Genomic DNA, 43,683 nt, shown 5'->3' with positions numbered 1-43,683 from the left:
ACCGACACACCGGACCACACGACGGCTGCAACGGGCGGATCACCGGCACGGACCCGACCCACCCACCGGACAGACGGCGAAACGGCCCGACAGCCGGCCCCGGCCCGGCAGCAACCGCTACTTCGTGCAGCCCTTCTGCCCGGACTTCAGCGTCGCGCACGCCGTCGCGTCGCCCGCGTCCTTCACCGCCACCATCGGCGTGTAGGCGTCCGTGTCCGCCTGGACCGACCCGGTCTGCTTCGCCGCGCTGCCCGAGGACACGTCCACCTGGTCACCGGCCGCGGCCTGGGTGATGCGGGCCCAGGCAGCACCGCAGGTCTTGCTGTAACGCACCTCGACGAGCGCCGTACCGACCGTCGCGCTGGACGTCGTCCGGGCCAGTTCGCCGCCGCAGCCCATGTTCTCCGGGTCCTTGCCGGTGCACTCGGCGCCGCTGCACTTGACCCCGGCCGGCAGCTCGGGATTGGCAGCCGCGGAGGTCGCGGGCGACTTCGGCGTACCGCCCGCCTCCTTCTTGTCGTCCCCACTGGTGAGGAACACGGCCACAGCGACCACCACGAGCGCCCCCACGACCCCCGCGAGGAACATCGTCAGCCGCCGCTTCCGCCGCGCCCCGTTCCCCGCCGCACGGCGCGCTCCCCCGGGCCGCGCGTCCTGAGGCCCGCCCGGCCCACCGGGCCGGGCCGGTCCGGCCGACGCCGAGGGCCCGTACCGCCCCACCGGATCCGACGGCGAGGGAACGACCCCCCAACTGCCGCCCCGCGCACCACTCCCGTACGAGGACGACTCGCCCGCGTCCGGCCCGGACGGCTGCACCGGCACGGAGGACACAGAAGAGCCCGACAAGCCGGACGACCCCGACGGCCCGGACGACGGCACCGAGGGCGACACCCCCGCAGGCCCGGCAACCCCGGGCGTCACGGTCGCACTGCCGCCCTTGCGCGTGGCCTGCCGCCCGTTGCCCCCCTTGCCCGGAGCCGACCCCGGTCCCGGCCCGAACTCACCGAGCGCGGCACGCGCCTGGGAGATCCGGATCGCCTCCATGGTCATGTCGTGACGCATCTCCGAGCGGCTCCAGGCACGCTCGGCCAGCTCCCACATGGTCGTCAGATGGACGGGATTCGTCCCGGTCACCTCGGCGAGCGCGACGATCGCACCCTTGGGCGCGAGAAGCCGTCCGTTGAGGTATCGCTCCCAGGACGTCTTGCTGTAGCCGGTGCGGTCGGCCACAGCGGCGACGCTCAGACCGCTCCGGTCCACGAGCCGGCGCAGCTGACTGGCGAACTCCTTGACCTGCGGATCGAGTTCATCCGGCAAGGCCCTCCAACGAGGCATTGCTTCCCCCCTCTTTCCCCCCGTACATGCACGACTGTTCCCCCTGCGCACGGCGCTTCCGCCGAGTCCCCGTTCTGGCTACCCACAGGGATGCGCCCGGTCAGGATCTCAGTTCCCGGGATGGGGGCGCACGGGAGCATCGACCCGGGGCATGCACCGTTGCACGCCCGCCGGACCGCGGTCCAGTGTCCCACCGGCACCTTGTACGACCGGCCGAACCCCCGCCCCCACCAGAACGTCCCAACCGCCCGGATTGCCCACGTTATACCGGCTGTTGACATGGATCAGTGCACATCCTCCAACTTGTCAAGACATCGACACAACGGGAACACAAGAGCGACCTCAGGGACCGCGGAAGCACTCGGCTCCCCCGGCAGCGACGGCACCACCGCGGACGGCGGGACGGAGCAGGAGCGGCTTGGGCGGAGCAGGAGCCGCGAGCCGGGAGCGAGAACCGCACGGCACCCCGCCGGGCCGCGGTTCCCGGGGCTCAACGCGGACTCCGTACCGGAATGGTCACTTCCGTGCCACAGCGAACTGCCAGGTGTTGAAGAGCCTGTCGGCGGTGCACAAGGGTTGACCCAGGGCGGAACACCCGCCCGGCCGCGGCCCGTCCTTACTCGGGGGAGAGGACGGGCCGCTCTCGTACCCACCCCGCCCACCGACGCCACGGTGCAGAGGGCGAGCATCGGGCCGAAGGTGCACACGACGGGCCAGTAGCCCGAGGTGACATAGCCGAAGGTCACCGCCTCGACCGTGCCGAAGACGACCAGGGGCGCCCGGCCGCGGAAGGCGACGGGCAGATGCGGCGAGGACGACCAGCCCGTCGGCCGGTCCGTCGAGCGCCGGCCAGCCCTGCTTCGCCGGCTCCTGTCCGAGCAGCACGGCCACGCAGACCGTGGCGAGCGCGATCAGCGTGTCGACGGCGAACGGGCGGGGCGGCCAGCAGCGCATCGGCGCAGCCTAGCGCCGCTTCCCCGACCACTGCGTCAACCTTTCGCGGTACCGCGGAAGTTGCAGGAACCGCGGGCCTACCGCGTTTGAGCGTGCGGGAGTTCGAACCGTCGGGGGACGCGGAGGGTATGGGAAGGCCCGTGCGTTAGGTGACCACGACACAACGCGGCACGGTGGCCCGCGCCCTCCGGGGGAGGCGCGGGCCACCGTGCCGCGGACCCCGGACTCAGCGCACCGTGAAGTGCAGCGTGTCGTCCAGGAACGGGATCACCAGCCACGGGCCGGGCTGCGCCATCATCGCGAGCAGCACGATCGCGGCACCCAGCACGCCGTACGTGACCATGTCGGTGAAGCGGGAGCGGACCGCGAGCATGCCCACGTCGGGCAGCATCCAGCGCATCACGGCGCCGGCCAGCAGCGCGGCGCCGATCAGGATCGTGCCGAAGCGGAACACGTCGAGCGCGGTCAGCAGCAGTCCGAGACCGACGGCCGACAGCACGGCGAGGATCGGCCACTGCCGGGCGGGCGCGGGGGCGTCCCCGGGCGCGGCCCGGCCGCCGCCCTCGGGCCGCGCGGTGTCCCGGGTGAACAGGGGGAAGCGCCGCGTGGTCCGCCGCGGCCTGCCCTCGGCGTCGGGCGCGCTGATGGCATCCCGCACGGTCTCCTCGGCGTCCTCGACGGCCGAGTCGGCGCCGGCGCTCCGCGCGCTGCGCGCCTCGCTGTCCTTGGAGCCTCGCTCAGCCGACACTGCGCTCCGCCGCCTCCACCACGTTGACGAGCAGCTGGGCGCGGGTCATCGGGCCGACGCCGCCCGGGTTCGGGGAGATCCACGCCGCGACCTCGGCGACGTCCGGGTGCACATCGCCGACGATCTTTCCTTCGGCGCTGCGCGAGACACCGACGTCGAGGACGGCCGCGCCGGGCTTCACGTCCTCGGCCCTGATGAGGTGCGCGGAGCCCGCCGCGGCGACGATGATGTCGGCGCGCTTGAGGTGCGCGGAGAGGTCACGGGTGCCGGTGTGACACTGGGTGACCGTGGCGTTCTCGCTGCGCCGGGTCAGCAGCAACGGCATGGGGCGCCCGATGGTCACGCCGCGGCCGACGACCACGACCTCCGCGCCCTTGATCTCCACGCCGTACCGGCGCAGCAGGGTCAGGACGCCGTTGGGGGTGCAGGGCAGCGGGGCCGGCTCGTTCAGCACGAGACGGCCGAGGTTCATCGGGTGCAGGCCGTCCGCGTCCTTGTCCGGGTCCATCAGCTCCAGGATGCGGTTCTCGTCGATGCCCTTGGGGAGCGGCAGCTGGACGATGTAGCCGGTGCAGGCGGGGTCCTCGTTCAGTTCCCGCACCACCGCCTCGATCTCCTCCTGCGTGGCGGTCGCGGGCAGTTCACGCTGGATGGAGGCGATGCCGACCTGGGCGCAGTCGCGGTGCTTGCCCGCGACGTACTTCTGGCTGCCGGGGTCGTCCCCGACCAGGATCGTGCCGAGGCCGGGCGTGACGCCCTTCTCCTTCAGGGCCGCCACGCGGGCGGTCAGATCGGACTTGATCGCGGCTGCGGTGGCCTTGCCATCGAGAATCTGGGCGGTCATGACTCCATCCTCGCGGATGACCCGGTCATGGTTCCAATCCGGGCACCCGGCGGCCCGCCGACGACGGCCGGCACAATGTCCCGCCATGATCACTGATGTTGCACTTGCACAACACATAGGGAATGTGGCTGGACAAGTAAGAGGGGCTTAAAGAACCATGAGCAGCACAGTGCCGCGGGCAGTACCGGGGGGACGGACCGCTCTGTAGAAAATTCCTCCGACCGTGCCCCGCGTCGTCCCCGCACCAGGCAACGGAGGAACACCCGCCATGAGTTTCGGCGACCCGAACAACCCCTACGGGCAGCCGCCCCAGCAGCCTCCGGCCGCTCCCGGCTACGGCTACCCCCAGGCTCCCGGCGTACCCCCGCAGGGTTACGGATACCCGCAGCAGCCGGGTTACCCCGGCTACCCGGGCTCGAACCAGATGCTCCCGCAGACGATGCCGGGCCTGCTGGTCACGGCCCGCGTCTTCCTGTTCATCATCTCCGCGGTGCAGATCATCGCGGCGCTCGCCTGGTTCTACGTGGCCGCCATCGCCAACGACGTCTCGAACACGGCGGACAGCTACAGCTCGTCGAACGACGACGTGTTCAGCAGCTTCAGCGACGGCGCCGACATCGCCACCGGCGTCCTCGTGCTCATCGCGCTGGTCGCCGCGGGTCTCGCGGCCCTGTCCATCACGCTCGGCGTGAAGTTCGGCCGGGGCGGCCAGGGTGTCCGCATCACCACCGTCATCTACGGCGCGCTCGGCGGGATCGTCGGTCTGATCATGCTCTTCGTCGGTCTCGACTCGGGCATGGCCTCCGCCGTCATCTTCCCGCTGATCTGGGTGGTCTTCGCCGCCATCATCACGGCCGCTCCCGTCGTCTCGAGCGGCACCGCCTGGTTCGCCCGCCCGCGCTACTGAACACCCCGGCGCAGGCGTCGAGTTCGCAGCACTGAACAGTTCACGCCATTCGCTCCAAGGGCCGTGTCTCACCCGAACAAGGGGGCGACACGGCCCTGGTGCTTCCGCCTGCCCTGAATCCCGTAGCCGCGCGTGCCCGGGTGACGGACCTTGTACAGCATCGTCGTGGTACCCGCGCCGACCACGGAGTCGAGGTGTGGGCTCCGCGCCACGACCGCCTGCGCTCCCCTGGGGGCCTCGACGAGGCGACGCCCCGGCCTGCCGACCGGGCTCTCGCACGTAGTGACCCCGGGACTTCCGTGGTACCCCGACGACGGGCACGGCCCCCGGCTCCCGAGGGGGAGGCCGGAGGCCGTGGTGTCGCCGCCGCCGGGGCGCGGCCGTCGCTGCTGCCGCACCCCCCGGACGTCCGTCAGTGGAAGAAGTGGCGCGTGCCCGTGAAGTACATCGTGATGCCCGCCTTCTTCGCGGCCTCCACGACCAGTTCGTCACGGACCGAACCGCCGGGCTGGACCACGGCCTTGACGCCCGCCTCGGCCAGGATCTCCAGACCGTCGGGGAACGGGAAGAACGCGTCGGAGGCGGCGTACGAGCCGCGGGCGCGCTCGGCGCCGGCCCGCTCCACCGCGAGCTTCGCGGAGTCGACGCGGTTGACCTGGCCCATGCCGACACCGACGGAGGCGCCGTCCTTGGCGAGCAGGATCGCGTTGGACTTCACCGCGCGGCAGGCACGCCAGGCGAAGGCCAGCTCGTCGAGCTCACCCTGGCCGAGGGCCTCACCGGTCGCGAGGGTCCAGCTCGCCGGGTTGTCGCCGTCGGCCTGGAGGCGGTCGGTGACCTGGAGCAGCGCGCCGCCGTCGATCTGCTTGACCTCGACCGGGTTCGCGGGAGCCCGGTGGGCGCGCAGCACGCGGATGTTCTTCTTCTTGGTGAGGGCTTCGAGTGCGCCGTCCTCGTACTCGGGCGCGACGATGACCTCGGTGAAGATCTCGGCGACCTGCTCGGCCATCTCCTTCGTCACCGGCCGGTTGACGGCGATCACACCGCCGAACGCGGACAGCGGGTCGCAGGCGTGCGCCTTGCGGTGCGCCTCCGCGACGCTCGACGCGACCGCGATGCCGCACGGGTTGGCGTGCTTGATGATCGCGACGCACGGGTCGGTGTGGTCGTACGCGGCACGGCGCGCGGCGTCCGTGTCGGTGTAGTTGTTGTACGACATCTCCTTGCCGTGCAGCTGCTCGGCCTCGGCGAGGCCGCCCGTGCCGTCGACGTACAGCGCGGCACCCTGGTGCGGGTTCTCGCCGTAGCGGAGGGTGTTCTTGCGCGCGTAGGTCGCGCCCAGGAAGTCGGGGAGGCCGCTCTCGTCGACGGCCGCGTAGTCGTCCGCGAACCAGGAGGCGACGGCGACGTCGTACGCGGCGGTGTGCTGGAAGGCCTCCGCGGCGAGCCGCTTGCGGGTGCGCAGGTCGAAGCCGCCGACCTTGACGGCGGCGAGGACGTCGCCGTACCGGCCCGGGCTGGTCACCACGGCGACCGACGGGTGGTTCTTGGCGGCGGCGCGGACCATCGACGGGCCGCCGATGTCGATCTGCTCGACGCACTCGTCGGGCGTCGCGCCGGAGGCGACGGTCTCGCGGAACGGGTAGAGGTTGACGACGACGAGGTCGAACGGCTCGACGCCCAGCTCCACCAGCTGCCGCTGGTGGTCGGGCAGCCGCAGGTCGGCGAGGATGCCCGCGTGGACCTTCGGGTGCAGAGTCTTGACGCGGCCGTCCAGGCACTCGGGGAAGCCGGTCAGCTCCTCGACCTTGGTGACGGGGACGCCGGCCGCGGCGATCTTCGCGGCGGTGGAGCCGGTGGACACCAGCTCGACACCGGCTTCGTGCAGTCCGCGAGCGAGCTCCTCGAGCCCGGTCTTGTCGTAGACGCTGACGAGCGCGCGCCGGATGACCCGCTTGGTGCCCTCGGTGTTCTCGGCCGTGACTGTGCTGTCGGCGGTCACTGGATAACTACCTTTCGTCCCTCAATGCGATAGCCGTTGCGGGCGAGCCGCCCCACGACATCGACGAGCAGCCTTCGCTCGACTTCCTTGATGCGCTCGTGAAGAGCGCTCTCGTCGTCCTCGTCCCGGACCTCCACCACGCCCTGCGCGATGATCGGTCCGGTGTCGACGCCGTCGTCGACGAAGTGGACGGTGCATCCGGTGACCCGCGCGCCGTACGCGAGCGCGTCGCGCACGCCGTGGGCTCCCGGGAAACTGGGCAGCAGGGCGGGATGCGTGTTGACGAACCGCCCCCCGAACCTGGCGAGGAATTCCTTCCCCACGATCTTCATGAACCCGGCGGAGACGACGAGATCGGGCTCGTACGCCGCGGTCGCCCCGGCGAGCGCCGCGTCCCACTCCTCGCGGGTGTCGTAGTCCTTGACCTTGCACACGAAGGTCGGCAGCCCGGCCCGTTCGGCGCGTGCGAGCCCCTCGATGCCCTCCCGGTCGGCGCCCACGGCCACGATCTCGGCGCCGTAGCCCTCGGTGCCCGCGTCCGCGATGGCGTCGAGCATTGCCTGCAGGTTCGTACCTGATCCGGAGACCAGCACGACGAGGCGCTTGGCCTTGGCCACGGCGGGGCCCTTTCTCGGGGAAGCGTTTGTACGGTCGTACGAATGCATCGCGCCCCGGGATACGGGGAAGTCTACGAAGCGGCCGACCGTCAGCAACGATACCGGCACATCGGACGGCCCCCACGGGACGGGGGCGTGGCCGGAAGGTAGCGTCTGGAGAGGATCCACCCGGGAACGTCCGGCAAGGATCCGTCCCGGAACACAGTCCCGCGCGGGGAACGCCCCGTGCGCGCGGGACGTTGACCAGGGACGGGCACGAACGCCCGGGACACGGGTCCCGGGAACACCCGCGGCGCGGGCCCCGGAAACCGGGGCGCGGGCCCTGCAAGACATCCGGGGCGCGAGCCCGGGGTAGGACGCTCGGGGCGCGCGTCGCGAGCACGACGTCGTGCGGACACGCCGCCCGCCAGACTCACCAAGGGGAAGACGCACACCTGATGCCGGACCGCAGTCTCCGACTCCCTCCGCTGCTGCTGCGCGAGCGGCGCCCTTCGCCCACCCCGCCCCGGTCGGACGGGGAGGCGCCGGCGGGTGGACAGGGCTCCTCGGGCGGCCACGGCCGAGCCGGCGGGAACGGCTCCTCGGGCGACGGCGGCCCCGACGGTCCTCCCCCGCCCTCGGACGACAACCCGTTCGCTCCGCCGCCGGAGGGCACGCCCGACCGGCCGTGGCAGCCGCGGCGCCCCACGAACGGCGGCGACACCGAGGAGAACGGCGACTCCGGGCAGCCCGGCGGCGGGTACACCCCGTGGGGCAGCCAGTGGAGCGACCGCCAGCCCGGGCCCTCGTCCGGCGGCGGCTTCGGCGACCGACCCGGTGCCCCGCAGGGGCAGGGCGGCCCTGAGGGCCCCGGCAGCGGTCCCACCGGTATGCGCTGGGACCCGACCGACCCGGCCCAGCGCCGCGCACGCTATGCGCTGCTGTGCGGCATGTGGGCGTTCTTCTTCGCCCTCTTCAGCTGGCCTTACGTGGCGCTGCTGCTCGGCGCGCTCGCCCTGTACTGGGGCGGCAGCTCCCTGCGCGCCAAGCCCCGCACCCCGGACCCGGACACTCCCGCGCCCGCGCCCGAGGCGAGCGGGCGGCCGCAGAGGACGGCCGCGGTGAGCGGGATCGTGACCGCGTCGCTCGCCATCGTGATGGTCGCCGCGACGTTCACCGCGCACCTCGTGTACAGCGACTACTACTCATGCACGAACGACGCGCTCACGAACGCGGCGAAGCAGTCCTGCAACGACCTCCTGCCGAAGGAGCTCCGGGGCGTCCTCGGCACGAACGGCTGACCTTCCGGCCCATCGCACCGCGGGCACATCCGCGTGCCACTAAGCCGGTCCGGTCCGGCCGGTCCGGCGGCAACCCGTCGGTCACGCACCGCCCGGGCGCGGTCCCGGGGCTCCTGGGCCCCGGGGCTCCATCCCTTCCGCGCTCTCACCACGATCCCGGGGTTCCGGCGTCCCGCACGTCCGCGTCCCGCATGTTCGTGGGCTCCACGCCCTCACACCGGATCCCGGGGCTCCGGCGGCCCCGCGACGTCCCGCAGCTCCGCGCCCCATGGGTTCGTGGGCTCCACGGCGTCACGCGGGCCCGGGTCCCGAAGCCCACGGACCTCGTGCGGAGCGGGGTCCCCGGGGTCCGAGGGCCCCGCGGCGTCGCGTGAGAGCAGGTACCGGGGGTCCGTCAGGTCCGTAGTGTCCCGCGGAGCCCGGTCCCGGGCCTCCGAGGAGTCACCCCCGTCCGGCCCCGACGACTCCGGGCGCTCCGCGGCGTCGCGGACGGCCGGATCCGGAAGTCTCGCGGCCTCGCGCAGGGCCGCCCAGCGGGCCTCGCGGGACGCCTCCTCGTGCCAGGGGAACCCCTCGGCGTCCGCGGCGGGCTCGTGCCGGAAGGGCCCCGTGGCGTCCGCGGGATCCTCGTCCCACAGGGACCCCGGGGTGTCCAAGGGCAGGAAGTCGTACGGTTCGAAGTCGTCGGCGGGTCCGCGGCCGGCCGCCGCGGCCCCGCCGGCGGGTACTCCGGCGGGCGGCTCGCCCAGGTCGTACCGCGGTCGCGGACGCGACAGCCCGTACGGCCGCGATCCCCACGGCAGCCGGAAGGGAGAGAAGGCCGGACGGCGCCGCAGGGCCTTCCCGGCCGCCGGGGAGCCGCCGGCCGCGGCCGCCCGCGGCCCGCGCCGCCCCCGCAGCCCCACCGCCACGGGCACGCCGACGGCCGCCGCCCACAGCGCAGCCGCGGGCCCGACCTGCCACCACACGGGCCCGAAGTCGGTCAGTGCGGCCACCCCGAGCGGCCCTCCGGCCAGCGCGGCGAGCAGGCCGAACGCGCTGCCGCACAGTCCGGCGGCCAGCAGCGCGGCACCCGCCGTCCGCTTCCGGGACCAGGCCTCCTGCGCCGTTCCGTCCGGCGGTGCCGCGACACCCGCCACGAACCAGGCGACCGTCGCCCCGGCGGCGACGGGCAGCACCCCGGTCGCCCAGCCGAACGGCCCCTTCTCGCCCGGGACGGCCGCCAGCAGCGGAAAGGCGGGCAGCAGGTCGGTCGAGGCGCGGGGCCCCGCCGCGGCCACGGACAGCGGCGCGGCGACATGCCCGGTTCCCAGGACGACCCCGGGGCCGAGGCCGTAGGCCGCCCCCCAGACCGCCGCGTTCGGGACCAGCGCGAGACAGAGCAGCAGGACGGCGAGACGGCCCGACCACACGTCCGTGAGCTGGAGGAACGAGTCCCGGGCCACTCCCCCGTGCCACACCAGCGACACCGCGACGAGCAGGGCCCCGCCCCCGACGAGCACCGCCGTCCCGGCCCCGGCGGCCCGCAGCGCACCCCCGAGGAGCCGGTCCTCGCCGCCGAGGAGCCGTTCCCCGACGGCGACGAGAGGCCGTACGGCTGCGGCCGGACGGGCGGGCAGGCCTCGTGGGACCCGCGACGCCCCGGGCGGCAGCGGGCCCCGGGGGCGCCCGTACGCCGTCCAGACCCCCGCCCCCGCGGCCCCCGCGGCGAACAGCGGCAGGCACACCGCGGTCCACACCCAGGAGGGCCGCAGGGCGCCGCCCGAGGCGTAAAGGGCGGCGGCCATGCCGACGGACAGGTAACCGGCGACGACCCCGGCCCATGCCGTGGCGGGAGCCGCCCGCACCTCCTCGGCCGCGTCCCTGGCCGCCCGGTGCACCAGCCACAGGGGGAGCGCCAGAAGGAGCAGCGGTGTCACTCCGACCGGCATGGGCAGGCCGGAGAGGGTGTCGGTGCGGATCAGCTCGACGCCGTGGGCGAGGAGCCACAGGGACGCCGCGACGTGCAAGGCTCCGCCGGGCCCGCTGTCCGGGTACGGGGAGCTGATCCACAGGGCCATGACGAGGACGGCGAAGGAGCCGAGCCCGAGGCCCGCCGCGACGGCGCCGCCGAGGAGGCCGGAGCCCAGTCCGGGTGATCGGTCGCGCAGCCGGACGAGCAGAATCGGCAGTGGCGGCCTGCGGTCGGTCATGTGGGTCACGCCCGCCATGCTCCCAACGACACGCGCTTTCCCGTCGTAACAGGCGAACCTCGGATGTGTCGCTCAATATGCATCTATGTACTTTTTCGTACGAAAGGGCGCCTCGTGACGCGGAGTCCTCAGACCCCCCTGCCCGGCCCCAAGGAGCGCCGCCGCCTGCGCGAGGCCAAGTCGCTGACCCAGGCCGAGGTCGCCACGAAAGTGGGCGTCACCCGCGAGACGGTGCGCTCGTGGGAGTCCGGCCGTACGACACCACGCGGCCGCAAACGGGAGGCGTACGCGAGACTGCTCACCGAACCGGCCTCCTCCGAGGTTTGGGCGACCACCCGTCAGGAGCGGTCCGTGCCCGCCCTGGTGGGCGCCGCCACCGGTCCGGGCGGCGACGCCGCGGGTTCCACGGGGCCGGCGCCCCTGCCCGGGAACGCGCCATGCACGCTCCCCGCAGACGGGCTGACGCCCGCTCAGGCCTTCGACGCGCTCTACGCGTTCTGCGCCCCCGCCCTCGTACGGCAGACGTATCTGCTCACCGGGCGGCGCGAACTGGCGCGCGAGTCCGTGGAGCGCGCCTTCCAACAGGCCTGGCACAACTGGCCCGCGGTGGCCGTGGACCGGGACCCCGCCGGGTGGGTGCGGGCGACGGCGCACGAGTACGCCCTCTCCCCCTGGCACCGCCTGCGCCCCCGCCACCGGCAGCCGGAGCCGCCGCCCGCCGACGCGGCCGACCGCGCGCTCCTGGACGCCCTGCTGACGCTGCCGCCCGTGCACCGGCGCACCCTGCTGCTCTACGACGGCGTCGGGCTCGACCTGCCGGAGACGGCGGCCGAGACGGAGGCGAGTACGCCCGCCGCGGCCAACCGGCTGCTGCACGCGCGCGAGACGCTCGCGACGCGCCTGCCCGACCTGGCGGTGCCGGATGTGCTGCACCGGCGGCTCGCCGAGCTGGCGAGCACGGAACGGCTGCGCGCCGCCAAGCCGCGCACGGTCCGCTGGGGCGGCGAGCGCCGCGCCGAGCGCTGGACCCGGGCCGCCATCGCGTTCACGGTGCTGCTCATCGGCGCGACGACACTGACGCTGCGGACGGCCCCGGACCATTACGAGGCCCCGCTCGCGCCCGGCGAGACGGTCCACGGCCTGCCGCCCCGCTCCGCTCCGGGCCCGCTGTCGGACGAGGAGCAGCGGCTGCGCGCCAAGCTGAAGTCGGAGACGGTCAACGGCCCGGGACGGCTCGTACCGGACGACCGCTGACACCCCGTACGAGACGTCCCGGCGCGTCCGGGTGTCCGGACATACGGGTGGGCCCGCACCCCCTCAAGGGGTGCGGGCCCACCCGCGTGGTGCTGCTGGGCTCAGCCCGCGAGGATCTCGCGCGCGAGCTTCGCCGTCTCGGTCGGCGTCTTGCCGACCTTGACGCCGGCGGCCTCGAGGGCCTCCTTCTTCGCGGCGGCCGTGCCGGAGGAGCCGGAGACGATGGCGCCGGCGTGGCCCATGGTCTTGCCCTCGGGCGCGGTGAAGCCGGCGACGTAGCCGACGACCGGCTTGGTCACGTTGGCCTTGATGAAGTCGGCCGCACGCTCCTCGGCGTCTCCGCCGATCTCACCGATCATGACGATCAGGTCGGTGTCGGGGTCGGCCTCGAACGCGGCGAGCGCGTCGATGTGCGTGGTGCCGATGATCGGGTCGCCACCGATGCCGACGGCCGACGAGAAGCCGATGTCACGGAGCTCGTACATCATCTGGTACGTCAGCGTGCCGGACTTCGAGACCAGACCGATGCGGCCCGGCTTGGTGATGTCGCCCGGGATGATGCCGGCGTTGGACTGGCCCGGGGTGATGAGACCGGGGCAGTTCGGGCCGATGATGCGGGTCTTGTTGCCCTTCGACTTCGCGTACGCCCAGAAGGCGGCGGAGTCGTGGACGGCGATGCCCTCGGTGATGACGACCGCGAGCGGGATCTCCGCGTCGATGGCCTCGACGACGGCGGCCTTGGCGAAGGCCGGCGGCACGAAGAGGACGGACACGTTGGCGCCGGTCTTCTCCATGGCCTCGGCGACCGAGCCGAAGACGGGGATCTCGTGGCCGTCGATGTCGACGGACGTGCCCGCCTTGCGCGGGTTGACGCCACCGACGATGTTCGTGCCGTCGGCCAGCATGAGCTTGGTGTGCTTCATGCCCGTGGCACCGGTCATGCCCTGGACGATGACCTTGCTGTCCTTGTTGAGGAAGATAGCCATGGCTGTGGTGTTCCCTCGTCCCTTACTTGGCCGCGGCCAGCTCGGCGGCCTTGTCGGCCGCGCCGTCCATGGTGTCCACGCGCTGCACGAGCGGGTGGTTGGCGTCCGACAGGATCTTGCGACCCAGCTCGGCGTTGTTGCCGTCGAGACGCACGACCAGCGGCTTGGTGACTTCCTCGCCCTTGTCCTTGAGCAGCTGGAGCGCCTGGACGATGCCGTTGGCGACCTCGTCACAGGCGGTGATGCCACCGAAGACGTTGACGAAGACGGACTTGACGTCCGGGTCGCCGAGGATGATCTCCAGGCCGTTCGCCATGACCGCGGCGGAGGCGCCACCGCCGATGTCGAGGAAGTTGGCGGGCTTGACGCCACCGTGGTTCTCACCGGCGTACGCGACGACGTCCAGGGTGCTCATGACGAGACCCGCGCCGTTGCCGATGATGCCGACCTCGCCGTCGAGCTTGACGTAGTTGAGGTTCTTCTCCTTGGCGGCGGCCTCGAGCGGGTTGGCCGACGCGTGGTCGACCAGCGCCTCGTGCTCCGGCTGACGGAACTCGGCGTTCTCGTCCAGGGAGACCTTGCCGTCCAGGGCGATGACGTCGCCGGAGGCGACCTTCGCCAGCGGGTTGACCTCGACGAGGAGCGCGTCCTCGGCGACGAAGGTCTTCCACAGCGTCACCAGCACGTCGGCGACCTTGTCGGCGACGTCGGCCGGGAACTTCGCGGCCGCGACGATCTCGCGGGCCTTCTGCGGGGTGACACCCTCGTTGGCGTCGATCGGCGTCTTGGCGACGGCGTCGGGGCGGGTGGCCGCCACCTCCTCGATCTCCATGCCGCCCTCGACGGACGCGATGGAGAGGAAGGTGCGGTTGGTGCGGTCCAGGAGGAAGGAGACGTAGTACTCCTCCAGGATCTCCGGAGCGGTCTCGGCGATCATCACCTTGTGGACCGTGTGGCCCTTGATGTCCATGCCGAGGATGTCCGTCGCACGCGCGACGGCCTCGTCCGGGGTGGCGGCGAGCTTCACGCCACCGGCCTTGCCACGTCCGCCGACCTTCACCTGGGCCTTGACGACGGACTTGCCGCCGAGACGCTCAGTGGCTGCGCGGGCCGCCTCAGGCGTGTCGATGACTTCACCGGCCAGCACCGGTACATCGTGCTTGGCGAAGAGGTCCCTCGCCTGGTACTCGAACAGGTCCACGCGCTTCCGTCCCTATCAGTGATCTCGCGGTTCGTTGGATGCGTGGGCGTGCCGCGAAGGGCAACGTGACGTCCGCTGTCACAAGGGTGGCGCACACGGTGTCCGAGCGCGCGGCATGTCCGTCTCGCAGGTTATCGCCGCTGGCGGTGGGTCCCTAAATCGCGGGTCACACCTGAGCGGTGATACCTGTCACATGATGCCTCACTCACTGGCACCGCGTGCCGCATGAGCAGGGCCTCACCGGGTTGGGGTTGACCCGGTGAGGCCCCTTGAACAGCCCCGAAGGGCTCGGACAGGGCGGTCCCCACCCCAATGGGGACCGCTCTGCCCATCCGCGGGGTTCCGGTCGGACGATCCGACGGGTTTCGGCCGTCCGGGTCCGTCGGCCCCGAGGAGTCGGTCGGGTGCCGTACGACCGCCCTCGCCGCGGGCGGGTCGTACGACGGGGGTGCCTCAGACCCCGTACGTGCCGTACGGGGCGCCGGGCAGGTAGCTCGGGGCGACGGACTCGGTCACGCCCCGGACGCCGTCGACGGCGTGGCCGGCCAGCGGGCCGCCGGTCGCCGCGGCGGTACCGGTCAGGTCCTGAGCGAAGGGACCAGCCTGTGCGACGACACCGGCCGCGAACGGGCCGGCCTGGCCGACCACGCCGTCCGCGAACGGCCGCACGTCGCCCGTGACGCCGTACGCCAGCCCGGTGGCGCTGCCCGCGACCCCGTCCGCCACGGGCTGCACGAAGTCCACGACGGGCTGCGCCGCGTCGGCCACTCCCCCGGCGAAGGCCGCCACGTCGCCGGTGACGACGCCCTGTGCGAACGGGGCCACCTGTCCCGTGACGCCGTGCGCGAACCCGCCCGCGGCCCCCACGACACCGCCCGCGAACGGCTGGACGTCGCCGACCACACCGTGCGCGAGCGTGCCCGCGTCCGCGACGGCCTGGCCGGCGGCCGGGACGACGCCGTGCACCGCGGCCTGGGCCACGGGCGGCAGCACCGAGCCGGCCGCGTCGCCGGCGACCTGGCCGACGGCTCCGTGGACGACCGGCTGCGCGTCACCCACCACCCCGTACGCGAGGCCGCCCGCGTCACCCGCGACACCGTGCGCGAGCCCCGTCGCGTCGGCCGTGGCGCCGTACGCCACCGCCGTCGTGCCGTCCACCGCGCCGCGGACCGACGTGGTCGCGCCTGCCACGGCCCAGTGCGCCAGCGGCGTGACGTTGCCGACGGCGTGCTCCGCCACCGGAGTGACGCCCTGGACGGCGGTCGCAGCGACGGGCGGCAGCGCCGATGCGGCCGTCTCGTCGAGCACCGGGATCGCGATGCCGGTGGCGGTGCCGACGGCGCCGCCGACCTGTGCGGGAGCGCCGGCCGCCGTCCGCGCCGCCGTGCCCGCGACGCCGGGGGCCGTGTTCCCGGCCGTCCGCTCCGCCGTGGCGACGGCCTGCCGGACTCCGGTCCGGGCGGCCGAGGGCACGCCGTCGGCGGTGCGCTGGACGGCGGCGAGCTTGCTCTGCGCCCCGGCGAGCGCCTCCTCCACCTCCGGCGCGAACGCCGAGAGCGGGCCGAAGAGGTAGTCGATCTCGCCCTGCGGGGTGCCTGCGTCGGCGGCGGTCTGCCGCGCCGTGTCCGCGGTGTGCCGCGCGGTGGCGGTCCCGGTGTGGGAGAGGTGGGTGACGGCGGGGACCTCGGCCTCGACGTAGCGGCGGGCGTGGTCGGCGGGCGTCGCCGCGCCCTGAGCCGTCCTCGCCGTGTGCTGTGCCTTCGTGGTCGCCGCCGCGATGGCGGTGCTTCCGGCCTGCGCGACGTGACTGCCGGCCGTCGCCCGCGCCTGGGCGACGGTGCCCGGGACCGAGGAGGTCACGTCGTCGACGGCGGTGACGGCGGACACCGTGTCGACCGTGTCGTGCACGTCGTTCGTCACGTTCCCTACGGCGGCGTCGACGGTGCCGGTCACCACGTCGACGGCGTCGGTCACGTCGACGCTCGCGTCGGGAGCGGACACGGACGACGTCGGCAGTTCGTCCGCGCTCGCGGCGGCGGAGCCGAGCGCCCACGCGCCGGTGACGCCGGCGGCTATGACGATGGAACGGCGGATGTTCTTGTTCATGCTGCGTCAGATCCTTCGGGATTCCGAGAGTTCGGGAGATTCCGGGGAGTCGCTGAACACCGGTGAAATCCGGTGGATTCAGGTGAGTTCCTTGGGCTTCCGTCCGGGATTCGGAGGGGTACCCGGACGGCGGGCAGACCTGTTCCGCCCCCGCGCGGCAGGTCGCTCGGCGGGGAGGGGAGGAGAAGGCTGCCTAGCCGGGGAAAACGGGAATGTCCCGGTACCTGTCCCGGGTCTCGGCCGCGGTCACGACGGCGGAGGCGCCGGGCACGAGCCGCAGCGGTGCCCGGCGGACGGGGGTGATGGCGTGCGGATCGCCGTGCCGCGGCGCACCGTTGTCGACCGCGGAACGGTCGATCAGCGCGCCGGTCGTGTCGTCCGCGGGCGCCTGACGCGCGGGTGACTGCACCGTCGGCACGCCGTCGTGGGCGCGGCGCACCGCACCCGCCCAGGCGTCCGCGCCGCGCGCGCAGGGGCCGAACACCGGGGCAGTGGACGGCGCGTGCGGGCGTCGCGTCGTGTGCTGCCCGGCCGTGGCGGGCCGGTTGTCGTGCGCCGCCTCGCCGTGAGCGGGCGGCACAGAGCCGGCCGGCGGGGGCTGCGCACCCGTGGGCGGGAGCGCGGGCAGGTCCGGCAGACCCGGAAGCCCCGGTACGGCCGGGAGCCCGTCCGGCGGGGTCTCGGGCAATCCACCGGTGAACGTCTCCACCAGGTCACCGACCGGCCGCACGACCGCACCGGTCGCGGGCCGCACGAGATCGTCGACCGGCTGGACGACATGCCGGACGGTCTCGGTGACGGTGTCGGTCACGTGTGTGACCACCCCCGCGAGGGGGGCGAGGGCGCCGTCGACAGCGGGGGCGGGGCGGCCCGCCGGGGTGTCGTGCGACGCGGGTGTCCCAGGTGCCGCCTGCGCGGCCCGTGTTCCGTCCGTCGTACGTGTCCCGGGCGCGGGCGCCGTCTCGGCCGTGGACTTGGCCTCGGCCGTGGACTCGGACTGGCCTTCGTCCTTGGCCTCGGCCGTGGACTCGGACTGGGCCGTGGACTCGGACTGGGCCGTGGACTTGGCCTGGCCTTCGTCCGGGACGATGGCCGTCGGCTCGGAGGCTCCCTCGGCGTCGCGGGCCGCTTCCGGTCCGGTCGCCGGGGTACGAAGCGCCAGCACGTCGTGCACCGCGTCGGCCGTCGACCGGACGACCCCCGCCGCCGGCCCGGGCACTGTCCCGTCGGCGGCCTGCGCCCGTTCTCCGCAGAGGAGGGCGACGGCGAACAATCCACCCATCAGCAGAGCCAGTTGCAGCGCACGCCGCCCAGCCGTCTCACGCGTCACGCGCGAAGCGGCACCGGACAGCACGGCTGACAGGGGCAAGAGGGGGAAGGTCCTCCCGTGCGAAGGGAAAGAAGGTGGCACTGAGCCGCGTCGATCCTTGCACGGGACTCCCGAGGTTGCGCAAGTCCCCTGTTACCGATGGGTACTCATGTCTGGATTTTCCATTCCGCTCATCTGGTGTCCGGTATCGGCAGGGGCCGCTTCTCGATCGCAGCCGCCATGACCTCGGGGAACAGGTCGGGCGTGCAGGCGAACGCCGGTGCGTCGAGCGCCGCGAGCGCCGCCGCGTGCTCGCGGTCGTACGCGGGCGCGCCTTCGTCGGACAGCGCGAGCAGCGTCACGAACTGCACTCCGGACGCCTTCATCGCCGCGACCCGTTTCAGCATCTCGTTGCGTATGCCGCCTTCGTAGAGGTCGCTGATGAGGACGACCACCGTGTCGGCGGGCCTGGTGATCTGGGACTGGCAGTACGCGAGGGCCCTGTTGATGTCCGTGCCGCCGCCGAGCTGGGTCCCGAAGAGGACGTCCACCGGGTCGTCGAGCTGGTCGGTGAGGTCGACGACGGCGGTGTCGAAGACGACGAGGCGGGTGGCGATGGACCTCATCGACGCGAGGACGGCACCGAACACGGAGGCGTACACGACGGAGGCCGCCATCGAGCCCGACTGGTCGATGCAGAGGACGACCTCCTTCTTCACGGACTGCGAGGCGCGGCCGTACCCGATGAGCCGCTCGGGCACGATCGTGCGGTACTCGGGCAGATAGTGCTTGAGGTTGGCCGCGATCGTGCGGTTCCAGTCGATGTCGTGGTGACGCGGCCTGCTGATCCGGGCGCTGCGGTCGAGAGCTCCGGTGAGGGTCGCCCGCGTACGGGTGGCGAGCCGCTTCTCCAGGTCCTCGACCACCTTGCGCACGACGGCCCGTGCCGTCTCCTTGGTCGTCTCCGGCATGGCCTTGTTCAGGGAGAGCAGGGTGCCCACCAGGTGCACGTCGGCCTCCACGGCCTCCAGCATCTCGGGCTCCAGCAACAGCGTGGAGAGCCCCAGCCGGTCGATGGCGTCGCGCTGCATGACCTGCACGACGGAGGACGGGAAGTACGTCCGGATGTCGCCGAGCCAGCGCGCGACCGACGGCGCGGACACCCCCAGCCCCGCCGAACGCGACCGCCCCGACTGCGCCTGATTCCCCTTCCCGTACAGCGCGCCGAGCGCTCCGTCCATCGCCGCGTCCTGGCCGGTGAGCGCGCATCCGGTGCCGTCCGCCTCGTCACCCCCGAGCACGAGCCGCCAGCGCCGCATCCGCTCACCCGCCGCGTCGGTCACCTCAGCCGGACCGGGGACGGCGGCGATGCCGCGTGCAGCGGTGCCGGCCCCGGTGGGGGTGGGGGTGGTGGTCGTGCCCGGCGTGCCGGGCGTGTTCAACGGTGCGGTCATCGGGCCGCCTCCACAAGGTCGTCCAGGTCGGTCACGTCATCGGATTCGTCCAGCCCGAGCAGCAGGCTCAGCACCGGCAGCACGGCGTCCGCGCGCCCGATGTCGAGACCGGGCGCGAACCCTGGCATCCCGGAGGCGGTGTCCTCTGTGCTCCCCGCCGCACGCGGGCCGCGCCGGAGCAGTTCGCCCAGCGTTCTGCGCACTCCGGCCTCGTACGCCGAGAACGTCCGCCGCAGGAGCGGCAGTACGTCCGTGAACGCCTCCGCCGGCACACCGGTCAGCCACGCGTCCACCAGCCCGAGCAGCCGCTCGTCGTGCACGAGCAGCATCCCGCCCCCGGAGCCGCCTCCGACGAAGCCCTCGATCCACGCGGCCGCGTCCCCTGGGGCCGTCCCCGGCGACAGCACGAGCCCCATCAGCCGGGCGGCCTCGTCCTGCGCCAACTCCCCGTCGTCCAGGAGCAGTCGAACGGTGCGCCCCCGGACCACTCCCGGCACCGTGTCGCGGGCGGTCAACACCCTCAGCACGGAGTGCCAACGGCGGCGTAGGCCGACGGACGGGTCAGCCCGGTCGGAGGACGGGGAGCCGGCCGGTGACGTCGTGAGCGTCTCCGCCAGCAGCCCCACCGCGCCGTGCACCGCGTCCACATGGCGCCGCATCTCCTCGGCGGCCTCCGCGTCGAGGGAAGCGCAGGCCGGCGGCAGTCCGACGAAGATCCGCTCGGCGAGCCCCTCGGCCACCCCCGTGAGGGCGCGGGTGTCCGTACCCCGCACGTCGCCGTACCGCAGGGAGCGGACGAGGGCGGGCAGTGCCTGTGCGAGATGGCCGACGTCCGCGTCGAGAGCGGCCCGGTCGGCGAGGACCCGCATCACGACGGGCAGCGCTTCGGGCAGTTCGGCGAGGAGGCAGCGCTCGGAGAGCGCCGTGACGTCCGCCAGCGAAGGCGCCGAGACGGCGTCCGCCTCGGCTCTGGCGGTGGCGGCGGCCACTACCGTCGTGCCCCACACGCCGGCCTCGGCGACCCGTACGGACAGCTCCGGCTCCCAGCGCAGCCGCCAGGTCTCCCGGAACGTGCCGGTGCTGCCGCGTGACGCCGTGGGCTCACCCCACGACACGCCCAGGAGCCGCAGACGGTGCAGCAGTCTGCTGCGCCCGGCGTCGGTCTCCTTGCGCAGGTCCAGCTCCAACTCCCGCTCCAGCGCCTCCGGTTTCATCCGCAACCGCCGCTGGAGTCGTGCAAGGTCGCGCTGCAACGGCACGGCCGGCGCCGATTCCGGCACCTCCCCGAGCACGTCGCCGACCACCAGCCGGTCCCGCACGAGCGACAGCGGGACGTCCGAGCCCTCGCACATCACGGCCCGTACCGCATCGGTGGTCTCGGTGAGGCCCGGCAGGGGGCGGCCACGCATCGCGGCGAGCGTGTCGGCCAGCCGCACCGCCTCGATCACGTGGGCGGAGGAAACCCCCTGGTCCTCCTCGCGCAGCAGCCGGGCCACCTTGGTCATCCACCGCTCGACCGGGCGGTCCGGGGCGCTGAACAGATGCCCGTACCAGCCCGGGGAGTCGATGCCCGCGCCGTACCCGCTGACGCGGGAGAGCCGGCGGTGCGTCCACGGCACCCACGTCAGGTCGGGCTTGACCTTGGGCAGGCCCTTGAGCAGCGCCCGGTCGGCACCGACCGTGGTCTTCCGGCGCAGCGCGGGCACGTGCCAGGCGCCGCACACGACGGCCACGTCGTCCCCGCACTCGCGCTGGGCCGCCCGGATCTGGAGTCGCATGTACGCCTCGCGCACCAGGTCCCGGTCGTGCCCGCCGACCCCGTACGCCTCCCGGAGCGCACCCATCGCCTCTTCGAGCACGGCGAACGGAGAGAACGGGTCTCCCTGCGCGCCCGCCCGGTGCTCGACGACGTCCTCCCACCAGCGCTCGGGGTCGTCATAGCCCGCGGTCTCGGCGAGGACGGCCAAGGGGTCGATCCGCACGGCCGCCTCGGTCACCTCTGCCGCGGGGGACGACTCCTTGTCGCGGTCCTGCCCCTCACCGTCGCCCCTCCGCTCCTCCTCGCCGCTCTCCTTCTCCTCTCTTTTCTCCCCCTCTTTCTGTTCCTCCTCCTTCTGTTCCTCTCTTCTCCCTTCCTGCTGCTCCTCTTGCTTCTCCTGCGGAGAGTCCCCGTCTCCCCATGCCAGCGTGTGGGCTGCCGGAAGGTCGATGAAGCGGGCCGGGACTCCGTGGTCCAGGGCCCATCGGATCGCCACCCACTCCGGTGAGAACTCGGCCAGCGGCCAGAAGGCCGAGCGGCCGGGCTCGTCCACGACATGGGCCAGGAGGGCGACGGGGGGCCGCATGTCCTCGTCGGCGGCGAGCGGAACGAGCGCGTCCGCCTCCGGGGGCCCCTCGATCAGCACGACCCGGGGTGCCGCCGCGTCCAGCGCTGCGCGCACGGCTCGCGCGGAACCAGGTCCGTGGTGCCGCACGCCGAGCAGCAGCGGCCCCCGCTCCCGCTCGCTCCGGGCTCCGCTCATGCGCTCACCTCGCGGCAGGCCCGGTAGAAGTCCTTCCAGCCGTCCCGCTCACGAACGACCGCCTCCAGATACTCCTGCCAGATGACTCGGTCGGCCGCCGGGTCCCGGACGACGGCGCCGAGGATGCCGGCCGCGACGTCGCCCGCCCGCAGGACGCCGTCCCCGAAGTGGGCGGCCAGGGCGAGGCCGTTGGTGACGACGGAGATCGCCTCGGCGGTGGACAGCGTGCCGCTGGGCGACTTCAGCTTCGTGCGCCCGTCGGCCGTGACCCCGTCGCGCAGCTCGCGGAAGACGGTGACGACGCGACGGATCTCGTCGATGCCGTCGGGCACGGCGGGCAGGTCGAGGGAGCGGCCGATCTGCTCGACTCTGCGCGAGACGATGTCGACCTCCGCGTCGGCGCTCTCCGGCAGCGGCAGTACCACCGTGTTGAACCGGCGGCGCAGCGCGCTCGACAGTTCATTGACCCCGCGGTCGCGGTCGTTGGCCGTGGCGATCAGGTTGAACCCGCGGACCGCCTGCACCTCCTGGCCCAACTCCGGGATGGGCAGGGTCTTCTCGGACAGGATCGTGATCAGCGTGTCCTGCACGTCGGCGGGGATGCGGGTCAGCTCCTCCACGCGGGCCGTCATGCCCTCGGCCATGGCCCGCATGACCGGGCTGGGCACGAGAGCGTCGCGGCTCGGGCCGTGCGCGAGCAGCTGCGCGTAGTTCCAGCCGTACCGGATCGCTTCCTCCGGCGTCCCCGCCGTGCCCTGGACGAGCAGCGTCGAGTCTCCGCTGACGGCGGCGGCCAGGTGCTCGGACACCCAGGTCTTGGCCGTGCCCGGCACGCCGAGCAGGAGCAGGGCGCGGTCGGTGGCGAGCGTGGTGACGGCGACCTCGACGATACGGCGCGGCCCCACGTACTTCGGCGTGATCACCGTGCCGTCCGGCAGGGCGCCGCCCAGCAGATAGGTCGCCACGGCCCACGGTGACAGCCGCCAGCGGGCCGGGCGCGGGCGGTCGTCCTGCGCGGCCAGCGCGTCGAGTTCGGCCGCGAAGGCGTGCTCGGCGTGCGGTCGCAGCTCCTCGGCCGCCCCCTCGGCAGTGGCTCCCGCGAACTCTTCCGCGGGCGCCTCGGCGGACGTCGGTTCAACGGACACGGACATGGCTCGGTCCCCCTCCAGCTCGGCCGGTTCGGATCTGGCTCCACCGTGCACCACGGCACTGACAATGCGCTCTGACCTGCATAAACAGCTTCACGAGGGCCGATTGTCAGTGGCGGGACCTACCTTCGATGGCATGACACAGCAGGGGGTGCGCTGGACGGCGGATCAGGTGCTGGCACTGGCGCCTGACGCCGCGTCACGCAAGGCGGGAAGCAAACTCGGCGCGGCCGGGCCGTGGTCCGAGGCGGGCAGTTCTGACGAGGGGACCGTGTGGGGACTGTGCAAGGGAAGTGGCAGCAAGCCGTATCAGACGGTCATCGACATCGCGGACTCCACCGGGCCCGCCTACAAGTGCAGTTGTCCGAGCCGGAAGTTCCCGTGCAAGCACGCACTGGGACTGCTGCTGCTCTGGGCGGGCGGCGACGGCACGATGCCGCATGCGCAGGCACCGGACTGGGCCGAGCAGTGGATAGAAGGACGAAGAGCGCGCTCGGAGAAGAAGAGGACGGCGGGCGGGGCATCTGGAGCGTCCTCGGCGGGTGATCCGGAAGCGGCGCGGCGCAGGGCGGAGCGGCGCGCCGAGCGGATCACGGCAGGTGCGGCCGAGTTGGAGCAGCGGCTGGCCGACCTGCTGCGCGGCGGCCTCGCCACGGCCGAGCAGGCGGGATACGGGATGTGGGAGGAGACTGCGGCCCGCATGGTCGACGCGCAGGCCCCCGGCCTGGCCGCGCGGGTACGGGAGTTGGGGGCGATCCCGTCGTCCGGTCCCGGCTGGCCCGTGCGTCTGCTGGAGGAGTGCGCGCTGCTGCACCTGCTCGATCAGGGCTGGCTGCGGCGCGAGCTGTTGCCGGACGACCTGGCCGCGACGGTCCGTTCGCGGGTCGGCCTGTCCGGCTCGGCGGACGGTCGGCCGGTGCGGGACCGCTGGCTGGTCCTCGCGCAGTACGACACGTCGGACGCCCGGCTCACGACGCGCAGGATCTGGCTGTACGGCGCGGAGTCCGGGCGTGCGGCCCTCCTCCTCTCTTATGGGGCGGCCGGCCGCGCACCCGAACTGGCGCTGCCCGTGGGGCTGGCCTTCGAGGCGGAGGTGTCCGCCTATCCGGGTGCCGGTCAGCTGCGGGCCGCGCTCGGCCAGCAGTTCACTCCTCCGGCGCCCGCGGCGATACGGCCGCCGGGCACGACCACGCTTCAGGCCGTCGAGCGCTACGGCGAAGCACTGCGGGCCGACCCGTGGCTGGACTCGTACCCGGTCACCCTGGACCGGGTCGTGCCCACCCCCGACGGCGAGACCTGGCAACTGGCGGACGCCGAGGGGGACTTGGCACTACCCCTCACTCAGTCCTCCCGTTCCCGTCCTGATCTCTGGCGTCTGGTCGCGCTGTCCGGCGGCGCGCCGGTCACGGTCTTCGGCGAATGCGGCCACCGCGGCTTCACCCCGCTGACGGCCTGGCCGGAGGGCTCCGGGGACGCGGTGCCCCTGTGCTGACGGCGCGGCCGGCCGACACCACCCGCACGGGCCCACACCTCATCCGTAGGGAAAGGACGCTCATGAACACGACCTCGGCCCCGGCGGGCGCGCCCGCCGGTGGCTCCTGGGAGGAGCTCGTCACCGTGGCGCTGCTCGGCACGGAGCGGCGTACGCCTCCGGGACTGCGGCCCGGCCGGGAGGCGCCGGTGGCATTGCTGGACGCCGCCGCCGTGGAGACGCTGCGGCGGCGGGCCGGCGTCCGCCCCGCGCGGGGCGCGACGCGACCGGAGCCGGCGGCACGGGATGCCAGGCCGTCGCTGCCGCCCGCGGCGGCCCGCAGACTGGCGATGCTGCTCGCGGACCGGCCGGGCACGGGAGGCGGGGGCCGCAGAGGGACGGCGCCGGACCTGATGGAGCTGCTGCCCCAGTGGCTCCAACTGGCCAACGCGCGCGGCTTCGCGGCACCCCCTCAGGCGTTGCCCGCGCTCCTGGACGCGGCCCGCGGCCGCACGGACCTGCGGCCGGCCGCCCTGGCCTTCGCCGGACCGCGGGCGGTGTGGCTGGCACGGCTGAACCCGGAGTGGCGGTTCGCGCTGCGCTCCGCGCCGGGCGGCGGTGCCGCGCTGCCGGGCCCGGCGGAGACCGCGCAGGTCGAGCGGCTGTGGCAGGAGGGACTGTTCGCGGAGCGGGTCGCGCTGCTCGCCGCGATACGTGCCCATGATGCCGATGCCGCACGGGAGTTGCTGACCACGACGTGGGCGACGGAGCGGGCGGAGGACCGGCTGATGTTCCTCGATTCGCTGCGGTCCGGGCTGTGCCCGGCCGACGAGCCCTTCCTCGAGCGGGCACTGGCGGACCGCAGCCGCAACGTACGGGCGACGGCCGCGGAGCTCCTGTCCGCGCTGCCCGATTCCGCGCTCGCGGCCCGGATGGCGGCACGAGCCGGTTCGTGCGTGGCCGTGGACCGTACACGGGACACGCCCACGATCGTCGTCGAGGCTCCGCACGAGTGCGACGCCGGCATGGAACGGGACGGAGTGGTGCCGAAGCCGCCCACCGGCCGGGGTGAACGGTCCTGGTGGCTGGGCCAGTTGGTCGAGGCGGCCCCGCTGCGCGTCTGGCAGGAGCGGCTCGGGGGGCGCACGCCGGAGGAGATCGTGGCGTTGCCCGTGGCGGACGACTGGCAGGGCGAGCTACACGCCGCCTGGTGCCGGGCGGCGGTGCGCCAGCGCGATCCCGGATGGTCCAGGGCGCTGCTGGGCGCGCCTGTCGCGCCGGAGGCCGGGGGGCCCGGGGCGGTCTCCCTGGCCGAGCGGTCGAAGCTGCTCGGCACGCTCTGCTCCGCGGAGCGCGCGGAGTGGGTGGCGGGATTCATCGGGACGCACGGGTTGTCGGAGGCGTTCCAGCTGCTGGGGGTGTGCGCGGTGCCCTGGGCGGGGCCCCTGGGGCGGGCGGTGGTGGACGCGCTCAACATCGCGCGGGACGCCGGGAGCTATCCGTGGAGCTTCAGCGGGGTGATGGGCCTCGCGGAGCGGTGCCTGGACCCGGCGGAGGCGGGGCGGCTCGAAGGGCTCACCTCCGTGCCCGACGAGTCGGAGAACGCGGCGCCGGGAGCCGGCAGCTACTGGGCCGAGGCGTTCCAGCGCCTCGTCACCACGTTGCGGTTGCGCGCGGCGATGGCCTCCGAGCTCGGGGGGCCGTGAGGCACTTCGCCCCACCGGCCCACGGTGAGGGACCGCGCCCAACCGGGCCGACTTCGGCGGCTTCTCACCGCCGGGCCTCTGTCGGGGAGCCTCGCCCCGCCCGGCCCACATCTGCGGTCTCACCCCACCGGCCCACGTCGGGGGGCTCACCCAGACCGGCCCACATCGGCAACCACGCCCCACCGACCCCACCTCGGGGGGGCTCACCCGGACCGGCCCACATCGGGGCAGCACCCGAACGGGCGCACGCACGGCACCCGGCCCACATCGGCAACCACGCCCCACCCGGCCCACCGGCCCGCGGTCCGGCCCACCCACGAAGCAGGCCAGGACCGGCCCGCACCCGGATGGGGGACGCGCACCGGCCCTCACCCACATCCGTGCGCCCGGGCCGGGCCCACCAGTCACCCCGGTCGCGCACATCGCCAGCCCGGGCCCCTGGATCCCTGGCACTAGCCCCCGGCCCCCGGCCCCCGGCCCCCGGCCAGCAACGAGCCCCGTGCGCCGCACGCACGGGGCTCGTCCCGGAAGCCGTAAGCCGGACAGGCTGCACCGCGGTCGGTCCGGCGGCTCGGGCGAACGCCACGGTCCGTCTCACCGCGCTGGACCACACGGCGCCGGACTCCCGCCGGTTGTTCCGAAACCCAGGGCCGGGGCGCCGCACGGCCTGCCCGACGGTGGGCGTCACAGGGCTCGCACCTCAGCCGACCACCCCGGGGCCCCGGCACTCGGGCACGGGCACTCGGACACGCGCACTCCGGCACTCCGGCACTCCGGCACTCCGGCACTCCGGCACTCCGGCACTCCGGCCAGGCTCAAGGCCCACCCGACCGCAGACGTCACAGGACATCACACGTAAGCCGACCACCCCAGCGCCCCAGCGCCCCGGCGCCCCGGCGCCCGCAGGCTCAATCCGCCCGAGGGCGACCACCGAGCGTCACACCCCGGCCGGCCGCCCGACAGACCGCCCGACGCCGCGAGCAAGCGCAGACGGACCCGAGCCGCATCCCGGACAAGGACGACCGCGGAGCGTCACGCCTCCGCCGGCTGCCTCACGTTGGCCCGCACCCACTCCACGATCGACGCGGTCGTCGCACCGGGGGTGAAGATCTCCGCGACGCCCTTCTCCTTGAGAGGGGCGATGTCCGCCTCGGGGATGATGCCGCCGCCGAAGACCTTGATGTCCTCCGCGTCGCGCTGCCTCAGGAGCTCGATCACGGCCGCGAAGAGCGTGTTGTGGGCACCGGAGAGGATGGAGAGGCCGATCGCGTCGGCGTCCTCCTGGATCGCGGTGTCCACGATCTGCTCAGGGGTCTGATGGAGCCCGGTGTAGATGACCTCCATGCCGGCGTCGCGCAGCGCCCGCGCGATCACCTTGGCCCCGCGATCGTGGCCGTCGAGCCCCGGCTTTGCCACGACCACGCGGATCGGACCGGCTGCCACACCCATCACTGCCTCCATGAACCGACTACATCAACCTGCACCGACACCAATTGTGACTGCCGACACATGGCCACCGACTACTGACTATTCACACATATCGCAGAATCCGTCGCTCACCACACCGGATGTGCCTCGCAGCCCGGGCGCCCCGGGGCCTACGGCCGGGTAAGTGAACGAACGTTATCGCCAGCATCCCGCACCCGGCAGTTTCGCGGTGGAGACCGAGGGGGAAATCACACACTGGGACAAGTTCGCCGCGCATCGCTCCGAATCCGGCGGCACCGGCGCCGCACGGATGTGCGGCACACAGGCCTCGGCCGGAGCTCTGCGCACAGGAGAGCCGCACAGGTGGCCTCGCCTCCACGGCGTCAGCGGGACACCGTGGCGATGAGGGCACCGAAGACGGTCCGACAGCAAGGAGCCAGGCCGGTACGAGAACCACGGGACGACGAGGACGGCTCCACGACACCGCCGCAGGGTCGCACCCACGGCGAGGAGTCCAATCACTTCCCCCGGCAGGGCGCCACGTAGCGTCACGGTGCACGGTGCACCGCGCACGCGCCGTCGGTCACCGCCGCCACCACGGCTCTCCATGAGGGCACACGGGGGACAGAGCGGTCCTGCCGCGTGCCGACTGGAGGTCGGCCATGAAGGTCACCAGGGCAGCGACGCCCTTTCTCCCCCTCTGTCAGCTGCTGTTTCCGAGCAGACTGGCCGGACTTTCAGTGAGCCTCCTGAAAGCGACGGCTCTGGAGATCGCGATCCTCGCCGGTCACCTCCTCCTCTACCCCTCCGGCATCGTCCAGGAGCGCCGCTCCGTTCCCGCGCTGCCCTCACCCGACACGGCACAGCTCCCTACCGAGGCCAAGCCCCCGGTCGTCCTGCTGCACGGCTTCATCGACAACCGCTCCGTCTTCGTCCTGCTGCGCCGCAATCTCGCCCAGCACGGCGGCCAGCATGTGGAGTCCCTCAACTACTCGCCACTGACGTGCGACATCCGCACCGCCGCGGGACTGCTCGGCCGGCACATCGAGGAGATCTGCGAGCGCACGGGCCATCCGCGGGTGGACATCGTCGGGCACAGCCTCGGCGGCCTGATCGCGCGGTACTACGCGCAGTGCCTCGGCGGCGACGCCCACGTCCGCACCCTCGTCACGCTCGGCACCCCGCACTCGGGCACCCGGGTCGCCCCGCTGATGAACGCGCACCCGATCGTGCGTCAGATGCGCCCCGGCTCCGAGGTGATCGAGGAACTGGCCATGCCCGCACCGGGCTGCCGGACCCAGTTCGTCAGCTTCTGGAGCGATCTGGACCATCTGATGGACCCGCTGGAGTCGGCCTGCGTCGACCACCCCGACCTGCTCGCGCACAACGTCCGCGTGAGCGGCGTCGGCCATCTCGCCCTGCCGGTGCACCCGGCCGTGGCGACCGGCATACGGCAGGCGCTCGACATGCAGGAGGCCGACATCCGGACGGCCACCCGGACGGGAGGCCTGACGGTCGCGTGACGACGGCCGGCGGTCGCGCGGCGGTGGGTGCTCACGTGGCCGCCGACGGCCGTCAGCGCGACGGCTGTTCGACGCGCTCGTCGCCCTCACTTCACGGTCGCCGGCACCCGCGGAAGGGCTCCACGGCACCCGTCGGACAGCCCCATGACACCCCTGGCGATTCGAACATTGATCGAACACCAGGCCAAGGTCGTGCCCACACTCCCCCGAAACACGGCCGAATGCCCGTTTCCCGAGAGCGGGAAACCTGACGAAGATTGTCGCGCCCGCGTACCGCCGGGTACAGTCGCCGCACTGCTCTGCCAGCCCCTGTTGTCGAGGCGAAAGAGAAGTTGGTGAACGACCGTCACCCGTCGGGGACCGTGATTCCCCCGACTCCGGCCTCCGATGCCGCCCCGGCGCTCGACGCGTCGTACGGCGCGCAGGAAGCCCAGTACGGCGACTTCACCACGTACGACGCCTACGCCGCCAACGGTTATGACGCGGGTGTCGGCGCGACCGGTTCCTATGCGACCGCGACCTTTGAGACCGACCCCCTCTTCGGGGACATGTCGGGCCAGGGCACGGGGTCCTACGACGCCACGCAGTGGAGCACCGGCAGCCACCAGACGCTGAACTACGACCCGTACGCGGTGCAGCACCAGGCGGCCTACGACACAGGCAGCTACGAGACGACGGCATGGGCGTCCGGCTACCAGCAGCTCGCCGACATCCCCGCGCAGCACCCGAGCCCGGAGGCGTCGGGCCAGTGGGACGCGGGTGCCTGGCTCCAGCCGGACCCGTCGGTCGACCACTCCCAGCAGTGGAGCGCGTCGGCCCAGGAAACGGGTGCGTACGACGCCACGCAGTGGAACACCGCCGGCGGCCACGACCCGTACGAGGCGTACGAGTATCCGCAGCAGGACGCCTACGAGCAGCAGCTCGCCCAGCAGGAGTCGTACGAGCAGCCGCACGGCCACACCGAGCCGTACGAGCAGCCCGAGGCGCACGCGTCCGTGCCCTTCGACCAGCAGGCGACCGCCACCTTCGAGCACGTCTCGTACGACCAACACGTCGAAGCGGACGACGAGTTCGAGTCCTTCACCGACGACGTGGACGCGCCGGCCGAGGACGGCGGCGACTACGAGGCGCCGCTGCTCGACGACATGGAGGAGGTCGTCCCGGCCCCCCGTGCCGCGTCGCGCTCGGGCTCCCGCTCCCGTCGCCGCAGCCCCGCGAAACGTTCCGCTCTGCTGACCGTCGCCGTTCCCTCGGCCTGCGTGATGGGCGTCGCCGGCATCGCCGCCGCCTCCGTGGGCAACCTCGGCGGGGACGACGTCAAGGACACCACGGCGAGCGCCCCGGACCCCACGGCCGTGAAGCCGTCCACCGCCAACAACAAGCTGGACACCCAGCTCCAGAGCCTGTCCGCGGGCGCGGACGACTTCGCCGACCGGGCCAGCCGCACGCAGGAACGTATCGACCTCAAGGCCCAGCAGGCGGCCGACAAGAAGAAGGCGGCGGAGGAAGCGGCCCGCAAGGAGCGGCTGCGTCCCAAGTTCGCGATCCCGGTGGCGCACAAGGGCCTCAGCGCCTACTTCGGCCAGGCGGGCATCAACTGGATGTCCGTGCACACGGGCATCGACTTCCCGGTCTCCTACGGCACGCCCGTGATGGCCGCGACCGACGGAACGGTCCGCACGCAGTGGAACAGCGCGTACGGGAACATGATGATCGTCACCGCGAAGGACGGCACGGAGACGTGGTACTGCCACCTCTCCACGTACAAGGTCGCTTCCGGCACCGCGGTGAAGGCCGGCGACCAGATCGCCTTCTCCGGTAACTCCGGCAACTCGACCGGCCCGCACCTGCACTTCGAGGTCCGGCCGGCCGGCGGTTCGGCGATCGACCCGCTGCCGTGGCTGCGCAGCCACGGACTCGACCCGACGTAACGACTCCGGGCCCACGCCGCTGTCCCGGCTCCACAACACCCTTGCCCCGGGCCGACCCTCGCTCTCTTCGGGCCCGGGCCCGCTTCCCCGAGACACGGCCGACGACGCCGCGAAGCCGTACGCCGGCGTGGGCGCTCTCCCTCTCAGGCGTCCCGCGGGCGGACCGGGCCCGCGGGCCTGTCGAGCGACAGGCCCCTCGGGCTCCGGGCTACAGCTTCTCCACCGGCGCGTACCGCAGCAGCAGCCGCTTCGGCTTCGCCTCGCCGAAGTCGACCGTCGCCTCGGCGTTCGCGCCCGTCCCCTTCACACCGACGACGGTGCCGAGGCCGAACTGGTCGTGCGTGACCCGGTCCCCGACGGCCAGCGAGACCACCGGCTTCTCCGAGATCCCACGCCGCGTCGCGAACCCGGACGCCCCCGAGGCCGCGGACCGCGAACGCGAGGACGACAGCGAGGCGGCGATCCCCGACGCCGGACCGGAGGACACGGGAGCCGTCGCCCCGGTGCGCTTCCAGTCCAGATGGGTGGCCGGGATCTCCTCCAGGAACCGGGACGGCGGGTTGTACGAGGGCTGGCCCCATGCGCTGCGCATCGACGACCGCGTGAGGTAGAGCCGTTCCCGCGCGCGCGTGATGCCGACGTAGGCCAGGCGCCGCTCCTCCTCCAGCTCCTTGACCTGTCCCAGCGCGCGCATGTGCGGGAACACGCCGTCCTCCATGCCGGTCAGGAAGACCACGGGGAATTCGAGGCCCTTGGCGGTGTGCAGGGTCATCAGGGTGATGACGCCGTTGCCGTCCTCCTCGTCCGGGATCTGGTCGGAGTCGGCGACGAGCGCGACCCGCTCCAGGAACTCGGAGAGGCCTCCCGCCGCCTCGCCCTCGCCGGACTCCTGCTCGAACTCCAGGGCCACGGCGGCGAGTTCCTGGAGGTTCTCGATCCGGGTCTCGTCCTGCGGGTCGGTCGAGGCCTGCAACTCGGCGAGGTAGCCGGTGCGTTCGAGGACCGCCTCCAGGACGGTGGCCGGACCGGCGCCCGACTCGACGATCGTCCTGAGGTCCTCCATCAGCGTGTTGAACCGCTTGACCGCGTTCGTCGAGCGGGCCGCCATGCCGTACGCCTCGTCCACGCGGCGCAGCGCCTGCGGGAAGCTGATCTTCTCGCGCTGCGACAGCGCGTCGATCATCGCTTCGGCGCGCTCACCGATGCCGCGCTTGGGAACGTTCAGGATGCGGCGCAGCGGGACCGAGTCCTCGGGGTTGGACAGCACCCTGAGGTACGCGAGGACGTCCCGGACCTCCTTGCGCTCGTAGAAGCGGACGCCGCCGACGACCTTGTAGGGCAGGCCGACTCGGATGAAGACCTCTTCGAAGACACGGGACTGCGCGTTGGTGCGGTAGAAGACGGCGACGTCGCCCGCCTTGGCCTCGCCCGCGTCGGTGAGACGGTCTATCTCGTCGGCGACGAACTGGGCCTCGTCGTGTTCCGTGTCGGCCACGTAGCCGGTGATGTTGGAACCGGCGCCCGCGTTGGTCCACAGATTCTTCGGGCGCCGTGATTCGTTGCGCTCGATGACCGCGTTGGCCGCGGTGAGGATCGTCTGGGTGGAGCGGTAGTTCTGTTCGAGCAGGATCGTCGTCGCGTCCGTGTAGTCCTCCTCGAACTGGAGGATGTTGCGGATGGTCGCGCCGCGGAAGGCGTAGATCGACTGGTCGGCGTCACCCACGACGCACAGCTCGCCGGGGTCGCTGTCGGCCGGCCCCACCAGCTCCTTGACCAGGGCGTACTGCGCGTGGTTGGTGTCCTGGTACTCGTCGACCATGACGTGGCGGAAGCGGCGGCGGTAGTGCTCGGCGACGTCCGGGAAGGCGCGCAGCAGATTGACCGTCGTCATGATCAGGTCGTCGAAGTCGAGCGCGTTGGCCTCGCGGAGGCGCGACTGGTAGAGCGCATAGGCCTGGGCGAGGGTCTTCTCGAAGCCGTCGGCGGCCTGGTTCGCGAAGTCCTCCTCGTCGATCAGCTCGTTCTTCAGGTTCGAGATCTTGGCGCTGAAGGACTTCGGCGGGAAGCGCTTGGGGTCGAGGTCCAGGTCGCGGCAGACCAGGGCCATCAGACGCTTGCTGTCGGCGGCGTCGTAGATCGAGAAGGAAGACGTGAAGCCGAGCTTCTTGCTCTCGCGGCGCAGGATGCGGACGCAGGCGCTGTGGAAGGTCATCACCCACATCGCGTTGGCGCGCGGGCCGACGAGCTGCTCGACGCGCTCCTTCATCTCGCCCGCGGCCTTGTTCGTGAAGGTGATCGCGAGGATCTGGCCGGGGTGGACGTGCCGCTCGGCCAGCAGATGGGCGATCCGGTGGGTGAGCACGCGGGTCTTGCCCGAGCCCGCGCCGGCCACGATGAGCAGCGGGGAGCCGGAGTGGACGACGGCGGCGCGCTGGTTCTCGTTCAGTCCGTCGAGCAGCGTCGCCGGGTCCAGGGCAGGGCGGTGCGCCCCGTCGCGGTAGTACGCGTCCCGGGCCGGGGGCAGGTCGAAGCGGCCGCCGAACAGGTCGTCCGGAATCGGCTCCGGCGCCTCGTCCTCGGGCGGCGGCGGGGGCTCTTCCTCGTGGGCCCCGGAGGGCTTGAGGTCCGCCAGGAAGCTGTCGTCAAAGAGGCTGCTCATCGCTCTCCGAGTCTAGGCCGCCCCACCGACAACAGGCCGCCGCCCCGGAAAGTCCGCCCCGATCGGGGTGCCCGTCCGTCTCCGCGGTGGCCCGTCGAAGCCGATGATCTTCCCTGGCCGGCCTAACACGAGCCCGGCCCCTCCCCGGTCCGCTCCCGGGCCCGCCGGCCTCATCCCCAGCCCGCCCGGCCCCGTGAGTGCCACACGCCGCCCGCGCGAACCCTGAGTGCCACACGCCGCCCGCGCGGCTCCGTGAGCCCCGTGCACCGCCCCTGGACCCCGCGAGCCCCGCGCCCTGCCCAAGCTCCGGCCCCGGCCCCGGCCCCGAAGGTCCCTCTCCGCAGTCTCCGCCGTGACCCGCATCACCCTCGAAGCCCCCGCGGCGCACTTCGTACCTCCGCCGGGACCCCTTGGCCTCCGTCACCCTCCAGAGCCTCCGGGCCACGATCGGTGAGAGTGACGCTTCTCATGGCCAAGGTCACGAAAATGTATCGGGCATATCGCACATCAACCTTCACAGCAGCCACACGAATTGGCTAGCGTGCCGCACAGGCCGCTCGACCCCCACCGGCGAACGTCGCCGGGCCGTGCGGCCTCCGCCGAATTCGGCCTGCCCTCGCGGCGGCCGGAACCGGGGACCCACCGACCTTGGGGTGAATCGGTCCAACTGCCCTGTGGGGCAAGGACCGTAGGGCAAACCTTCCGGATCCACCCGCCCGAACCCGACAGCTAACTCGGTAGGCGGATGACGGAAGGAGTCGCCTCTCTTGGCGTCGCACCGCAAATGGCGTCCCGCGGGTTCGCGTATGGCAGGCATACGTACCCCCGCCCTCGCCACGGCCGCCCTCACCTCCGTGGCCCTGCTCTCCCAGACGGCGAACGCGTCCCCCTCCGCCGAGCCCAGGCCGAGCCTCGAAGAAGTCGAGAAGAAGGTCAACGACCTCTACCACCAGGCCGAGACGGCCACCGAGAAGTACAACGCGACCAGGGAGAAGACGGCCAAGCAGCAGGAGCGCGTCGACACCCTGCGCGACGACGTCGCCAAGCGCACCGAGAAGCTCAACTCCGCGCGTGAGGAACTGGGCTCGTTCGCGGCCGCGCAGTACCGCACCGGGGCCGCCGCTCCCGACACCGCGACCCTCCTGCTCGCCGACGACCCGCAGGACTACTTCGACCAGACCCAGCTGATGAACCGTCTGACGACCCGCCAGAAGGCGGCCGTCGACGACTACGTCACCGAGCAGGCCGCCACCACGAAGAAGCGCACGGAGGCCGCCGAGAGCCTGGAGACGCTGTCCTCCTCGCAGGACGCGCTCAAGAAGTCCAAGGCCGACGTCCAGAGGAAGCTCGCCGAGGCGCGCGACCTGCTCTCGAAGCTGACCGCTGAGGAGAAGGCCCGGCTCGCCGCGATCGAGAAGAAGAAGCAGGAGGAGGCGGCGCGCAAGGCGGCGGAACTGGCGAAGCAGCAGGCCGCCGCCGAGGCCGCGAAGCAGGCCGCCGCGCAGGAGTCGTCGTCCGGCGACACCAGCACCGGCTCGACGGGTTCCACCGGCTCGACGACCACCGGCTCGACGACCACGGGCTCGTCGTCCACGACGAAGGCGGACACGGCGGTCGCCTTCGCCCGCGCCCAGATCGGCAAGCCGTACGTGTGGGGCGCCACCGGACCGGACTCGTACGACTGCTCGGGCCTCACGCAGGCCGCCTGGAAGGCCGCCGGGGTCTCGCTCCCGCGCGTCACCTACGACCAGGTGAACGCGGGCACGACCGTCTCCCTCTCCGACGCGCAGCCGGGTGACCTGGTGTTCTTCTACGACGACATCAGCCACGTCGGCCTCTACATCGGCAACGGCATGATGATCCACGCGCCGAAGCCGGGCGCGTACGTGCGCGAGGAGTCGATCTACTACGACGGCACGTCGGCGATCCACAGCGTGGTGCGCCCGGCGTAGGCCGTCCCGCGGACGGCGCTTCGTGGCGGCCACGCGCGCGGGGGGCATATCGGGCACCTCGCGCGCGTGCCCCACGGGCAACTCGCCCGTCGGTCCATAGCATCGTCCGCATGCCAGCCTTCTCCCAGCTCCGCGCCTGGTGGGCGGAGCACCCGCCCGCCGCCGGTGCCGCCGTGATGGCCACGGGCATCGTCTCGGTCGGGCTGCACATGGCCGACCACGAGACGCTGTCCCGTATCGCGCTGGTCCTGGCCTGCGTGGCCTGGGTCGGGCTCGCCGCGGACTTCGTCCTGCGGCTGCTGCGGGAACGGACACGCTGGGTGGGAGAGGCGTACACGCCGGCCGGGCTCACCGCCGTCGCGGCCACCACCGTGCTCGGGACGCGCCTGTCCGCCCTGGGCCGGCAGCTCGCCGCCGAGGCCCTGCTCGCCCTGTCGGCCGTGCTCTGGCCCGTGCTGCTGTGGTGCGTCGTACGGCACTGGAAGCACCGGATGCCGGGAGGCGTGTTCCTCGTGTGCGTGGCCACACAGGGGCTCGCGGTACTGGCCGCCACGCTCGCCGCGGCCGTCGGCCCGGCATGGCTCGCGCACACCGCGCTGGTGCTGTTCTGGCTCGGACTCGTGCTGTACGGGGCGGCGTACGCGCACTTCGACATCCGCGAGGTGGCGCGGGGGGCCGGGGACCAGTGGGTGGCGGGCGGCGCGCTCGCCATCTCGGCGCTGGCCGGGGCCAAGCTCGTCGCGGCGCACCACGTGGACACGTACCTGTGGAACGACGACGACCAGAGCGTCCTGCGCACCGTGACCGTCGCCGTGCTCGTCCTCGCGGTCGCCTGGTACTGCGTCCTCGTCGTCTCGGAGCTGATCTGGCCGCGCCCGCATTACGACGTACGACGCTGGTCGACGGTCTTCCCGTTGGGGATGACGGCGGTGGCCACCATGACCGTGTCGTCCGCGTTCGGCTACCCCTGGCTCAGGGGATGGGGGGACGCGCTGCTGTGGGTCTCGGTGGCGGCTTGGCTGGCCGCCGTGGTGGGGGCCGCCCGGTCCGCGGCGGCGTTCGAGCGGGTGTGAGCGGACGGCGGACGCCCTTCCGCCGCGCTCAGGCCTTCGCCGCGTCGGGCATCTGCCCTGCCGAGGTCGGCGCGCGCTCAGGTCCAGAGGACGGCGATGAAGATGTTGGCGGTCGTCAGCAGGCCGACGAGCCCGAACAGGCGCTTGTCCACCTGCTCGTCGTCCCGCTTCACGTAGACCAGCCCCAGGATCACGATCAGCAGGGCCAGCTTCACGCCGATCTTGATGTTGTTGACCGGGTTGTCGTCGGCCTGGTTGAGGCCGACCAGCACGACACCGGTGACCAGCATGGTCAGCGCGCCGTGCAGCATCGCGGGGACGAAGCGGGCGGTGCCCCGGCCCATCGCCTTCATCTGGGTGAGGAAGCCACCGAGGAGCGAGGCGATGCCGATGATGTGCAGGCCGACGAAGAGATGGATGAGTACGTCCATGAGGCCTGAGCCTAATCGGACGCCTCTGTCCCGCTTCTCACCGGCCCACCCCGTGCATCCTCTAGCACCGGAGCACCGCCGGATGCCCCGGATTCGGCACTTCGGTCATTGCACCGCGTGAAGTCGGTGACGGGAGGCGGGGATCACGGCCGCATCCGGTCATCGGGCGCTCCAGTCCCGCCAGTTCCGTACATGCTGTTACCGACCCGTCACTCTCAGGTTTAGCGTCCTCCACCAGGTGACCGGCTCCCCATCGCCGTCCGGGCCAGGGACGGCCGTCGGCCACCTCCGCCGAGAAGGTCCGGCGGCGGCTCGTTCCCCCTGTGCGGGCCGCCGCCGGACGCTCCACCGCTTGACCGCGATCCCCTGAGCGGTCGTACGGAAGGATGTGGGACCTCGTGGCAGCGCACCGCAAGCCCAGACAGCGCTCGCTCGGCGGAAACACGGCCCGCACGGCAGCCACCATCGCTCTCGCCGGGGCGGCCACGGCGACCGGCTTCGACGGGACCGGACACGCCGAGCCGCAGCTGTCCCCCGCACAGGTGAAGGCCAAGGTCGACAAGTTGTACGAGGAGGCCGAGGTGGCCACCGAGAAGTACAACGGCGCCAAGGAGAAGGCCGACAAGGCGCAGAGCCGGCTCGACGAGCTGCGCGACGAGGTGGCGCGCAAGCAGGACCGTCTCAACTCGGCGCGTGACGCGCTCGGTTCGATGGCCGCGGCGCAGTACCGAAGCGGCGGCCTGGACCCGGCGCTGCAACTCGCGCTCTCCGACGATCCCGACCAGTACCTGGAGGCAGCCGCGTTCGCCGAACGGGCGGGCGGCCGGCAGGCCACGGCGGTGTCCCGGGTCCGCAAGCAACTGCGGGAGATCGAACGGCTGCGCGGCGCCGCGCACGTCGAGGTCGCCTCGCTCACGTCGCGGCAGGCCGAGCTGAAGCGGCACAAGAAGACCATCAACGGCAAGCTCGCCTCGGCGCGGCGGCTGCTGGGACAGCTCAGCGAGGAACAGCGCGCGGCGCTCGGGGATGCGGGAGGCGTCGGACACGCCTCGCGTTCCTCGGCCCGCGACCTGACACCCGTGACACCGTCCGGCTCGGTCAAGGCTCCCAACTCCCGTGCCGCGGCCGCCGTGTCGTACGCCTACGGAAAGCTCGGCAGCCCCTACGTCTGGGGCGCCACCGGCCCCGACGCCTTCGACTGCTCCGGCCTCGTCCAGGCCGCGTACCGCTCCGCGGGCATCTCGCTGCCCCGCACGACGTACACCCAGATCAACGCCGGCCAACGGGTCTCCCGCTCCGAACTCAGCCCCGGCGACCTCGTGTTCTTCTACTCGGGCATCAGCCACGTGGGCATCTACGTGGGCAACGGCCAGATGATCCACGCGCCGAATCCCACGGCGCCGGTGCGGCTCGCACCGGTCGACTCCATGCCGTTCGCGGGGGCCACGCGGGTGGCCTGAAGCCCGTGTGCCGCCGGTGTCGGCGGATGTCCCGCACCGCGGCGCCGATCGCCGCCGCACCGTCGGTGATGGCCGTGGCCGGGGAGGCGTCACAGCCGAGGAGCAGACCGGGCGGGCCGGGACGCAGGCGGTGCCAGGACAGGGGATGGACCTTGACGCCGCACACCAGGGCGGCGGCCAGTTCGGTGTCCGCGCACGCCGCCACCCCCTCCTCGAAGGTGATCAGGAGGTGCAGCCCCGCCGCCGCGCCGTGCACCACCGCGCCGCCGGGCTGACGACCCCCGCCGACTGGAATCGGGGCGGCGACCTCCGCCGCGCGGCTGCCGACGACGGCACCTTCCACCACACGTTCTTCAAGGCGGTCGCCGTGAACCCGGGGGCGCCCGGCCCGCTCGGCTGGGCGCCGCGGCGTCCTGGGCCTCGGCCCGGTCAGACCAGCCGGCGCGCCGTGGCCCAGCGGGTCAGCTCGTGCCGGTTCGACAGCTGGAGCTTCCTCAGCACCGCCGAGACATGGGACTCGACCGTCTTCACCGAGATGAAGAGCTGCTTGGCGATCTCCTTGTACGCGTAGCCGCGGGCGATGAGGCGCAGCACCTCGCGCTCGCGCTGGGTGAGGCGGTCCAGGTCCTCGTCGACGGGCGGGGCGTCGGTCGACGCGAACGCGTCCAGCACGAAGCCGGCCAGCCGCGGCGAGAAGACCGCGTCGCCGTCCTGCACCCGGAAGATCGAGTCGACGAGGTCGGTTCCCGTGATCGTCTTGGTGACGTACCCCCGGGCGCCGCCGCGGATCACCCCGATGACGTCCTCCGCTGCGTCCGACACGGACAGCGCGAGGAAACGCACCGGCTGCTCGGCGTCCGCCATCAACGGGGCGCAACGGCGCAGCACTTCGACACCGCCGCCGCCCGGCAGATGCACGTCGAGCAGCACGACCTCGGGCCGCGTGGCGGTGATCACGGTGACCGCCTGGTCGACGTCGGCGGCCTCGCCGACGACCTCGACGCCGGTGCGCTCGGTCTGCCCGATCTCGGCCTGCACGCCCGTACGGAACATGCGGTGATCGTCGACCAGCACGACGCGCACATGGCGCCCGGCCCCGGCCGCGGCCCCTGGGGACGCGGAGGCCGAAGGGGTCTCCTCAGCAGAACCGCCGGACTCCACAGGCCCGTTCGCGTCGCTCATGACGTCTTCTCCGCCCTCTCCATCTCCAGCTCGACCTCCGTGCCACCGTCGGGCACCGCGCGCAGTCGCGCCGTGCCGCCGTTGCGCTCCATGCGGCCGATGATCGATTCTCTGACGCCCATGCGGTCGGCGGGTATCGCGTCGAGGTCGAAGCCAGGACCGCGGTCGCGGACGGACACGAAGACCGTCCTGCCCTCGACTTCGGCGTAGACCTGTACGGCGCCGCCCTCGCCACCGTACTTGGCGGCGTTCACCATCGCTTCCCGCGCGGCCTGCATCTGTGCGCCGATCCGTTCGTCGAGCGGGCAGTCGCCGACGATGACGACCTCGATGGGAACGCCGTGCTTGTCCTCGACCTCGGCGGCATTGCGGCGCACCGCCTCCGCGAGGGTGTCGGGCTCCTCGGCCTCGTCCTTCCCGGTGCCCTCCGGCTTGTACAGCCAGGCGCGCAGGTCGCGCTCCTGGGCGCGGGCCAGTCGCCGCACCTCGTTGCCATTGTCCGCGTTGCGCTGGATCAGGGTCAGGGTGTGCAGCACGGAGTCGTGGACATGGGCGGCCACCTCGGCGCGCTCCTGGGCGCGGATGCGCATCAGACGCTCCTCGGAGAGGTCCTGCGTCATGCGGACGAGGTACGGGCCGGCGAGGAGCGCTATGCCGACCAGGACGGCCAGCGCCGCCTGGAGCACGGAGCCGAGGTGCGCGGCCGAGCCCTGCAGGACGAATATCCCGGACACGCCCGCGGTGACGAGCAGGACACCGGCCGCGGAGCGCAGCAGCGTGAGCGTGCGACGGCGGCGGCCGACCTCCACCCAGCGGGCCCGCCTGGCGTTGTCCGCCTGCCGCCAGACCAGGGCGACGCCCGCGCCGACGAGGACCGTCGGCCACAGATACGCCTTGGCTCCCCCGCCGAGGTTCACATTGCCGACGAAGATCATGGCCACGACGACCATGAGGAGCAGCGCGACGATCTGGCCCCGGTCCGGCTTGCGGGCCACGAGTCTGCGGCGGCCGTCCGGCGAGGTCTCGGTACTGAAGGACGGCGGGCGTCCGGAGCCGACCCCGCCGACACCGAGCGGCACGAAGAACCAGAACGCGGCATACAGCAGCGCTCCCAGCCCGTCCGCCATGAACAGTCCGACGAACACGAGCCGCACCCAGATCACGGGCAGCCCGAGATGCCCGGCGAGCCCTCGCGCCACGCCCCCGAGCCAGCGTCCGTCGCTGCTGCGGTAGAGCTTGCGCGGGGGCCGCGGGTCGTCGACGGGCGTCGCTGCGGCATCCGGCATGCCACCGATGTTCACACGCCCGGCGGACACGGGCATCAGGGTCCGCCCCGGATACACCCCTGATCTTCGGAAAACCGGCGCCACGCACCCTCCTCCACCCCCGTCAGGGCGGATATCAGGGTTGCGCCAGGGTCATCCCGGCTCCCCTCACCCCTCCCCGCCCGTCACCATGGACCCATGACAGATCAGCAGCACGCGGCGTCGGAGCCGGACCCCGGCCCCGACGGCCTCGGTGCCCCGCCCCCGGGCACCGGGCCGCGGGACGCCGTGCCACCCGCCGAGGGCGAGCCGCCGCACGCGCCCGCGGTCCCGCGCAAGTTCCGGCGCGACCGCCGGCACAAGATGCTGGGCGGGGTGTGCGCCGGTCTGGGCCGCCAGTGCGACATGGACCCGGTGATCTTCCGCGTCGTGCTCGCCGTGCTCTCCGCGACGGGCGGCATCGGTCTGATCTTCTACGGCTTCGTCTGGCTGTTCGTCCCGTACGACGACGATGACGAGAACGAGGTGCGCAAGCTCCTCACCGGCCGCGTGGACGGCCAGGCACTGGCCGCCGTGCTCTTCGCCCTGGTCGGCTGCGGCGTGCTGCTCTCCATGCTGAAGAACGGCAGCGTGCTCGCCTTCTCCGTCGTCCTCTCCCTCCTGCTGGCCGGCGCGGGCTACTGGTCGCAGCACCGCGGGGCCCCCGACCCCGACCCGCTCGCCGCCCAGGCCGTCGCCGACGCCCCGCCGGAGGCGCAGGCCCCGCCCGTGCCCGCGTCCTACCCGTCGTGGTGGCGCGACCCGATCGTCAAGGACGGGTCGCACGTGGGCGGCACCGGCTATCTGTGGGGGCCGAGCGACACCGGGGACCGGGACGTGGCGGCCGCGGTCTCCGTCGCCCGCGGCACCGCGCGCCCCCGTGTGCGCACAAGGGCCGAGCCGAAGCCGCGCGGTCCCCGCTGGATCGGCGGCTGGGTGTTCCTGCTCGCCCTCGTCGCCGGCGGTCTGGGCACGGGCCTCACCTGGGACGACCGGGCGCTCGGCACCAGTCTGCAGACCGGCCTGGCCTGCGCGCTGATCGTGTTCGGCCTGGGCATAGCCGTCAGCGCCTTCCTGGGGCGCACCGGCGCGGGGTCGATCTTCCTGGCCGTGGTCACGGCGGCCCTGCTGGCCGCGTCCGCGGCGCTCCCCAAGGACATCACCACGCAGTGGGTCCGGACGTACTGGACCCCCACGGCGGCGGCCGACGTCCGGGAGAACTACGACCTGGGCACCGGGGTGGGCACCCTCGACCTCACGCACCTGGACCTAGGCAAGGGTCAGACGGTGACGACGACCGCCGAGGTCGGCATCGGCCGGCTCAAGGTCGTCGTCCCCAAGGACGCGACCGTGAAGCTGAGCATCGACGTGGGCGTCGGGGACATCCAGTTGCCCGGCGAAGGCAAGAAGGACGTGGACGTGGAGCCGGGCAAGTCCAAGGAACTGACGCTGTCGCCCGCCGGCAAGGACGGCGGCACGGTGGACATCGACCTGCATGTCGGCATCGGACAGGCGGAGGTGGCCCGTGCTGCGTCATGAGTTCCAGCCGGGAAAGCTGGTCGCCGGAGTCTTCTTCACCCTCGCGGGCGTGATCTACGCCGGCGACGCGGGCGGCGCCTGGCAGACGCCGTGGTTCGTGGTCATCCCCGTGGTCACGGGCGGCCTCTGTCTGGCGGGGGCGGTGGCGGCCGTCACCCACGCCGTCCGCAGACGCCGCACCGAACGCGGCTAGCTGAGCCCCCCGGCGCGTTGCTCGCGCCGGGCCCGCAGGGCCGCGTCCACGGAGAAGTACGACGCGCCCGCGAGGACGAGGGGCAGCCAGGCCATCAGGTAGGCGAGGTCGTTGCCGTAGTAGTACGGGTCGGAGGCCCAACTGACCGTCAGCCACAGGCTCAGCGAGATCAGCGCTCCGCCCAGCGCGGCGAGGCGGGCCAGCAGGCCGATCAAGGTGCCGATCCCGACGGCCAGTTCGCCCAGGGCGATGGCGTAGCCGAAGCCGACGGGGTTCTTCAGGGCGAGGTCCACGAGGGCCGGGATGGCGGAGGAGTCCCGCGCGGAGCGCATGATGTCGCCGACCGAGCCGGAGCCGGCGCTCTGCATGAAGGCGCTGTCGGTGAGTTTGTCCAGGCCGGCGTAGATGAAGGTGACGCCGAGGAAGACGCGCAGCGGGAGGAGGGCGTAGCGGGTGGCCGTGTCCCGCCAGTCGCCTCGCCGGCCCGGGTAGGAGGTGTGAGTATCCATTCGCATACCGTGAGTCATCGCCGTTCGCCGCCTCTCACCCAGGTGCCGTTGCCCCTCAACAGACCATACGTATGACGATCGGCTCCCGCTCAATCCCCGCGCCGCCTTTTTCGCGCGTACGCGTTTCCCTTGCCGTCCGCCCGGGGGCAACCCCGCCCGCGTCTCCGCTGCCCCTGACCATGACGCCCCCGGAGCCGCCGTGGATCGGCCTGGACGGCCTCGTCCTCAAACGCCGGACCGGCTGAGGGGTGGCTCCCTGCCCTCAAGACGGGACGGGAACTACCGCCGGACGGGACCGGGAGCCGGCCTTGGACGACGGCCTGGGAGCCGCCGCCGGACGGCCTGGGAGCCGCCGCCGGACGGGCTGAAGAAGGGGCCGGACGGGCTGAAGGTGACCCCAGCCTCAGCGCGGCCTGCGGGAACCCGCGATGGACGCACCCGCAGTCGCCCTGTCACCGAAGGG

At 72.7% G+C, this 43,683-nt stretch carries 31 protein-coding genes, 1 pseudogene and 1 riboswitch; of the genes and pseudogenes, 12 read left to right on the top strand and 20 right to left on the bottom strand.

Going from position 1 to position 43,683, the window contains the following annotated elements:
• Positions 1-117: 117 nt before the first annotated feature.
• From H305_RS0140615 to H305_RS0140605, 3 genes are all read right to left on the bottom strand, one after another.
• The gene (locus H305_RS0140615; protein ID WP_078629489.1) at positions 118-1,335 is read right to left on the bottom strand and encodes an XRE family transcriptional regulator; all 1,218 of its coding nucleotides are present in this window, start codon (positions 1,333-1,335) and stop codon (positions 118-120) included.
• A gap of 1,180 nt (positions 1,336-2,515) precedes the next feature.
• Positions 2,516-3,037, bottom strand: a complete 522-nt coding sequence (locus tag H305_RS0140610; RefSeq protein ID WP_028805510.1) for a DUF3017 domain-containing protein — start codon at positions 3,035-3,037, stop codon at positions 2,516-2,518.
• The gene (locus H305_RS0140605) at positions 3,027-3,881 is read right to left on the bottom strand and encodes a bifunctional methylenetetrahydrofolate dehydrogenase/methenyltetrahydrofolate cyclohydrolase (RefSeq protein WP_028805509.1); all 855 of its coding nucleotides are present in this window, start codon (positions 3,879-3,881) and stop codon (positions 3,027-3,029) included. Before H305_RS0140605 ends, H305_RS0140610 begins: the two co-directional genes overlap by 11 nt.
• A gap of 268 nt (positions 3,882-4,149) precedes the next feature.
• Here H305_RS0140605 and H305_RS0140600 point away from each other — a divergent pair, with 268 nt between their 5' ends.
• Complete coding sequence (locus H305_RS0140600) at positions 4,150-4,788, top strand: hypothetical protein (RefSeq protein ID WP_028805508.1); 639 nt, start codon at positions 4,150-4,152, stop codon at positions 4,786-4,788.
• A 412-nt stretch (positions 4,789-5,200) separates the two neighbouring features.
• On the opposite strand, the gene purH is transcribed toward H305_RS0140600, so the two are convergent.
• On the bottom strand, positions 5,201-6,790 hold the full coding sequence (purH, locus tag H305_RS0140590; protein WP_028805506.1) for a bifunctional phosphoribosylaminoimidazolecarboxamide formyltransferase/IMP cyclohydrolase: 1,590 nt from the start codon (positions 6,788-6,790) through the stop codon (positions 5,201-5,203).
• On the bottom strand, positions 6,787-7,455 hold the full coding sequence (gene purN, locus H305_RS0140585; RefSeq protein ID WP_051371510.1) for a phosphoribosylglycinamide formyltransferase: 669 nt from the start codon (positions 7,453-7,455) through the stop codon (positions 6,787-6,789). Before purN ends, purH begins: the two co-directional genes overlap by 4 nt.
• A gap of 389 nt (positions 7,456-7,844) precedes the next feature.
• On the opposite strand from purN, the gene H305_RS0140580 reads away from it, so the two are divergent.
• The gene (locus H305_RS0140580; protein ID WP_028805504.1) at positions 7,845-8,687 is read left to right on the top strand and encodes a hypothetical protein; all 843 of its coding nucleotides are present in this window, start codon (positions 7,845-7,847) and stop codon (positions 8,685-8,687) included.
• Between the two features lie 212 nt (positions 8,688-8,899).
• On the opposite strand, the gene H305_RS48520 is transcribed toward H305_RS0140580, so the two are convergent.
• Entirely contained in the window at positions 8,900-10,897 is a 1,998-nt protein-coding gene (locus H305_RS48520; RefSeq protein WP_063611397.1) for a DUF6350 family protein, read from the bottom strand.
• A gap of 96 nt (positions 10,898-10,993) precedes the next feature.
• Here H305_RS48520 and H305_RS0140570 point away from each other — a divergent pair, with 96 nt between their 5' ends.
• Complete coding sequence (locus H305_RS0140570; RefSeq protein WP_028805503.1) at positions 10,994-12,133, top strand: helix-turn-helix domain-containing protein; 1,140 nt, start codon at positions 10,994-10,996, stop codon at positions 12,131-12,133.
• 101 nt (positions 12,134-12,234) lie between these two features.
• Here the strand turns inward: H305_RS0140570 and sucD are convergent, their stop codons facing one another.
• The 7 genes from sucD to H305_RS0140535 all read right to left on the bottom strand — a co-directional run bounded on the left by sucD (position 12,235) and on the right by H305_RS0140535 (position 22,862).
• On the bottom strand, positions 12,235-13,119 hold the full coding sequence (sucD, locus tag H305_RS0140565) for a succinate--CoA ligase subunit alpha (RefSeq protein WP_028805502.1): 885 nt from the start codon (positions 13,117-13,119) through the stop codon (positions 12,235-12,237).
• 22 nt (positions 13,120-13,141) lie between these two features.
• Positions 13,142-14,320 (bottom strand): ADP-forming succinate--CoA ligase subunit beta, encoded by a 1,179-nt coding sequence (gene sucC / locus H305_RS0140560; protein WP_028805501.1) that lies wholly within the window; start codon positions 14,318-14,320, stop codon positions 13,142-13,144.
• Positions 14,321-14,773: 453 nt separating this feature from the next.
• Positions 14,774-16,426, bottom strand: a complete 1,653-nt coding sequence (locus H305_RS49650; protein ID WP_051371507.1) for a hypothetical protein — start codon at positions 16,424-16,426, stop codon at positions 14,774-14,776.
• 193 nt (positions 16,427-16,619) lie between these two features.
• Positions 16,620-17,756: a hypothetical protein gene (locus H305_RS53720; protein WP_158690664.1), complete on the bottom strand. Its 1,137-nt coding sequence runs from the start codon at positions 17,754-17,756 to the stop codon at positions 16,620-16,622.
• Between the two features lie 170 nt (positions 17,757-17,926).
• Positions 17,927-19,054: a VWA domain-containing protein gene (locus H305_RS0140545; protein ID WP_051371508.1), complete on the bottom strand. Its 1,128-nt coding sequence runs from the start codon at positions 19,052-19,054 to the stop codon at positions 17,927-17,929.
• 131 nt (positions 19,055-19,185) lie between these two features.
• A complete protein-coding gene (locus H305_RS0140540; RefSeq protein WP_028805498.1) occupies positions 19,186-21,711 on the bottom strand; it encodes a DUF5682 family protein in 2,526 nt (841 codons plus the stop codon).
• Positions 21,708-22,862: an ATP-binding protein gene (locus tag H305_RS0140535; RefSeq protein ID WP_028805497.1), complete on the bottom strand. Its 1,155-nt coding sequence runs from the start codon at positions 22,860-22,862 to the stop codon at positions 21,708-21,710. Before H305_RS0140535 ends, H305_RS0140540 begins: the two co-directional genes overlap by 4 nt.
• Positions 22,863-22,995: 133 nt before the next feature.
• On the opposite strand from H305_RS0140535, the gene H305_RS0140530 reads away from it, so the two are divergent.
• Positions 22,996-24,351 carry an SWIM zinc finger family protein gene (locus H305_RS0140530; protein ID WP_037766929.1) on the top strand — a complete coding sequence of 452 codons (1,356 nt, stop codon included), beginning with the start codon at positions 22,996-22,998 and terminating at the stop codon, positions 24,349-24,351.
• A 62-nt stretch (positions 24,352-24,413) separates the two neighbouring features.
• Positions 24,414-26,036 carry a DUF5691 domain-containing protein gene (locus H305_RS0140525; protein WP_028805495.1) on the top strand — a complete coding sequence of 541 codons (1,623 nt, stop codon included), beginning with the start codon at positions 24,414-24,416 and terminating at the stop codon, positions 26,034-26,036.
• Positions 26,037-27,068: 1,032 nt separating this feature from the next.
• Here the strand turns inward: H305_RS0140525 and H305_RS0140520 are convergent.
• Entirely contained in the window at positions 27,069-27,485 is a 417-nt protein-coding gene (locus H305_RS0140520; RefSeq protein WP_028805494.1) for a cobalamin B12-binding domain-containing protein, read from the bottom strand.
• Positions 27,486-28,126: 641 nt separating this feature from the next.
• Here H305_RS0140520 and H305_RS0140515 point away from each other — a divergent pair.
• The gene (locus tag H305_RS0140515; protein ID WP_028805493.1) at positions 28,127-28,987 is read left to right on the top strand and encodes an esterase/lipase family protein; all 861 of its coding nucleotides are present in this window, start codon (positions 28,127-28,129) and stop codon (positions 28,985-28,987) included.
• A 335-nt stretch (positions 28,988-29,322) separates the two neighbouring features.
• Positions 29,323-30,918: a M23 family metallopeptidase gene (locus H305_RS0140510; RefSeq protein ID WP_028805492.1), complete on the top strand. Its 1,596-nt coding sequence runs from the start codon at positions 29,323-29,325 to the stop codon at positions 30,916-30,918.
• Positions 30,919-31,126: 208 nt separating this feature from the next.
• Here H305_RS0140510 and pcrA read toward each other — a convergent pair whose 3' ends face one another.
• Positions 31,127-33,577, bottom strand: a complete 2,451-nt coding sequence (pcrA, locus tag H305_RS0140505; protein ID WP_028805491.1) for a DNA helicase PcrA — start codon at positions 33,575-33,577, stop codon at positions 31,127-31,129.
• Positions 33,578-34,164: 587 nt separating this feature from the next.
• A riboswitch (cyclic di-AMP (ydaO/yuaA leader) is annotated at positions 34,165-34,337 on the top strand.
• A gap of 7 nt (positions 34,338-34,344) precedes the next feature.
• Between pcrA and H305_RS0140500 the strand changes: the two genes are divergently transcribed.
• Together H305_RS0140500 and H305_RS0140495 are read left to right on the top strand one after the other, a co-directional pair.
• Complete coding sequence (locus H305_RS0140500; protein ID WP_028805490.1) at positions 34,345-35,529, top strand: C40 family peptidase; 1,185 nt, start codon at positions 34,345-34,347, stop codon at positions 35,527-35,529.
• 110 nt (positions 35,530-35,639) lie between these two features.
• On the top strand, positions 35,640-36,602 hold the full coding sequence (locus H305_RS0140495) for a tellurite resistance/C4-dicarboxylate transporter family protein (protein WP_028805489.1): 963 nt from the start codon (positions 35,640-35,642) through the stop codon (positions 36,600-36,602).
• 77 nt (positions 36,603-36,679) lie between these two features.
• On the opposite strand, the gene H305_RS0140490 is transcribed toward H305_RS0140495, so the two are convergent.
• Positions 36,680-37,033 (bottom strand): hypothetical protein, encoded by a 354-nt coding sequence (locus tag H305_RS0140490; protein WP_028805488.1) that lies wholly within the window; start codon positions 37,031-37,033, stop codon positions 36,680-36,682.
• A 398-nt stretch (positions 37,034-37,431) separates the two neighbouring features.
• On the opposite strand from H305_RS0140490, the gene H305_RS0140485 reads away from it, so the two are divergent.
• Positions 37,432-38,493: a C40 family peptidase gene (locus H305_RS0140485; RefSeq protein ID WP_028805487.1), complete on the top strand. Its 1,062-nt coding sequence runs from the start codon at positions 37,432-37,434 to the stop codon at positions 38,491-38,493.
• Positions 38,494-38,518: 25 nt separating this feature from the next.
• Here the strand turns inward: H305_RS0140485 and H305_RS55455 are convergent.
• From H305_RS55455 to H305_RS0140475, 3 genes and pseudogenes are all read right to left on the bottom strand, one after another.
• Positions 38,519-38,755, bottom strand: a pseudogene (locus H305_RS55455) (PLP-dependent aminotransferase family protein); the annotation flags it as partial.
• Positions 38,756-38,922: 167 nt separating this feature from the next.
• Positions 38,923-39,675 (bottom strand): LuxR C-terminal-related transcriptional regulator, encoded by a 753-nt coding sequence (locus H305_RS0140480; RefSeq protein ID WP_028805486.1) that lies wholly within the window; start codon positions 39,673-39,675, stop codon positions 38,923-38,925.
• Positions 39,672-40,997, bottom strand: a complete 1,326-nt coding sequence (locus H305_RS0140475; protein ID WP_028805485.1) for an ATP-binding protein — start codon at positions 40,995-40,997, stop codon at positions 39,672-39,674. Before H305_RS0140475 ends, H305_RS0140480 begins: the two co-directional genes overlap by 4 nt.
• Positions 40,998-41,138: 141 nt before the next feature.
• On the opposite strand from H305_RS0140475, the gene H305_RS0140470 reads away from it, so the two are divergent.
• Positions 41,139-42,518, top strand: a complete 1,380-nt coding sequence (locus H305_RS0140470) for a PspC domain-containing protein (protein ID WP_028805484.1) — start codon at positions 41,139-41,141, stop codon at positions 42,516-42,518.
• Positions 42,505-42,711: a hypothetical protein gene (locus H305_RS0140465; protein ID WP_028805483.1), complete on the top strand. Its 207-nt coding sequence runs from the start codon at positions 42,505-42,507 to the stop codon at positions 42,709-42,711. Before H305_RS0140470 ends, H305_RS0140465 begins: the two co-directional genes overlap by 14 nt.
• Here the strand turns inward: H305_RS0140465 and H305_RS0140460 are convergent.
• Complete coding sequence (locus H305_RS0140460) at positions 42,708-43,238, bottom strand: DoxX family protein (protein WP_028805482.1); 531 nt, start codon at positions 43,236-43,238, stop codon at positions 42,708-42,710. The two genes, H305_RS0140465 and H305_RS0140460, sit on opposite strands and share 4 nt — an antisense overlap.
• Positions 43,239-43,683 lie beyond the last annotated feature (445 nt).

Source organism: Streptomyces sp. 142MFCol3.1 (genome assembly GCF_000424945.1).
In the GTDB taxonomy this organism is placed as follows: Bacteria; Actinomycetota; Actinomycetes; order Streptomycetales; family Streptomycetaceae; genus Streptomyces; species Streptomyces siamensis.
Note: the sequence above shows the minus strand (reverse complement) of the source record. Positions and strands in the feature narration are given on the sequence as shown.

Coding starts and splice junctions, on each gene's coding strand:
- H305_RS0140515 (WP_028805493.1), top strand. CDS start 28,127: ATGAAGGTCACCAGGGCAGCGACGCCCTTTCTCCCCCTCTGTCAGCTG.
- H305_RS0140520 (WP_028805494.1), bottom strand. CDS start 27,485: ATGGGTGTGGCAGCCGGTCCGATCCGCGTGGTCGTGGCAAAGCCGGGG.
- H305_RS0140470 (WP_028805484.1), top strand. CDS start 41,139: ATGACAGATCAGCAGCACGCGGCGTCGGAGCCGGACCCCGGCCCCGAC.
- sucD (WP_028805502.1), bottom strand. CDS start 13,119: ATGGCTATCTTCCTCAACAAGGACAGCAAGGTCATCGTCCAGGGCATG.
- H305_RS0140545 (WP_051371508.1), bottom strand. CDS start 19,054: ATGCGGCGCTGGCGGCTCGTGCTCGGGGGTGACGAGGCGGACGGCACC.
- H305_RS0140600 (WP_028805508.1), top strand. CDS start 4,150: ATGAGTTTCGGCGACCCGAACAACCCCTACGGGCAGCCGCCCCAGCAG.
- purN (WP_051371510.1), bottom strand. CDS start 7,455: ATGCATTCGTACGACCGTACAAACGCTTCCCCGAGAAAGGGCCCCGCC.
- H305_RS0140615 (WP_078629489.1), bottom strand. CDS start 1,335: ATGCCTCGTTGGAGGGCCTTGCCGGATGAACTCGATCCGCAGGTCAAG.
- H305_RS0140525 (WP_028805495.1), top strand. CDS start 24,414: ATGAACACGACCTCGGCCCCGGCGGGCGCGCCCGCCGGTGGCTCCTGG.
- H305_RS48520 (WP_063611397.1), bottom strand. CDS start 10,897: ATGGCGGGCGTGACCCACATGACCGACCGCAGGCCGCCACTGCCGATT.
- pcrA (WP_028805491.1), bottom strand. CDS start 33,577: ATGAGCAGCCTCTTTGACGACAGCTTCCTGGCGGACCTCAAGCCCTCC.
- H305_RS0140495 (WP_028805489.1), top strand. CDS start 35,640: ATGCCAGCCTTCTCCCAGCTCCGCGCCTGGTGGGCGGAGCACCCGCCC.
- H305_RS0140480 (WP_028805486.1), bottom strand. CDS start 39,675: ATGAGCGACGCGAACGGGCCTGTGGAGTCCGGCGGTTCTGCTGAGGAG.
- H305_RS0140460 (WP_028805482.1), bottom strand. CDS start 43,238: ATGACTCACGGTATGCGAATGGATACTCACACCTCCTACCCGGGCCGG.
- H305_RS0140490 (WP_028805488.1), bottom strand. CDS start 37,033: ATGGACGTACTCATCCATCTCTTCGTCGGCCTGCACATCATCGGCATC.
- H305_RS0140535 (WP_028805497.1), bottom strand. CDS start 22,862: ATGTCCGTGTCCGTTGAACCGACGTCCGCCGAGGCGCCCGCGGAAGAG.
- H305_RS0140580 (WP_028805504.1), top strand. CDS start 7,845: ATGCCGGACCGCAGTCTCCGACTCCCTCCGCTGCTGCTGCGCGAGCGG.
- H305_RS49650 (WP_051371507.1), bottom strand. CDS start 16,426: ATGAACAAGAACATCCGCCGTTCCATCGTCATAGCCGCCGGCGTCACC.
- H305_RS0140530 (WP_037766929.1), top strand. CDS start 22,996: ATGACACAGCAGGGGGTGCGCTGGACGGCGGATCAGGTGCTGGCACTG.
- H305_RS0140605 (WP_028805509.1), bottom strand. CDS start 3,881: ATGACCGCCCAGATTCTCGATGGCAAGGCCACCGCAGCCGCGATCAAG.
- H305_RS0140540 (WP_028805498.1), bottom strand. CDS start 21,711: ATGAGCGGAGCCCGGAGCGAGCGGGAGCGGGGGCCGCTGCTGCTCGGC.
- H305_RS0140475 (WP_028805485.1), bottom strand. CDS start 40,997: ATGCCCGTGTCCGCCGGGCGTGTGAACATCGGTGGCATGCCGGATGCC.